This is a genomic window from Epilithonimonas hungarica, from assembly GCF_900102265.1.
Classification (GTDB): domain Bacteria; phylum Bacteroidota; class Bacteroidia; order Flavobacteriales; family Weeksellaceae; genus Epilithonimonas; species Epilithonimonas hungarica.
The window spans coordinates 403700-461370 of sequence record NZ_FNBH01000002.1 but is presented as its reverse complement, the minus strand read 5'-3'; the positions used below and the strand labels follow the sequence as shown (position 1 = coordinate 461370).

Below are 57671 nucleotides of genomic sequence, written 5' to 3'. Positions count from 1 at the left end.
CTGTTAGAGTAGTTGATCACTTTGGAACACCGATGCCTTCTCTGGTTTTTACAATTGATGGAACTACGGCTCCGAATGATTTCATCATTGTGGGGGCGCATATGGATTCTATTACCAGTAATGCCAATTTTGCACCGGGAGCAGATGATGATGCGTCAGGGATTGCCACAATTTCTGAAATGATAAGGGTTTTGTTGGATATGGATTACAAACCATCGAAAACCGTTGAGTTTATGGCTTTTGCTGCTGAAGAAATCGGATTGGTTGGCTCTTCGGAAATCGCTCAGGATTATGCACTTGATAATAAGGATGTGGTTTCGTTTGTGCAATTCGATATGACCAATTATAAAGGTTCTCCAAAAGATATTTATCTAACAACGGATTCTTATAATAGTAATGACCTCAATTTGTTTCTAATTGAATTGATGGAACATTACAACAAAACAGGCTCTCATGCTTTCACTTACGGAAATACGATTTGCAATTATGGCTGTTCAGACCATTTCAGTTGGGCAGATAATGGTTATGATGCTGCTTTCCCTTTCGAAGCTTCTTTTTCACAGTATAATCCGAGCATTCACACGACCAACGATAAACTTTCCAATATGGGAAGTAGTGCAACTCACGCTGCAAAATTTGCAAAACTGGGATTGGAGTTTATCATCGAAACGGCAAAAGGTTCTGTTTTGGCTGTTTCTGACTTGGAGAAAAGTCCTGTAGAGATTTTTGTAAAAGACAAATCTCTGAATTATAAATTAGGAACTGAAGCTATTGAATCCATCGTGATCTTGGATACTAGTGGAAGACAATTATTGGAATCAAAAAATCTTCTTTATTCCGGAAAAATTGATTTGAATAAAATTAACAATGGATTTTATTTAGTGGTTTTTAAAACCAGATCAGGGAAAGTAATTACTAAGAAATTCATTTTAGAATAAATAATTTGAAACCACATAGAAACATAGATTAAATCTAAAAAACGATGTTTCTATGTGGTTAATATTCTGGGGCCAACTCTATGACGAGTCCTTCCAATTCTGGAGTTACAGGAATTTGACAGCCTAATCTACTGTTCGGTTTTACATTGAAAGCTTCTGCTAACATTGCATCTTCGTCCGGCAGCATTTCCGGCAGCGGAACATCTTCGCTTAAGATATAACATTGGCAAGAGGCACACATTGCCATTCCTCCGCAGATGCCAATCGTTCCCTCTTCTGCCAATTCATAAGCACGGACAACTTCCATAATGCTCATTGCCATATCTGTTGGTGCAGGAATCGTATGAGAAACGCCTTCTCTGTCTATGATTGTAATATTAACGTCTGACATTTTGCAAAGATAAGGGATAGATTTTAGACAAGAGATGTCAGATGTCAGATTTTTTAATTGTGCACAAAAAAGAGGATTCTAGAATCCTCTCTATATTATAATAATTAGAAAAACTGATTTTTATTCCCTAAAAACTTTTAATCAATCGATTTTACAACTGCTTTTTCAGCTTCTTTTCTGGTTCCGTCGAAACCATCGACACCACTTACGGTTGTATATTTTAATACGAATTTTTTTCCGGGATTTAGTCTGTTGTAGACACTTTGAACCATCAAAGTTGCCTCGTGGAAACCACAAAGAATCAATTTTAGTTTTCCAGGATAGGTATTGATATCACCAATAGCGTAGATTCCATCTATGTTGGTTTGGTAGTCCAAAGCATTGTTCACCTTGATCGCGTTTTTCTCGATCTCTAATCCCCAATCTGACAACGGTCCCAACTTAGGGGTCAATCCAAATAATGGGATCAGGTAATCTGTTTCCAGGACTGTTTTTTCACCATCTTTTTCAATTTCGATTGCGGTTAATTTATCATCGCCAATCAAACCTGTAACTTCAGCAGGTGTAATTAAGTTGATTTTTCCTTGATGTTTTAACTCTGTTACTTTTTCTACTGAATCCAATGCGCCACGGAACTCATTTCTTCTGTGGATCAAAGTGACGTCAGAGGCGACATCGGCCAGAAAAACCGACCAATCCAAGGCAGAATCTCCACCTCCGGCGATCACGATTTTTTTGTCACGGAACATTTCTGGTTCTCTCACGAAATACTCTACACCGTTTTCCTCAAATTTATCGATGTTTTCCAATTCTGGTTTTCTCGGGTCAAAACTTCCCAATCCACCTGCAATTGCAATGGCTTTTCCCTTAACTTTTACACCTCTGCTTGTAGTAACTATGAAATCGCCCTCTTCTGTTTTTTCATAGCTAACCGCTTTCTGGGCCAACGAAAACTGAGGTTCAAATTGTTTGATCTGTTCCATCAAGTTGTCCACCAAAACACCAGCATCCACACTTGGAAAACCTGGAATGTCAAAGATCGGTTTTTTAGGATATAGTTCTGTTAATTGTCCACCAGGTTGTGGAAGTGCATCGATCAAATGGCATCTTAATTTTAATAACCCTGCTTCGAAGACAGCGAAAAGCCCTGTCGGACCTGCACCTATTATAATGATATCTGTTTCAAACATTTATAAAAAATTTTGGAAACGCAAATTTAAGGATTAAATATGATTTTAGAATGATTCTAAAGTATGAGATTAATTAGCTTGTGAAAAAAATTAAACAAAACAAGGGTGTATCAATGAGGCTTGATGATTAAATTAAACTATAAATAAATAAGAGATTCAATTGAATCTCTTATTTATGTTAAAGAATTTATAAAATTCTCTTTTCTTACCAAATGATAAGGTTTTTTAATGAAATATGTCTTAGATTTGCACTTTCATCATTTGTGTTTTTAATTCCTAGGAATACCTTGTGTATCCTAGGAATTTTTTTATCAATTACGTTTGATCAGTGCCATATAGAATCCGTCATAACCTTCGCTAGGCATTGTTTTTTCATCTTTGACAAGGGAAAAATCAGGATTGTTTTTCAAGAATGTTTTTACTTGTTCATTGTTTTCTGATGGAAGAATAGAACACGTTGCATAGATCATTTGGCCTCCTTTTTTCAAAATTTTAGAATAATCTTGTAAAATCTGTTGTTGTTCCCCTTTGATCCTGTCAATGAAAGCTTGATCGATCTTCCACTTGGAATCCGGATTTCTTTTCAAAACGCCAAGACCTGAACATGGTGCATCTATCAATAGCCTGTCAGCTTTTTCGTGTAATCTTTTGATGACTTTATTGTCAGAGATCACTCTGGCTTCTATATTGTGAGCTCCAGCTCTTTTGGCCCGTCTTTTTAGCTCTGCTAATTTCCATTCGTAGATATCGAGTGCAATGATCTGACCTTTGTTTTTCATCAAAGCTGCTAGATGTAAGGTTTTTCCGCCAGCGCCAGCACAGGCATCCACAACTCGCATTCCTTCTTTTACATCCAATAATTCTCCGATTTTTTGGGAACTTGCATCCTGAACTTCAAACAAGCCATCTTTGAAGGCTGACGTCAAGAAAACGTTTTTCTTCTCTGCTAATTGTACGGCGTCAGGATAATTTTTGATTGTAAAGGCTTCTACATTTTCATCATTTAGGTCCGCTATCAATTCTCTTGGCGTCGTTTTGAGGGTATTTGTACGAAGGACTGTAGGGGCTTGCTCGTTAAGCGCCAGCATTTCTCTTTCCCAGTTTTTTCCTAATTCCTTTTCCAAAGTTTCAGCTAACCAATCAGGAATAGAATGCTCTATGGCTTTTGTTGGAACGGTGCCTTTTTTCAACTTGGTAAGGATATCCGCGACCTTGATCCCGTCAAATTCTTCAAATTTTTTATAATGCGTTTTGCTCCAAAGAAGATAGGCAATGATCATCTTATATACATTCGTAGGTTTCACGCCTTCTCCCATGTAGTATTCCAGACGTTTTTTCCAACGGATGATATTGTAGAAGATCTCGGAAACTACCTTTCTGTCCTCGCTTCCCCATTTTTTGTGAGATTTTAGGAGTCTTTCTATGACTTTATCTGCATATTTTCTGTCCTCGAAAAAAGTTTCTTGTAGAGAATCATGAATCCCGATCAGAAGGTTGCGATGTATTAATTCCATTAAATTATGAATAAGAGTTATGAATTATCAAGTTTCCCAATTTTCGGATTTTATACTTTTTGGAAACCTATTTTATGAATTTTGCAAAGTTACTGATTTTAACTTTATAATAGAATAGTAATTCTTGCCCTAGGAGAAGTGCCATGGATTTTCTGAATGTTAAGTTTGTATTAAATTTTCAAATTTGTTTAATTTTAATGTTTAACAATTTTGTCAAAACAAATGATTGATATAAATTTGCACAAAATTGTTTAACAAAAATGTCAAAACAAGAAAAAAAAGACCAAACACAGGAGTTGATCAAAGAAACAACGAAGAATCTCTTCTTTGTCAAAGGGAAATTTGATGCTACAACTCAAGAGATTGCCGATGAAGCAGGCATTAACAGAACACTGATAAACTACTACTTCCGATCAAGAGATAATTTGATTCAAATCGTCTTTGATGAAGCACATAAAGTGGAAAAGGAGAAATCTGAGGTAATTATGAGGTCTGATCTTCTCTTTAAGGAGAAAATAGCCCAGTTTATTGAAGAGAGCTTATCTACAAGTTTACGGTATCCATATTTGGAAACTTATATCGTTTCACAAATCAATAAAGGAAATTGTCACAAAAAAGATGTTGAGGAAAATGATCTGAAAAAGCTCTTTCGAGATATTGAACAAGAGATGGAGCTTGGAAATGTAGAAAAAATGGAACCAATCCAGTTCATCTTCAATATGATTTCACTCCTTGTATTTCCGAGTGCGGTAAGACCTCTTATTATGGAGAATTTGATGATCGACGATAAAGAATTTGACAGATTGATAGCCGACAGAAAAGATATTATTCTCAATATGCTTTTTAAAAATTGAAAATAATATTAAAGTATTTTGGCAGACCATCCGTCACTTAAGAGTAAAAGCTTTCAAAAAAATAAAAGAAATATAAAAAATTAACGAAGTAATAAACTATGATTAATAACAAAATGATAAAGTGGAGAAAATTGGCTTTAGGCGTTTTGACTGTTACGGGATCACTCTTGTATTCTCAGCAGAGCATTACACTGAAACAAGCCATAGAATATGCTTTGCAGAATAAGTCTGATGCATTGAAAGCAAAGCTGGATATTACAAATGCAGAGGCGAAAATACTAGAGGCAAAAGCAGGTGCGCTTCCGAAAATTAATGGAACAGCTAATCTTACTTATAACCCAATCATACAAGAGATTGCACTTGAAGGTGCGACTATTAAAATGGGTCAGCCTTGGAATGTGAATGCTGGTGTTCAAGTAACTCAAGCAGTTTTTAACCAACAGGTTTTTGTTGGATTGAAAGCAGCAAAATCAACTAAAGAATTCTATCAACTCAATGCAGATTTGACAGATGAACAAATCATTGAAAGGGTTTCTAATGCCTACTTCCAGGTTTTCACAGCCCAGGAAAAGAAAAGTACTTTGGAAAGTAGTTTTGCAAGTACAGAGAAAGTGCGAAACGTAATCAAGAGTTTGTTTGACAATGGATTGTCCAAAAAAATCGATCTGGACAGGACTAATGTTAATTTGACTAATATCGAAACCAATATCAAACAAAGTAATAATGGAATTGCCCAAGCAGAAAATGCCCTGAAATTTTATATGGGAATGCCGATTGAAACCAAAATCCAGCTTGTGCCAGGAGATATGGAAGTTACGCCGCATCTTTTGGAAAATATGGTTAATACTGATGAGAGAACAGAGGTGAAAGTTTTATTGAAAAACAGAGAACTTCTTGAATATCAGAAAAAAGCCACAGAAGCAGCTTATTATCCAACAGTTAATTTAACCGCTAATTACAACTGGCAGGGTATGGGAGAAAAATTTCCATTGATTAATGGACGATCCAATGGCATTATGTGGTCGGATTATTCTTCTATTGGACTAGGTGTTAATATTCCAATCTTCAATGGATTTGCTACCAAAGCAAAAGTTCAACAAAATCAGATTGAGATCGATAAATTGGAAGCAGACTTGAAAGATACCAAACTGGGATTGGACCAAGCTTATCAGAATGCTAAATCGCAAATAGAAAATAGCCTGTCATCAATTGAAAATCAAAAAGCGAATGTAACATTGGCAGAGAGTGTTCTTGCCGATACAAAAAGCAATTATCAATATGGGTTGGCAACACTTACGGATTTGCTAGATGCCGAAAACTCTCTGGTTCAGGCTAAAAATAACTATACTAATGCAATTCTTGATTATAAGATCGCAGAAGTCCAGTATTACAAATCAAAAGGGGAACTTAAAACTTACTTAAAATAAACTATAAAAAATAACGGTCATAAAATGAAATCTTTGATTCCATTTGTCATTAAAAAAAATAATTATTTCAAATGAAAAAAACATTAATATATATCATCGTTGCAGCTGTATTGATTGGTTTGGCTGCCTACAAAATAGCGGATAACAAAAAGAAGCAGGAAACTGAAGTAAAAGAAGTTGCAAGACAAGTTGACAAGATCAATGTTAACGTGATCACAGTTTCCCGTGAAAACATCGATACAGATTATTCTGCAAACGGGACATTTATCCCGAAACAGGAAACTAATCAATCTTCTGAAATATCTGGCCGTATCGTTAGCGTTTTGGTAAAAGAAGGTTCCAGAGTAGGAGCTGGGCAAGTTTTGGCAACTATCAAAAGAGATGCTATCGAAGTGGATGTGACACAAGCTCAAAATACTTTGCAAAATGCGATTATTGACAACCAACGTTACGAAAATGCCTACAAAACAGGAGGTGTTACAAAGCAGCAATTGGACAACTCAAGACTTCAATTGAAAAATGCACAGACTGCGGTGAGAGCCCAAGGCGTAAAGATCAATGATACAAGTGTAAGAGCAGGAATTAGCGGAACGATCAACAAAAAAATGGTTGAGCCGGGAATGGTTGTTGCGCCAGGAACTTCGCTTTTCGAGATTGTTAATATCAATACTTTGAAGCTTTCTGTTCTGGTTGATGAGAGTCAAGTTGGAAGGATCCAATTGGGTCAGGAAGTAAAAATCAATGTTAATGTTTTACCGGAAGATTCTTTCAGCGGTAGAATTACTTTCATTGCTCCTAAAAGTGATGCTTCATTGAATTTCCCGGTTGAAATAGAAGTTCAAAACAGAGGAAACTTGAAAGCTGGTATGTATGCAACTGCGATTTTTAAAACCAACCACGGTGCTGAAACTCAAAATATGCTGACTGTTCCTGCAGAAGCTTTCGTAAATGGGGTGAGCTCTGGACAATTATTTGTTGTTAGCAACGGAACTGCAAAATTAATTAAAGTTCAAACCGGAAAAGTTTACGGTGATAAAGTTCAAATCTTGAGCGGTCTTAATGGTGGTGAACAAGTTATTACCAGCGGACAGATCAACTTAGATAACGGTTCAAAAATCAATATTGTAAAGTAGAGTACAGATGAAGTTAGCAGAAATATCCATTAAAAGACCGTCGCTGGTTATCGTATTATTTACGATTCTGACGCTAGGTGGTTTGTTGAGTTACTCTATGATGGGGTACGAATTGATTCCGAAGTTTGAGACCAATATGGTAACCATTTCTACGGTTTATCCGGGAGCATCGCCTGCAGAGGTGGAAACTTCGGTGACCAGAAAAATTGAGGATGCCGTTGGTTCTTTGGAAAATGTGAAGAAGGTAGAATCTTCATCTTATGAGAGTTTATCGGTGATTATGGTTCAGTTGAACACCGGTGCTGATGTAAACTATGCTTTGAACGATGCACAACGTAAGGTAAATGCGATCTTGGCAGATCTTCCGGAAGATGCAGACCCACCTTCGTTACAGAAATTCTCATTGGATGATTTACCAATTATGACATTGAGTATCACCAGTGATAAGCTTAATAATAAAGACCTTTATGATCTTTTAGATAAAAAAATAGAGCCGATATTTTCCCGTGTAAACGGTGTTGCTCAGGTTGACCTTGTTGGTGGACAGGAGAGAGAGATTCAGGTAAGTCTTGATGAGAAAAAATTGCAAGGTTATGGCCTTTCAATTGGAGACGTACAACAGGCAATTCTTTCTTCAAACTTAGATTTCCCGACAGGAGCTTTGAAGACCAGGACTTCGCGTTCTACGATCAGACTTTCGGGAAAATATAGAGATGTGATGGAAATGAACAATCTTGTGGTCTCTAATAAAGACGGAGCACAAGTTCGTTTATCTGATATTGCAACGGTTTTTGATACGCAGAAAGATGTTGAGAAAGTGGCAAGATTCAATCAGAATTCTACGATTTTGATGCAGATCAAAAAACAATCTGATGCCAATGCAGTATCGGTTTCAGAATTGGTTCAGAAAACAATTGCCCAGGTTCAGGAAAATTATAAAACACAGGCCGTAAAGGTAAATATTGTTGATGACAGTACAGATTTTACCCTTGAAGCAGCGGATCATGTAATATTCGATTTATTCTTGGCAATCATCCTGGTTGCAGTGGTAATGTTATTGTTCCTTCACAACATCAGAAACGCATTCATTGTAATGGTTTCGATTCCGGTATCGCTGATTGCAACTGTAATCGGAATGTATTTGATGGGATACACTTTGAACTTGATGAGTTTATTGGGACTATCACTTGTGGTAGGTATTCTTGTGGATGATGCCATCGTGGTTCTGGAAAACGTTTACCGTCATATGGAGATGGGAAAAAGTAGGATCCGGGCAGCGTATGACGGAGCTTCGGAGATCGGATTTACCGTAACAGCAATTACATTGGTAATCGTGGTGGTATTCTTACCGATTGCGATGAGCTCCGGTTTGGTTTCTGATATCTTGGCACAGTTCTGCGTTACCGTAGTTATCGCAACGATGTTATCTTTACTAGCATCATTTACCATTATTCCTTGGTTATCTTCAAGATTTGGTAAGTTGGTGCATTTGACAGGAAAGAATCCATTCGAGAAATTTATTCTTTGGTTCGAAAAACAATTGGAGAAATTTACACACTGGATCAGTGGAATTTTAGAATGGTGTTTAAAATCGACATTAAGAAGGATAATGACTGTTGTTGTGACATTCCTTATTTTGATCTCTTCCTTTATGTTGGTGGCGTTCGGATTTATCGGAGGAGAATTCTTCCCTAAAATGGACAGAGGACAGTTCCTTGTTCAGATGGAATTACCAAAAGATGCTTCTGTAGAAAAAACCAATCAGGTAACTCTTGCAGTTGAAAAATATCTTAGAAATGATAAAGATGTTGTAGACATGATCACAACGGTTGGTCAGCAGTCATCAGGTTTTGGTGGGGCGCAGGCCACTTTGTATCAATCTGAGATTCAGGTGATCTTAGTTGATAAATCTGAACGTAATGAAAGTACAGATATCAAGTCTGCAAAAATTAAAAGAGCTTTAGAAGAGAAATTCACGGGAGTTGAATTTAAAACAGCGCCAATCGGGTTGATGGGAGCGGATAACGCACCGATTGAACTAGTGGTAACCGCTCAGGATAATGAAACTGCAAACAAGGAAGCAAACAGAATCCTTGAATTACTTAAAAAAGTTCCGGGTTCTGTAGATGCTGAATTATCAACCGATTCCGGAAACCCGGAAGTTCAGGTGAATATCGACAGGGATAAAATGGCTTCTTTAGGTTTAAATCTTTCAAGTGTAGGACAAACGATGCAGACGGCTTTCAGTGGAAATACAGACGGGAAATTCAGAGCAGGAGAGTATGAATATGATATCAATATACGTTTTGGAGATGCGAACAGACAATCTATTGATGATGTAAGAAACCTGATGTTTACAAATCCTCAGGGAGAACAGATCAGACTAAGCCAGTTTGCAGATGTAAAAATGGGTTCAGGACCAAGTTTATTGGAACGTAGAGATAAAGCGCCTTCTGTAAAAGTAAAATCTAAGGTTGTTGGTCGTCCTGTAGGAGATGTTGCCAACGAATGGGCGGCTCAATTCATGGAAAACGAAAAAACAAAACCTGCTGGTGTAACTTACATCTGGAGTGGAGATATGGAAAACCAGACCGAAGGTTTCGGTACTTTAGGAATTGCTTTGTTGGCGGCTATTGTATTGGTTTACTTGGTAATGGTTTCCTTGTATGACTCGTTTGTTTATCCGTTTGTGGTATTATTCTCAATTCCATTGGCATTGATTGGGGTAATGGTAATTCTTGCCATCACAGGAAACTCTTTGAATATCTTTACAATGCTGGGTATGATCATGTTGATTGGTCTGGTGGCAAAGAACGCGATCATGATTGTCGACTTTGCCAATATGAGAAAAGCAGCCGGGGCTAATACGCACGACGCTTTGATTCAGGCCAACCACGCACGTCTTCGTCCGATCCTGATGACAACGATTGCGATGATCTTTGGTATGATCCCGATTGCGATTGCAAAAGGAGCGGGAGCTGAGATGAACAATGGATTGGCTTGGGTAATTATCGGTGGTTTGACATCGTCATTATTCCTTACTTTGATTATTGTACCGGTTGTTTATTCTTTATTTGATTCAATTTTGAGAAGAATGGGTAAACATGAAACAGTGGATTATGACGCTGAGATGAAGGCAGATTATAAGCACAGAGAACTAAGTGAAGACGGATTTACGCCTAAGCACGTAGATTAATATATATTAATTTAGTTAACCGAGAAGCGCATCAATCAATTGATGCGCTTTTTTTAATAATAAAAAAGACCTCCAGAAAATATGAAGGCCCCAATGTGTATTTTTAAATACCGAAAATTAATCCGCCATCACTTCCCCGGATTTTCTATAGATAAAATTTCCGTAGATGTGTCTTCTTGCAAAACGGCTTGGAGAATCGGAATTGACCATTTTGATATAAGTATTTCTTGGAACACCTATGTATTCGAACATTTTTCCATTGAGATGCTGAACGGTCAAAATCGATTTCTCAAGATAAAAATCCTGAATATTAGATTTTGTAATAGTTTCCGTATATTCTTCTTTATATTTTTCCTGAGTTTCTTCGTGGATGCTTACTAGAAAATGATAAGCTTCTATCACAGATTTGCTTTTCTCTTCCGCTTCCAGTTTTCCTTCTTCATTATTTACAAATTTATCAGGATGCGTGTCCTTCATCGTATTTCTGTAGATGGTCTTCAAATCCTTCAGAGTTGCTGTTTTATCAATACCAAGAAGCTTTCTGTGTTCTGCGATTCTTTTCATATTATGATCCTTTATTTCGGGGTGCAAAATTAGGCTATTAAAATTAATAAATCATAACTTATTCATTATTAATTTGATTGGTGTTTCAGAAATTGATTTTTTCATAATAGATTTAATTTTTGATTATTGATCTTGTGCTGTCTTTTTTCAGTATGAATATTATGTTAAGGAATAAAATCTTATCTTTGAAAGGTAATTCTTTATGAAATGAAAAAACTTATTTTAATATCCATATTATCTCTGTCTATTGTTTCTTGTACAAGCAGATTAGGAAATGCTTCCAAAGTTGGAAAAAACCAAGCGCCTATTACAGGGACACAGTGGGTTTTAGCAGATGATATCACAAATAAGCCAACGTTATTGATCGAGCAGAACAGAATCTCTGGAAACGCAGGTTGCAATAACTATTTTTCTGAGGCCACAATAGACACTTCTGCAGGTAATTTTTCTGCAAAAGCTATTGGTTCTACAAGGAAAATGTGCAACAATATGACAACTGAGACCAGTTTTCTAAGTGTTTTGCCAGAAGTGAACAAGTATGTAGTGACAGAAACTACATTGGAACTTTATAAGGACAATCTTTTATTATTGAAGTTTAATAAACAACAATAAATTGAAATAATCCCACAAAAAAAGGAACTCACATCTGAGTTCCTTTTTTTATTATTCTTCGTCTTCCTCGTCGTCGTATTTTGCAAGTTCTTCATCACACCATTTGAAGGCTTCTTCCACAACTTTTGTAGCCTCGTTTGCTACAGTTTCTTCATCATCCCCTTCCAAGTCGTCCAACCATTCTACATCCTCTTCTTCTACGTTAAGGATGAAACGCGGATACTCTGTGTGTACTACAAAAAGATCTTCTGGGAAATCAGAATTGTCGGCTAATAAAAACTTAGGTAATTTCATAATATAAAATTTTAATATAAATCAGAGTATTTGTGACATCACTCTATTTTTCAAAGATAGAAAATTTCCCGAAAAGAATTATTGATAATTGTTTTTTTTGATCCTGATCTTACTTTCTACCTTATATCTTGTCAATACGTTGTTTTTCACAGTATCTGCAGCCTTGAAAGTGATATAAACTCTAGGATTCACTGTGCTGATAAGTTCTGCAACTTGAACTTCATCCAAGTTTTCAAGCGTTTCTGTATAATATTCGAAGGTCGTATCCTTCAGTTTCTCTTTTTCCAGGAACTCAGAGATCGTTTTTCTATTCTCCAGATAATTGCCCTTGGATAGCCAGGTGAAGATAAAACCTGTCATCAGGCTTAGAAAAGCGATGGAATAGACTGTATCATCAAATATCTGAAATAACTTTCTTAAAAAAACAATCCATATCCCAATGGAAAAAGGAGCAAGCAATCTATAATCCATCGGATTGATCCAATAAAAATACTGGATGAAATAAGAACAAACGATGCAAATCAGAGAGACGACAAGGATGAATCTCTCCGTTTCAGAAAGTTTGGTTTTCACGAATAGAAATATCATTGCCATAATTGTCACAACGCCTAAACCATAGATCCCATAATTGATAATTCCGCCATTGGGGTCAGCTATATGGACAAACGGATCAAAAGTGGTCGCAAGTCCCTGAAATAGTTCCGGGATTAAAGTAGAGGTGGGTTTTAGTCCAATTTCTAGAGATTGGGCAATGTAATTTTCATTAAAATAATCGATGAAGATCAATTTGTAAAGTCCATAAAAACCAATTCCCAATACGCCTGAAATTACAAAGGTCTTCCAATAGTTTTTCCTGAAATTCATCATCCCGAAAGCCAAAATCCCTAAACAAAAGAATAATGCACTGTAACGGATATTGAGAAGTAGGACAAGTAAAAGCGTAAGAAAAAAGATGCCCTGGATCTCTGTTAATTTATTTTTGAAAATTTGCCGGGCTGTAAAGAATAGTAGTATCACAAAAGGCAATGTAAAAGCTTCGCTCATCGTAAAAGAAAAGATGCTTACAAAACTGAACAGAGAAGAAACGACCAAGAGTTCTTTGAAGTAAAACTTTTTCTTGTAGGCGAATACCAATATAAAAGTATATGCAAAAAGTCCCACCAATTTGCTGCCCCAAAATTCATCTACTCCGAAGAACGTAAAGAACCTGATGGATAATGGATAGCCCAAAGGCGCAATTGTATCATCTATGATGGGAAACACATTGGCCTGTCGCAGATATCTTATAGAGTCAGGGCTTACGCGTCCTTTTTCGTTCAGCAGAAATCTTAGAACGATCATTATATAAGTAGCGATAATTAAGAAAAGCTGTAAGATTTTCTCGTATCTTGAATTGAGTTTTATGGCAATCATAGTTTAAAAATAAAAAAACTTTGTCAAAACTGATCCTGACAAAGTTATAAATAGTGATCCGAAATTACTAATTGGCAATTTTAGAATTATTTCAAAAACATTTTCGAAACTTTTTCAGCCTTTTTACTTTCAGAGTAATCATAGAAACCTTCGCCGGATTTTACACCTTTCTTACCCGCCATTACCATATTCACCAATAGAGGATTTGGCGCGTATTTCGGATTTTTAAAACCGTCGTACATCACGTTGAGAATAGCAAGGCAAACATCCAGCCCAATAAAGTCTGCCAGCTGCAAAGGTCCCATTGGATGAGCCATTCCGAGTTTCATGACTGTATCTATTTCTTCAACGCCTGCAACGCCATTATATAACGTTTCAATCGCTTCATTGATCATCGGCATCAGGATTCTGTTGGCTACAAATCCTGGATAATCATTAACTTCAACCGGAACTTTTCCCAATTTTTTTGACATTTCGAAAATTGTATCAAATGTATCTTTAGATGTCGAATAACCTTTGATGATCTCCACCAATTTCATGATCGGGACAGGATTCATGAAATGCATTCCGATTACTTTTTCCGGACGTTTTGTTGCTGCCGCAATTTGTGTAATGGAAATAGAAGAGGTGTTGGTCGCCAGGATGCAGTTTTCAGGGGCCAATTCGTCCATTTGTGCAAATATTCTCAGCTTAAGGTCAAGATTCTCTGTCGCAGCTTCTACAATGAGGTCAGCGGTAGGAGCTGCATCTTTGATATCTGTGAAGGTCTTGATATTGCCCAAAGTTTGTGCTTTTTCTTCTTCTGTAAGATTGCCTTTTGCAATGATCCTGTCTAGATTGGTCGTAATGGTTTTCAGAGCTTTGTCCAGATTTTCCTGTTTTACATCCACGAGATTTACCGTAAAACTGCTTTGTGCAAAGGTATGTGCAATACCATTTCCCATAGTTCCCGCTCCGATGACAACGATGTTTTTCATTCTATATTTTGATTTTATTTTAATGCTTCTGTTCTTACACTGTCAAAAAAAATGATTCCCAAATTTTGCTTCCATTTCCAGGTTCATCATTCTTTGATAGCATTTTTTACTTTTTTCGATTCCTTCCTGTTCAACAATACAAGAAGGTGGGTATTTTGTTTTATAAATTACTTTTATATTCTTCTTTTTCAAAATATTGCTAAATGCTTTATTTGAGGATTTTTTGTCATTCAAATATTGATATTCATAATAAATATACTTGCCTTTTTCAAAATCTGATTTAGCTAATTTTTGAGCATCTTGACAATTTAGAGCCATTTGTTTATTTTCTGAACAAGAAAATAATATGAGAAAACAAAGTATTATTTCGATCGTCTTTTTCAAATGATGATATATTTATTACTTCAAGATAATTGTCTGATCATTATTAAGGATTTTTGTTCTTATTAATAATGATACTCGATTGTAAATATATCATATTTTCCGAATCCGAAAAGTGATCTTATTCATATATCATAAAAATCTGGAAATAATTCAAATTAGTATTTTTGGTCTTAGTTTTGGATTTAACATAATATTCAGACTATTAGCAAACTTTTCCAATGAAACAACCTGAAACATACATCAGAGATAAACGTTCTCCGATTCCAAAGAGCGAGAGTGTTTCCAGGGTCATGAGTAAGAACAAAAGCAAAAATACCAAACCGGAATTGCTGCTTAGGAAAGAGTTGTGGAAGAATGGGATCCGCGGATATAGGCTTCACTCAAAAAAAATCCCGGGAAAACCAGATATTGCCTTTATCTCAAAAAAGATCGCGATTTTTGTCAACGGCTGTTTCTGGCACAGATGTCCATATTGTCAATATAAATTACCGAAAACGAACAGAGATTTTTGGAAAAATAAGTTCGAAAATAATATCGCAAGAGACCTGAAGGCTATTGATCAGTTGAAAGAAATGAATTGGAAATCCATTACGATCTGGGAATGTGAACTAAAGGATAAAGAAAAACTGGAACAGGCTGTCCAAAAAATAAAGAATAAGTTAGGTTGATCTTATTCATAATTTCTTGTATATCGCTTTTGTTCTTGAAGGTAGATTGGTTCTGTACTCTCTTTCACTTTAAATTTTGTTTTATAATAATTTCTTTCTCCATCTATTTTATTGGTGAAAACTGAAAAATGAAGATGAGGTCCTTTGCTCCATCCGGTATTTCCACTGTATCCTATGAGCTGTCCTTGTTTCACTTCATCGCCTTTGTTTACAATGATACCATTTTTTTTGAGATGGGCATATTCTGCGAAAGTTCCGTCATCGTGAAGAATGATGATCTTATTATTATATTTGGCACAGTCCTTTGTGAAGCATGCCTGGTCAGAATCAGATTTTGTAGTAACGACTTTTCCGCTTCTAGCCGCAAAAATTCCTGTTCCCAATTTATGACTGAAATCCAAAGCATAAGCGTTCTGATGAGAAAAATTTCCATTATAACCTTGATAGATTGACTGTGAAGTTCCAACAGAGTAGGGCAACCAATAAGTTTCATCAGGGTTCGATGGTTTTGAATTCACATCTCCGAAAACATAAAATACATTATAACTAAATTTGAAGCCCTTAGATTTATTTTCAACATCAATTCTGGAAATGATAAATTTCTTAGCATTTGCAGGAACAACAATGATGCTTTTATTTCCCAGGCTGGATTTTATATTCTCTCCGGTGTATTCATATTCTACGCTTATAGGGCAGATCTCATTATTATCAGCATATACGACATTTGTTTTGTTGTCAAGATATTTGTCAAATTTTATATCGGGATCTTGAGAGAAAAAGAATAATGGGAGTATTACTAAAAAATATTTTATATAATTCATGTTTTAATTTTTCTGTATCAACCTCACGATCTCCAGCGCCACTTTCAAGGCCTCGGTTCCGTCTTCCAAGGAGACTTGTACAGGAACATCATATTCGATAGCATTCGCGAAACTTTCTAATTCGTCAAGAATGGCATTGTTCGGCTGGATGTTCGGATATTCGAAAAGGATCTGGTTTTTCTCACCTTCCGCATTTTCAATGATCATATCAAAATCAGATGGATTTTCCGGTGCAGGTTTCATTCTGATAACTTCCGCTTTTTTCTCCAGGAAATCTACTGAAACGTAGGCATCTTGTTGGAAAAACCTCGATTTTCTCATGGCTTTCATCGATATTCTGGAAGTTGTGAGATTCGCGACACAGCCATTTTCAAACTCTATTCTGGCGTTACAGATGTCCGGCGTTTTGCTCACAACAGAAACGCCGCTTGCATGGATCAGTTTCACTTTCGATTTTACAAGACTAAGCAGAATATCCAGGTCATGGATCATCAGATCCAAAACCACAGAAACATCCGTTCCTCTCGGGTTGAACTCAGCCAGCCTGTGGATCTCTATGAACATTGGATTTTTAATATGATCTTTTGCACCAATAAAAGCCGGATTGTATCTTTCAACATGTCCAACCTGCGCCTTGATCCCAAATTCTCTGCATTTGAAAAGGATTTCCTCAGCTTGCTGCAAGGTTTGTGTCACAGGTTTTTCGATGAAGAAATGGATCCCTTTATCAATTGCTTTCATCGCATAATCGTAGTGGTAAACGGTTGGGGTTACAATGTCCAACATTTCAACTTCATCTAATAATTCCTCGAAACTTTCAAAATATTTATAACCGAATTCGGCCGCAAGTTTTTTACCATTTTCAACATCTTTATCGTGAAAACCAACAAGTTCATATTTCTCAGATTGATTCAGTAATCTCAAATGGATTTTTCCAAGATGCCCTGCTCCTACAAGTCCTGCTTTTATCATAGCTCAATTTTTCTTAAGTCGTAAATTTAAGAATTATAGCAACTCGGCATCAAAAAAAGACATACAATTTTTCATGATTTGAGTCTTGTTATTTAGTCGAATTTTGAGAGTGAGTATTGATTACAAACAATTTTATTTTAATCTTTCTCAGTAACCTCTTTTTTTTCCAATACGAATAATCTGATCATAATCTATTAGTTTTATGTAAAGATTGTTTTATAATCATTATGAATGTTATTTTGTTGTTTTTTAATTGATTATTGTTTAATTTATTTTTTATAATATTTATTTTAGTTTATAAAAATAAATTTTATTAATATTTATATTGATTTTTTTTACATTTGCATCGAACAAAAACACAAAAGATGAAAAAAGTTTATCTATCCATTGCATTGGTTGCATTTGGATTCACTTTTGGGCAAGTTGGTGTCAACACCGATAGTCCCAAAACGACATTAGATGTCAGTGCCAAAAGAGATATCTCAGGAAGTATTACTGATAATACTCAACACATCGGTCTTCAGTCTCCACGGCTTACCAGAGCTGAGCTTACAAATAATACTGCAACTTATGGAACCGATCAAACGGCAGCTCTTATTTATGTTACCGATGTTTCTGGAGGAGATACCAATATCCCGAGAACTTATGTGGATTCGCCGGGTTATTACTATTTTGATGGGGTTCTTTGGCAGAAGTTTACGGGAGGTAATGCTTCTGGAGGAACGGAACCATGGAAAGTGCGTACTACTGATACAGAAGCAACTCTTAATACGCAGGATATCTATCAAAAAGGAAATGTAGCAGTAGGTACCAGTCAAGGTCTGGGCACTTTTCATATTGATGCAACAAAAGATAATTCCACGACTGGAACGCCTACGACCACACAGGTATTAGATGATATTATCGTAACACCAAAAGGAAGGGTTGGAGTTGGATATTCTCCTTCAGATACTGTTTTTGGGAGCAATCAGTTTGATGATAAGTGGACCTTCCAGGCCAACAGCGATCTGGATATTAATTATAGTTTGGCGACCACCAATAATGCACAGGCCATCGTACATCGTAACATTATTTCATCAGGAGCTATCGGAGCTAGGACTGCCAGGCCAAATGGAACTTCTATTGCAGCATTTGAAGGACATACTTCCACGTCCAGTAATAATTATGGACTGACCACGGCAGTTACACAACAGCGGGCAGGAATTGTTTTACGAACAGGGAAGTATACATCGGTGGGAGGAGAGATTTGGTTGGGAACTTCAGGTGCAAATAGTGATGGTAGTGCGTCATCTACAGCAGCCAATGTCTATCGTGCTATTATGGATGAAAGGGGAAACTGGTCTCTGGGTGCTGATCCCAATGTGGATGCCTTTTATAGAAATCCTACCCAAAGACTTGACTTGATATTAGGCGGAGTACGTATAGATGCACTGGGTTATGGAACTTTAGCGGCATGGCAAACTTTGCAGGCAGCCCAGCGCCCTAATTATATCAGTACCAATCCGAGTGATAGGATAGTTGTAGTGGATGCTAACGGTGTTTTGAAGACCATCGATCGCTCAGTATTGGCCAAATCTTCTATGGTAGAAGAAAAACCCCAGACTCAACTCCATGTAATAAAGAATGCCTCCGACATAACTCCTGCTATCATTCAGGGATGTCCTGTTTACGACAACGAGGCATCGGCGCAAACCGATGAGGTCTTACCAGAAGGAGGTTTGTATAGAATTAAAGGAAGTGGAGTGTTGATGATCAAGTATTGATTTTGTAATTAGAAATTCATATCAAAATGAAAAGACCCAGAATTACGATTCTGAGTCTTTTCATTTTAAATATTTTTTTTGACAACTTATCAGTTTTTTACCCCAAATCTTTTGCCGACGAACTCAATTTAAATCTGGACGTCATACAAAAAAGGATTTCCGTTAAGGCCTAAGGAAGGGAGCTCTAACTATGATTTTATAATTCAATTACTTCCCTTTTTTCAGAGCTTTCCTTAGCAGCTTCAATTACTTTCATTGTATGAAAAGCTTGTTTGGCTGTCACGGGAACTTTTTTATCATTCACGATTGCACTGTAAAGGTCATCGTAAAAATCCAGATAGTTGCCTTGGAAAGTCGGAAAGTTTATAACTCTGTCGTTATAAACTAAAAGTCCGGTTTTTTCCTCTGGCTCAGTTCCCCAATTTTCACGATTGGGAACTTTTCCAAGCTTCAATTCATCTTCTTGGATATCAGCCCTGTGTTTTAGAAAACTTCCTTTTTTGCCGTGGAAAACATAAGCTGGTGTTGGTTCTTTGACGAAATAACTGGATTTCAATCTCACACGCTTGTCAGGGTAATAGAGCAAAATATCAAAATAATCATCGATTTGCGTATTTTCTCTCGTTCTTCTAATGTCGGCAAAAACCTTTTCCGGATTTCCGAATAATGTCAAAGCTTGATCGATCACATGCGAGCCCAGATCCATCAAGATACTTGCGCCAGGATTTCCATTTTCCTTCCAAGCTTTCGGACTCAGTTCAGGATTATATCTTTCGAAACGGATTTCTGCTTCCACGATCTCTCCAAGATAATCTTCGTCCAAAACTTTTTTAACGGTCCGGAAATCGCTGTCGTATCTTCGGTTTTGGTAGACGCAGAGTTTCAGGTTTTTCTCTTTGGCAAGCTTGTGCAATTCCTCTGCTTCATGAGAAGTGGTTGTGAAAGCTTTTTCAACTAAAGCGTGTTTTCCGGCCTCTAAAACTTTTTTTGTAAATTCGAAATGGGTATCGATTGGTGTGTTGACAACAATTAATTCCGCATCACTTTCTAATACTTCTTCCAAAGAATTAAAACTTTTAACCCCAGAATAATCTGTCTGTATATTTTTTTTGCTTCGTTCGTAGGCTCCTATTAATTCAAATCCTTCATTAACTTCAAGAAATGGTGCGTGAAAAAGTTTCCCCGAACCGCCGTAAGCCAACAAAGCAGTCTTTATCTGTCTCATAAATTTTAAAATAATTTTGATGATGCAATTTAACCAAATAAAAATTCAAGCCACAAAACTTGCAACTTGAATGTGTTTTTTAGTTTAAATCTCTCAAAGATTTATTAATGACGTAGATTTCTAAAAAAAATATCTGCCAAATCAGCACAATCTGCGAGATATTCTAGTTAAAGGCTTCGAGATCCCCAGCCTGACATCGCTGAAAATAAACTATTAGTATTGGATTTGTCAGTCTGAGCGTAGTCGAAGACCTTCAAAATTTCTCAAACTCTCACGCTCCAACCCAACTATCCCATAATATGAAAACCACCATCAACGTGACGGATTTCCCCGGTAATCCTGGTTTCTTTTCGGAAAAGATGAACGATTTCGTGCGCTAAATCTTCAGGCAAAGCATTACCCAACGGACTGATCCTGTTCGCTCTTTCCACATCTTCAACCTTCAAAGTTGCGTTTCCGGCCTTACTTCCCATGTAGGGTGAGAATCGGATGGCGTTCGCGCGAATACCATGTTTTACACCTAATTCATAAGCCATTTCAATCGTCAATCTTTCAAGTGCTGCTTTCGCAATACTCATATTGATGTAAGGGAAAAAGGAAACTTTCTCCGCCGCGATATAACTTAATGAAACTATCGAAGCACCGTTTTGCAAAACACCATTGTATAATAATGAATGGCACAGCGTAACCAATGAAAATGCAGACACATTCATCGTGTCATTGAATTCCTCGGCGGTCACTTCCAGCATTGGTTTCACGGATTTGTTCCGGATGGTTTTATCCATTGCGATGGCGTGAAGAAATCCATTCAGCTGAATATCTTTATTCTTCAAATCATCAGCAAAATGGCTTAAGCTTTCCGGTAAGGTCACATCTAATGGAGCTGTGTAAATATCATTTCCTAAAACTTTTTTGCAGGCATTTTCGAAGTCTTCATAATTTTTATTGAGAAAAGATTCTGCTTTTTCAGAAAGATTTTTGTGAAAAGGTGTTACGCCCAAACCTGTACAAACAACTTTTCCGTTGTTTTCAAGGATTTTTTCAGCGGTTTTCATCGCTAATGAATTTTCATCTGCAATTCCGGTAATAAGGAAAGTTTGATTTTCTAACATAGTTTCCAAGTGTTATATATTAACGCAAAGGCGCTATTTTTTTAATTTGATTTTGTTTAAAAGTCGCCAACGAAAACTTTGCGACTTTTATGAGTTCTGTATTTTAATTCTTGCGACTTTGCGATAAAAAATTAAGCTTTATAAAGTGCAGTTCCCCAAGTCCAGCCGGAGCCAACAGCTGCAAAAAGCAAAAGATTTCCGGGCTGGATTTTTCCGCTTTTGTAAGTTTCATCAAGGACAATCGGGATAGTTCCGCCGGAAGTGTTGGCGTATTTGTCCATGTTCGTCATCACTTTTTCGAACGGGATATTGGTTTTCCTGGCTGTTTCCTGTAAAATTCTGATGCTTGGCTGATGGGGAATGACCCAATCTACATCATCGGAAGTCAGCTTATTGGCTCCTAAAATTTCATTGATTGTTTCCGGCAAAACTCTGGTTGCAGTTTCAAAAACTTCTTTTCCATTCATTTGGAAATAATGAAGTTTCTGTTTCAAAGTTTCTTCAGAAGCCGGCATTTCTGAGCCACCTGCAGGAATATTGAAATGATATTTTCCAGTTCCATCTGCATGAAGTTTAAAATCGAAAAAGCCTTTATCTTCAGTCGTAGCAGATAACAAAATTGCGCCAGCACCATCTCCAAAGAAAACCGAATCTTTTCTTTCCCAATCGGTAATTGTTGAAAAAGTATCGGCGCCGATGACCAAAACATTTTTATACATTCCGGTTTCGATAAACTGACATCCGATTGCGATCCCGTAAAGTCCGCCAGAACAAACTGCAGAAATGTCGAAAGCAACAGCTTGAGGCGCTTCCATTTTTTCCTGAACAAAACACGCTGTTGACGGTGCTTGTCTGTCAGGCGTAGAAGTGGCAACAATGATCAGGTCTATGTCTTTTGGTTTTACACCGGTATTTTCCAAAGCTTTCAGTCCGGCTTTGTAGGCCAGGTCGCTGGTCACTTCACCTTCGGCGATCCGGCGCTCTCTGATTCCCAGATTCTTAAAAATCCACTCATCGGAAGAACCTACTTTTTCGAAAAAATCATTTTTTAAAATTTTTGGAGGAACGTATGAACCGGTTCCTTTGATGTAAGCTCTTAATTTCTGCATAACGTCCATTCTTTCATTCAATTAATTGAAAATATATTTAAATTTTTAATAAAAAAACAATCAAAGCTATAAACTTTATTCTGATTAGCGGTTAATTATCTGATATATTTTTAAAATAATGATTCTTGTTTGGATTTTAAAATTTTACTTCGGAAATTGCAGTCTGGATTTGAAAAACTACTGATTAAGATAATGAGAGATACTTACGTTCACAAAGGCAAAAGAAAACAATTGATCGATTATCTTCATCAGAAAATCGGTATTACGGACTCTTTGGTCTTGAATGCAATGAACGAAGTTCCCAGACATCTTTTCATAGAAAGTGTTTTCGAAGATTATGCTTACGAAGACCGTGCTTTTCCTATCGCTTCCAAACAGACGATTTCCCATCCTTCAACTGTTGCCGAACAAACCGAATTGCTGGAAGTGAATGAAGGCGAGAAAGTGTTGGAAATAGGTACAGGGTGCGGTTATCAGACAGCAGTTCTTATCCAAATGAAAGCATTGGTTTACACCATTGAGCGTCAAAAAGAGCTGTATAATTTTTCTACTAAGATTCTGCGAGAATTGAATCTAAGACCTAAATTCCAAAGCTTCGGAGACGGATTTGCAGGTTTGCCGACATTTGCTCCTTTTGATAAAGTATTAGTGACTTGTGGTGCGGAAGTTCTCCCAACCGAATTATTGAAACAATTAAAAGTTGGCGGTAAAATGGTAATTCCATTAGGAAAAACCGATGAACAGATTCTTTACAGATTTACGAAGATTTCTGATACGCAGTTTGAAAAGGAGGAATTCGGCGTTTATAAATTTGTTCCGATGCTTCAAAATAAATCGCATTAATGAATATTTACAAAAGCAAAAGAGATTGGATTTATGGTTCTTTATTTTTAGGGATCGGTTTGCTTTTTATGATCATTATTTTCTCAGCTTATTTTGATATGTCTTTTTCCGAATGGCTGATAATGGCAATTATTTTGTCGGGAATCAATACGGTTTTATTGATCAGTTTTTTCTTTATTAAAATTAGAATTGACAGCGAAGATCTAGTTGTGAATGTTATCTTCGATATTTTCAGGGTCAGTATTTTTAAAATCACAAAAATCCGAATCGGAGAAACAATGTGGAGCGGATTTCACAAATATGGTACTTCGGTTGGTGGATTGATTGTCTTTTCGAAATTTAAGAACGACCTTTATATCACACCTGAAAATCGGGATGAATTTTTAAAGAAATTATTGGAAATCAACAGTCATATCATTATTGATGATGTTAGGGTCAAAAAGGCTTCGAGAGCCTCAGCCTGACATTATCTTTATCAAATATCATTCATCATTTATGAATACACGACAAGAAAAAATGGAAGCTTTTGGAAGGCTTCTCGATATAATGGATGACCTGCGGGAAAAATGTCCGTGGGATCAAAAGCAGACTTTTGAGACGCTTCGTCATCTGACTTTGGAAGAAACTTACGAATTATCGGATGCACTTCTGAATGAGGATTTGCAGGAAATCAAAAAGGAACTGGGCGATGTGCTTTTACATTTGGTTTTCTACGCGAAAATAGGCTCGGAAAAAGAGAGTTTTGATATTGCTGATGTCATCAATTCTTTGAATGAAAAGCTGATTTTCCGTCATCCACATATTTATGGCGATACCATTGCCGAAGATGAAGAAGCGGTGAAGCAAAATTGGGAAAAACTGAAACTGAAGGAAGGAAATAAATCCATTTTATCGGGTGTTCCGAAAGGTTTACCACCAATTATCAAGGCTTATAGAATTCAGGATAAAGTGAAAGGGATCGGATTTGAGTTTGATTCTGCGGACGATGCCTGGGCAAAAGTGCGAGAGGAACTGCAGGAATTTCATCAGGAAACGGACAAGGATAAAAAAGAAACAGAGTTAGGTGATGTTTTTTTCTCTTTGATTAATTATTCGAGAATCTCCGGACTGAACGCAGACACAGCTTTGGAAAAAACCAATTCGAAATTCATTTTCAGATTTCAGAAAATGGAGGAGTTGGCTCTTAGCAAAAATTTGATTTTGTCTGATTTAAACCTTGTTGAGATGGACAAACTTTGGGAGGAAGCCAAGGTTTTTGAAAAATAAACTTTGCGGATATATTTAATTTGTATATTTGATTCAATTAAAAATTTTAAAACACATCAAACTATGAAAGGTAAAGGTTGTATTGTATTAATCGTAATCGTTGCGTTAATCGCTATAGTAGGATTTTGGGCAGTCGGAATTAGAAACGGTTTTGTAGGCCAGGAACAAACTGTGAATGCCAAATGGTCAAACGTGGAAACTGTTTATCAAAAAAGAGCAAACCTGATCCCTAACTTGGAGAGAACGGTAAAATCTTATGCTAAATTCGAATCTGAAACTTTGACAAAAGTGGTTGAGGCAAGGTCAAAAGCAACATCAGTTAACATCGACCCAACCAATATGACCGAGGCCGATATGGCAAAATTTCAAGCAGCACAAGGCGAATTGAGTGGTTCTTTAAGTAGATTATTGGCAGTTGTAGAAAGTTATCCAAACCTGAAGGCCGACCAGCAATATATCAATTTCCAAAGAGAATATACGGCAATTGAGAACAGTATCCGCTCAGAAACTGTTTATTACAATGATGCGGCGAAGGAATATAATACGAATATTAAAAAGTTCCCAAATAACGTGATCGCTAATTTCTCCAACTTCAAAGAAAAACCATACTTCAAAGCAGAAGCTGGCGCAGAAAAAGCACCTCCTGCATTTTCAGAATAATGAATCATTTCCTTACAGATACAGAGATGGCTTCCCTTGTGGAAGCCATCAAAATAGCTGAAGACCATTCTTCGGGTGAGATTCGTGTGCATATAGATTCCATCGCCGAAGATGATTTTGCAAAAAAAGCATTTGCGATTTTTAATTCGTTGGAAATGCATCTTACCAAAGAAAGAAACGGCGTTTTGTTTTATGTGAATTTTGAACAACATTATCTCACGATTATCGGAGACGAAGGCATTCACAAAAAAGTAAAGCAACAATTCTGGGATGATCTTCATGATGAGGTCACTTCTGAATTTGCAAAGGAAAATTATTACAAAGGTCTGAAAGATGCGATTCTGAAAACCGGACTCGAACTCAAAAAATATTTCCAGATCTCTGGGGAAAATATCAATGAATTACCCAATGATATCAGCTTCTCTTAAACGATATATTTTCGCATTATTCCTGGTTTTTGGATTGTTTTCCAAAGCTCAATTAGTGCCTGAAAAACCGGCGGTTCTTTATCCTGTATATGATAAAGCAGGATTGCTATCGGAATCTGAAAAGGATGCTCTGAATCAAAAATTAATCAAATTCTCCGATTCTACTTCTACAGAAATCGAGGTCATAATTCTCCCGACAACCAGTGGGGAAGATGTCAATTATCTCGCAACAATGTACGGCGAAAAATGGGGAATCGGACAAAAAGGAGTGGATAACGGCGTTGTTTTCCTGATTGCAACAGAAGACCGGACAATGTCTATCCAGCAAGGTCGTGCAGTTGAGCAATATTTGACGGCTTCGGTGGCGGGACAGATTCTGGATTATCTCGTAACACCTGCTTTCAAAAAAGGAGAATTCTATAATGGAATTGACCGCGGAACTTCTGCTATTATGGAAGCGGTTCAAGGGAAATTCAAACCGATTGTCAAGAAACAAAAGAACGATAGCGGAATCAGTATTGGCGCTATTATTCTGATTATAATTGTCATTATTATTTTGATAAGTATTCTGAATGGTAATAACGGCGGCGGAAACTACGATGACGATGATTACACACTATCAAGAAAAGGAAACCGAAGATACCGAGGCGGATTTTTCCCATTTCCGGGAAGCTTCGGTGGAGGATTTGGTGGCGGAAGCAGTAGTGGAGGCGGAGGCTTTGGCGGTTTCGGCGGAGGCGGAAGTTTTGGCGGAGGCGGAGCTTCTGGCGGATGGTAAGATTGAAAATGAATATAAAATAAAACCCAGATTTTGTCTGGGTTTTTGATTCTAATCAGTTACAATTTCGCAATACTGTATAGCTTCTTTACATTTTATATCAATATAATCTTCCATTTCAAAATATCTGTTATCAATTTTCCAAACAAAACGAAACTCATTTTGCATCTGATATTTTATTTCCTTTAAAAACATCAAATCCATTCCATTTCCAATAGTCTCTTGTACCCTTGCATTGAAATTTGGACCACCTATTGTTACGGTTCCTTTATCACTCAAATCATCTAAATCAGAAAAAGGTGAAATAGTCTTACTTATAACTCTGTAATCTTTATAATTGCAAAACCCTAAAAAAGCTTCAATTGTGCCAGGAATTGCATTTAGGATTGCATTCACAAATGAAACAGGGTCTTTAATTCTTATACAAGAATCAGCTTTAAATTCGTTCATTAAATCTTTACTAAAATGTAAACTTGAACAAAGCATATAGGCACTTTGACCGGTATTTGTCATTATCAAATTTTGAGTTCCTTCATTTGAAAATGTCTCGTAAATACCCCCTCCCTCATTTGTGTCTCCTCTTATTTCGTCAGGATATTTTCTGAATCTATCGAAAGAACTAATTCTAATAATTCCTTCTTCAAAAAATAAATCAGAATATTTCTTATCCATATATCTATATAGACTAGGCAATGAGATATTAATTAACTTAGTTGATTGAAGATTGAACATTTTATTAAATTTAATTTCTCAAATATCCCAAAATAATTCCCACCAACAAAAATTATTTTCAATTTCGTAATACACCAAATCTTGACATAAAAAAAGAAATTCACTATATTTACGAAAATCGATATTTCTTTGAAAAAAACATTGGTTCTATTTGCGCATCCTTACTTCGAACATTCTACTACAAATGTTAGATTGTTAGAATGTTATGATGATATGGACAATGTCACGTTCCGGGATTTGTATGAGGATTACCCCGATTTTCATATTCAGCCTTTCCGTGAAAGGAAAAGAATCGTAGAATACGAAAGGATTATTTTCCATTTTCCTATTATTTGGTTCGGGCTTCCGCCTTTGCTAAAACTTTGGATAGATGAGGTTTTTGATATGCGCTGGGTTTCTGAGAATGGAATTAATATTCTTTCCGGAAAAGACGCATTGATTATCACAAGTGTGGGTGGAAGAGAAAATAATTATACTCCAGAGGGAAAATATAAAATAGGCGTAGAAGAATTACTTTCCGGACTCAAAGTTTCTCTATACGTCAACAATATCGACCTCAAAAAAATACACATCATTTATAATGCTGATAATCTGACCGACGCAGAACTCAATCTGCTTTCAGAAGAATTGGCCGAAACTTTAAAAATAGAATAGATGCAAGGTTCCATTGCGATGACAATCCTGATTTTCCTTGGAGCGGCCATTATTATGGTCCCGTTGGGAAAAAAATTGGGTTTGAGTTCTGTGATCGGATATATTCTTGGCGGAATTTTGATTGGCCCGTTTTGTCTACAATTGACGGGAAGAGATGCGGAAGACATTATGCACGCTTCGGAGTTGGGTGTGATCATGCTTTTGTTTTTAGTTGGTTTGGAATTGGAACCTCAGAAACTCTGGCAAATCAGAAAACGGATTATCGGATTGGGCGTCAGCCAAATGTTGCTCAGTATTGTCGGGATCTTCATCGTATTTTATATTGCAGGGTTTGGACTGAAAAAATCGTTCATTATTTCGCTTTGTTTTGCCATGTCGTCCACGGCAATTGTTTTGCAGACCCTGAAAGAAAAAAATCTTTTCCGAACAGTTAGCGGAGAATCATCGTTTTCGATTTTGCTGTTTCAGGATATTGCAGTGATTCCGATTCTGGCATTGTTACCATTTATTTCTAAATCCGAAAAAGCACTGTCACAAGCTGGTCACGAGAAAGTTCTTTTACAATATTTACCAGAATGGCTTCAACCTTTTACCGTGATTTTCGCTGTTATTGCTTTGATTCTTTTAGGACGATATATTTTCACTCCATTTCTAAGATTTGTATCAAGGTCAGGACTTAATGAACTGCTAACGGCAGCATCGTTATTTTTGGTAATTGGCGTTTCAGAATTAATGATTTCAGTGGATTTGAGTCCTGCTTTAGGGGCTTTCATTGCAGGAGTGATGTTGGCTAACAGTGAGTTTCGTCACGAGCTGGAAAGTGCCATTGACCCGTTTAAAGGACTGTTACTGGCTGTGTTTTTCGTAAGTGTTGGCGCTACAATTAACTTTGATATTATAGCTTCGAAGCCTTTCTTTATATTTTCTGCGGCATTTATCGTGTTAGCAATTAAGGCGGTTGTTCTTTTCGCCATTGGAAAGTATTATAAGATGAACAACGAACAGAGTTTTTTCCTGGCTTTTGCTCTGTCACAAGTTGGGGAATTTGCTTTCGTTCTGGTCAATTTCGCCGCGAGTCTGTATCTGATCGATTATCAGGCAAATTCAGAATTGATGGCGATCGTTGCGATTACGATGTGTATTTCGCCATTGCTTTTGATCTTCAAGGAGAAAGTTCTCGACAAACGATTCATAAAACAAAAAACAGAAGAAAATATAGAGCTTGGGATCATCAAACAACGTAAAGTCATTATCGTAGGATTTGGATTTTTCGGAAGTACAGTTGGACGTCTTTTGAAAGCCAACGGAATTCGTTCCACCGTTCTGGATAATGACCCGGATAGGGTTGCGTTGTTGAGGTCAAACGGATTCAATGTTTATTATGGCGATGCGACCAAGCCAGCTTTGTTAAGGTCAGCAGGAATCGAAGATGCGGAACTTCTCGTTCTTTGCTTGGATGACCCGGAAAAGAATAAATTTCTGGTCGATTATGCCAAAGAAAATTATCCCGAACTCAAGATCTTTGTAAGAGCCAAAAACCGTTTGGATGCTTATGATTTTCTCAATAAAAATGTGAATCATATTTATCGTGAAACGCTCGGGACGGCGGTCGATATGGCAGTCGATATTCTTCAGGAAAATGGAATGAGAAAATATACAGCCAGAAGAATGGGGAAACGTTTTATGCTCATCGATAAAGCAATGACAAGACGTTTAGCCAAGGAAAAAGACAAAGATATGATTACCTTTACTTTGCGTGAGTCTTTGGAACGCGAAGCCGAACTGCTGGCACTCGATAGTATTTCTTTTGAGGAAAACCATTGGAGCGGTGATGGAGATGAGGATGATAAATAATTATTTACAACGTTTATAAATAATTATTTTTTTAAATTTGAGAAAAATAAGACTCCATGATGTCATTGATAAAAAATAGTAAGTTAAGTTACGCATTTTTCAACATATTCAATAGAAAAAAATTAAAACATAATATTCCGCTTTATAAGAAATACAAGATCAATAAATCCTATTTTTCACCTATTTCAAGCAAAGATTTTAGAAAAGTGGAATCGCAGTTCAAAAGGAGAGAAGATCCTGGAGCTATTCTCCAAACAGATTTTTATAAAAATCAAACGCCGGAGAATCAACAAAGTTTATCACAGTTCTTTGATAACGGTTATAGTGTTGTCAAAAATTTCATTTCAACGGAACAGGCCGATCAGGTCAATTCTGAGATACAGAAACTTTTAGATAATAATGAGATCAGCTTCAAGTATGGTAATAAACTGATGTTTGCTTTGCATAAGTCAGAAATTATCAAGGAAATAGGTTTAGAGAAATCTTTATTGGAATTGCTCGATATTTTATTAGATGGAAAGACCAAGCTCTTTCAAAGTATCAATTTTATCAATGGAAGCCAGCAAAAAACACATTCGGATAGTATCCACATGACGACATTTCCTGTAGGTGGGCTTATTGGCGTTTGGATTGCGTTGGAAGATATAAAAGCTGATCAGGGAGCACTCCATTATTACCCGGGCAGTCACAAGTTACCTTATTATATGAACTCTGATTATGATAATGAAGGTAATTTCTGGATGTTAGGTAACAAAGGCAATAAAGGCTATGAGATCATGCTTCAGGAAAAAGTTAAAGAATTAGATCTTAAGAAAGAGATCTTCGAATGTAAAAAAGGAGATATGCTGATCTGGCATGCCAATGTTTTACATGGAGGAGAACCTCACACCAATAAAGATAAAACTCGAAAAAGTATGGTGTTTCATTTTTTTGATGAAAACTCGGTTTGTTATCACGAAATTACCCAAAGACCAGCCCTTTTCGAAAATTAAAATATATGAAGAAAATAAAAACTACTTTACTTGTCACATTCATTGCGTTTGGCGCAGGAAATATTACAATACATTCTCAGCAGAAAAAAATTTCTGTAACTGTAGAAAGATCTATGAAAGATAATCCATTTCTTAAAAAAAGCCCGTTGCAGTATCAAGCTCCGGAATTCGATAAAATAAAGGACGAACACTTCAAACCTGCTTTTGAATTTGGTTTGAAAGAACAATTGGCCAACATTGATAAAATCGTAAATGACAAAGCTGCACCAACTTTTGAGAACACGGTTTTAGCTTTAGAAAATAGTGGACAAACACTTGGAAGGGCAACTATTATTTTTTACAATTTGACAAGTTCTAATACCAACGATGGTCTTCAGAAGTTGGAAGAGGAATATGCGCCGATCTTCGCTTCCCAATCGGATAAGATCTATTTGAATGACAAGCTTTACAAAAGGATCAAAGCGGTGAAAACCGATAAACTGGATGCGGAAAGTAAACGATTAACAGAGTTTTATATTACCAATTTTGAAATTGCCGGAGCTAATCTTTCTTCTGAAAATAAGGAGAAATTGAAGGAAATCAATCAACAATTGGCAACTTTGGCGACACAATTCAGCAGCAAATTGTTGGAGGCCAGGAAAAAAGGAGCAGTTCTGATCTCTGATGTCAAAGAATTGGACGGACTTTCTGCTGATGAAATTGCTGCAGCTGCAACTGATGCGGAACAAGCCGGACAGAAAGGGAAGTATCTTTTGCCTCTGCAGAATACAACACAACAACCACTTTTGCAGAATCTCAAAAACAGGACAACGAGAGAAAAACTCTTCAAGGCGTCTTGGACAAGAGCTGAAAAAGGTGACGAAAACGATACGCGCGAAACGGTTGAGAAATTGGCAAAACTAAGATTGCAAAAAGCGCAACTATTCGGAAAGAAAAACTTCGCAGAATGGAGCCTGCAAGACCAAATGGCAAAAACGCCGGAAGCAGCAATGGGACTTTTGGCGCAATTGGCAAAACCTGCGGTTGAAACGGCCAATCGCGAGGCAAAAGAAATCCAGGACCTGATCGATTCTCAAAAAGGAGGTTTCCAAGTGGAACCTTGGGATTGGAATTTCTATTCTGAGCAGGTTAGAAAAGCAAAATACGACCTCGATGAGAACGAGATCAAACCTTATTTTGAAGTGACAACTGTTTTAGAAAAAGGTGTCTTCTACGCCGCAGAACAATTCTACGGAATCACTTTTAAGGAAAGGAAAGACCTTCCTGTTTATCACCCGGATGTTGTGGCCTATGAGGTTTTCGACAGAGATGGGAAATCTCTGGCACTTTATTACTTAGATTTCTACACAAGAAGCAATAAAAGCGGTGGCGCTTGGATGAACAATTTTGTTCCCCAGTCACATTTGCTGGGACAAAAACCGGTCATTGTAAATGTCTTCAATTATCAGAAACCAGCGCCTGGAAAACCATCTTTGATCTCTTATGATGATGTGGAAACAATGTTCCATGAGTTCGGTCATACTTTGCATGGCCTGTTTGCCAACCAAAAATATGCATCAATTTCCGGGGCCAACACGCCAAGGGATTTTGTTGAGTTTCCATCTCAGATCAATGAGCATTTTGCACTGGAACCGGAGATCCTGAAAAACTATGCATTGCATTATCAGACAAAGCAGCAGATGCCCCAAACTCTGATTGATAAGATCAAAAAAGCATCAAATTTCAACCAAGGCTACGCAACAACAGAATTGGTAGCAGCTGCAACTTTGGATATGAATTGGCACACAGTGACTTCTGACAGCCAGCTGATCCCTGTTCTGGATTTTGAAAAACAAGCTTTGTCCAGATACGGATTGTTGGTTCCGCAAGTTCCGCCAAGATATCACACACCTTATTTTGCACACATTTGGGGTGGCGGTTATTCAGCGGGCTATTACGCTTATCTCTGGTCAGAAACTTTGGATTCTGATGCGTGGGAATGGATAAAAGCAAACGGCGGGATCAAAAGAGAGAATGGAGATAGATTTAGAAAGTATATTCTTTCAGTTGGTAACAGTGTCGATCTGAACAAAGCATTTGAAGAGTTTACAGGGCACAAGGCCGATATCAAACCACTTCTCAGAAGCAGAGGTTTCATCAAATAAGACTTGAATAAAATATATAAAAAACGTTTCCAAACTTGGAAGCGTTTTTTGTTTTGAAGTATTTTTTTTTATTAACTTCGTTTTGAAGATTTGATAATTTAATTGTAACTATTTTAGGAATTGTGCGATTAATTATAGAATTCTTATTAAAATAGGCCTCTGTGAAAAACAAAAATATCTATTATCACATTGTATTGATCTTGCTTCTTTTGTTGATTCCTGTCTTATCGTCGCCGGAATTAGATAGTAGTTTGCGTTTGCTGAGTTCGTCCTTTTTTCAGAGAGATTTTTCCAGATATGTTCTGCTTATTGTTTTTTTCTACCTGAATTTGGTCTTTCTTCTGCCCAAATTATATGACAAAAGGAGACTTTTGCTTTATTGGGTCAGTATTTTTGTTTCCTATATATGGATTTGCACGCTTCCATTTTTTATGTTTCCGGATAATCACGGTAGTGGTCCTCGTTTCGGTTTTTTCCAGGATCAGATATCAAATGATAAAAAAATCCATACCACATCTGAATATTTTCCACGACCACCAGAATATTTTTCCTCACAAGAGAGAGCATATCTTGAAAAAGGGCATTTGGAGACACCATTCAAAATGCGACCTCATAGAAAGAGTTTCCCTTCTGCAAAGTTGATGGGAAAGGAAGACTCCTTTTCTAGAAAATACATATCCGGGATCTTGCCGTTCTTATTTTCTTTTCTCAGCTCATTTTTTATACACCAATCCATAAAAAGAAAAGAGATGGAACGTGCCAAGGCCAAAGCTGATCTGCTAAATCTCCGTTATCAGCTTCATCCACATTTTCTTTTCGATACGCTTAATTCTATTCATTCTCTGATCTTGATGAGATCCGATGATGCATCGGAAGGGGTTCTCAAACTTTCCAATGTAATGCACTATATCCTGGAAGAGAGCGAAAATGATTTTGTGCTGCTCTCCAAAGAGTTATTCTATATCAAGGATTATATTGCATTGCAACTGATAAGAACGGATAATAGCCTGGATTTTACTTATACAGAAAATGGTGTTACAGATGAGGTTAGAATCGTTCCGATGATTCTTTTGAACTTTATTGAAAATGCCTTCAAATATGGTTATAATACAGAAGAACCCTCAAAAATATCAATTAATGTGAATCTTGATGGCGGGAAACTGAATTTCAGGGTTTTTAATAATATCGTCAATCATTACGCTGCAGACGAATCTACAAAAGCAGGCATGAAAAACACTACGGAACGTCTGGAAAAACTTTACCCGGGAAAATATTCTTTGAATATCGAAGAAAATAAAAAATCGTACTTTGTAGAACTAGACCTTGACCTCGGCTCTTAGCACATAATAAAAGCAATTGCCATTGATGATGAAATGAAACATTTGCTTCGTGGATTGACCATATGAGCCGTGAGAAAATTTTTCAATAAATGTTATCTTCTGAAGAAAAGTAGCTTCTGCAAGTCCGATGAACAGGAAGTTTGCATATTTCATAAAAACATCAAGACCTTTTACCTAAAACCTCCCGTCGTTTTCATCAAAAGGTCTCGACGTTTTTGGTAAGACATCGAGACATTTTTGAAAAAAACATTTAACTACAAAAGTCACAAAAAGAAAGTCTGAAAAAAATCTCTAGAAAAATAGAATATAATTCTTCAAAATATTTCCTTTTTTGAGTTTTTAAAACCCTAAAGAAAATATAGCTTTTGTGACTTTTGTGATTAAGTGTATAAAGTCATCATAGTTAAAATTCCCCGATTTCCAGCTTTGTACTCAATGCAATTCTGTTCCAGGAATTGATGGTCACGATCGCTATAATGATCTCGGCAATTTGTTTTTCGGAGAAGACAGATTTTGCTTTTTGGTAAGTGTCATCCCTAAGACCATTTTGGCTGATCAATGTGATTTCTTCGGTCATTTTAAGCGCTACCTTTTCCTCTTCTGTGAAGAATTTGTCTGCTTCGTGCCAAGCACTTACCAGGAAGATCCTCTCAGCCGTTTCGCCATATTTGAGAGCGTCTTTGGTGTGCATATCCAGACAATAGGCACAACCGTTGATTTGTGAAGCTCTGATCTTGATGAGTTCTTTGATCATTTTTGAAATTTCCGACTGGGCCAAATAAGCTTCCAGTCCTAGCATTGCTTTGTAGGCTTGTGGTTCTGTTGCGTGGATGTTGATACGTTTTTCCATTGTTTTTGATTGTTTTAATTTGTTGATACAAAGTTGAGAGATCGATATTGGGAAAAACTTAAACTGGTTTAAGAAAAGGGTTGAATCACAAATCGAAGATCTGGAGAAATCAAATCCACAAAATAATTTTTTATGATATGTGTCCTTCGACTCTAATCAGGATGACAACTCTAATATAAAAGTCTTAAAATAAACAATGTCAGGAAGCCTTACTAAAGTAAATGAAGATATCTCACAAATTAGGAAACGATTCTCTTACGAATTTCACTTAGATATTCTGGTGTGAAACCTAGAAAAGAAGCAATTAAGTATTGCGGGACACGTTGTACGAAATCGGGATATTGCTTGATCAGAGAAAAATAAAAATCCTCTTTGGAATAAGTGAAAATATACTTCACTCTTCTTTGATTGGCTGCGAAAGCTCTCTGATAAACAATTCTGAAATACTTTTCCATTATCGGGAAATCATTAAGGAGTTTTTCTTGAGACTCGCTGGAGATTGTCAAAACTTCTGATTTCTCGACTGTTTGTATGCTGAAATCAGCTGGTGTTTTACGTTCAAAAGAAAAATTATCTGTCATCCACCAAGTTTCCAATGCAAAATCTGTGGTTTGTTCCGTTCCTTTTTCATTGATGAAAAACTTTCTTAGCAGACCTTTGATAACAAAGTAGTTGGATCTGCAGATTTGACCCTCTTCCAGTAGATCTTCTTTCTTAGCAAACGATTTGATTTCGAAATAGTTCATGATCGAAGCAAATTCTTCATCTGTTACTGGGATGAATTTATCTAAATGTGCTTTGAAGATTTCTGACATATTGAGGTAAAATTAATTTGACGATATTATCTGCTTTTAATAATGATCATTGATATTCTGTTCCACTGAACTTCAAAGTTTTTATGCGCTTTGTGGTCTTCTTTTTCTCTACACAGTCATCACTGGTCCTGGTGCTTTTTGTCATTTGATCAGTGATTTTCAGAATCAGGTTATTGTATCCTTTAGACTGGATCTTATCGATGTCTATCACTGCTGACATCTCTTCAAATTCGCCTGTGCACCTCGTGTCCCATTCTCCGTGATAATCTGAGATTGTGTAGTCTTTCAGAACCCGTTTTATACTGTTGTTTTGAATTATGAAAAGCGAAAGGTCTGATCTGCCATAAGGATTTGGGTTGCTGCTCCCAGAATAGTCGACTCTCACACCAAAAGCTCTTGTGTTGGCATTAAGATGATATAGACCTGTATCGATTGTGATGCTGCTGAGTTTTACAGCGTCGGAAACCCATTCCTCCGGGATGCGATACTGATTAAGGACCTTACCTGTCTTTTGGTCTGCTATGATGATGTAAGGTTCTATCTCAAAGTAAAAGTTACCATATTGGTCTTCTTCATTGACTTTATATTTGGGGATTACTAATGCTGTTTTCCCTGCCAAATAAGGTAGTGGTCTATCCGAAGCTATTTCTAAATTGATGTTTTTCTCTGTTAATTTTAATTGCTTTAGTACCTCTTTCAGTAGAAGCGTGTCTTTTACTTGTGAAAATACTGTAGCACATAATAATGAGAAAAATATGATCAGAGATTTTTTTGCTTGCATTGGTAAGAATTGAGAGATTTTACATTCTGTCTAATATCTCTTTCTTTTTAGTTTCGTAATCTTCTGCAGATATTAGATCATTGTCCAGAAATGCCTTTAGTTTCAGTAAAGTTTCCATTGGGTCCTCATTCGTGGTTTCTGGTTTAAGCTCTTCTGCTGGTTCAGTTTGAGTGTTCACGGTAATTCCTCCTGCAGCAGCTCTTTTCTCTTCCAGTTCTTTTTGTCGTCGGTATTCTATCATCTCTTCCTCTTTCGCTTGTGCGTATTGATAGAGTTTTCTGGCCTGAGATTTAGGAATATAATCGATCGTTTCTATGAACCCGGTGACAGCCGTCATTGTGAAAGTGGAACCCAGAATAGCTTCGCTGATATGACTTTCAGAAACATCTTTCCAAAGATAATCCTGAAAATCCGTCACCAAACCAAATGTCTTGGAACGGAAAAACAGGATTCTTTTATTGGTAAGAACGATAGAATCCGGAGACAAGTTGATGGTAGGTTTGTTTTGTACGGCAACATACTCGACGTTTTCTCCATTGGTTAACAAATCATTTACCTTTTCTATGATCTTTTCTACGGCTTTCGGGTCTTGTTCTTCGTTCAGGAATTTCTTTAGATTATTGATCATTATGTGGATTTTTGCGATTGAGTTTGTTTAAGTTTTTATCTAACGTGAAATTACAAAAACAAAATGAAAATAAATTAAACTTGTTAATTAATGAAAACAAAAAAAGCAAAACCTATTTTGGTCTTGCTTTTATATTTTGAATGTTGAATTTTATTTCTGTTTTAATCCTTTTAAGATTTCCTCACCCACGCTTTTTGCAGATTGTGGATTTTGTCCTGTAATTAATCTTCCGTCAGCAACTACGTGATCTTGCCAAAGCCCGGATTTTTCAAAAATAGCACCTCTTTCTTTTAATTGATCTTCCAATAAGAAAGGAACTACATTTTCCAGTTTCACGGCAGTTTCCTCTTCATTGGTAAAGGCATTCACTTTTTTGCCTTCAACCAGATATTTTCCATTTGATAATTTGAGGTTTACAAGAGCAGAAGGACCGTGACAAACCGCACTTATGATGCCATTGTTTTCATAGATCTTTCTTGCAATGTTCTGAAGTTCTGTATTGTCCGGAAAATCCCACATTGTTCCGTGTCCGCCAGCGTAGAAAATTGCGGCATATTTTGACGGGTCAACTTCCGAAGGTTTCATCGTGTTTTCGATTTTTGTACGGTACTCTTTATTCTCCCAGAATTCTTTATTAACTGCATCTTCCAGATTGAGTCCGTCAACAGGGGCTTTTCCTCCTTTTGGGCTTACAAAATCGATATCGTAACCAGCAGAATGGAGAATTTCCCAAGGATGTGAGACTTCGCCAAGATAATAGCCTGTTGGTTCATTGGTATTGCCTTTTTTGTCGTGGCTTGTCACCACGAATAAGATTTTTTTGCTCATAACTTTGTTAGATTTTTTGTTCTGTGCATTTGTGATATTCAACATTGAAATGAATACAAATAGGACAGAAAAGATTGAAATTTTGGTTTTCATTATCACAATTTTAAAATTTGATACTGCAAAATTCTACAAAATCGAGACCGAAAGAAAGGATGTATATCAAGGTTTTTCTGTGATGTAGGTCACATTTATTTTGATAATCTGCTAAGTGTTTCTCTGGAAACCCCAAGGTAAGAAGCAATGAGAGACTTTGGAACACGCTGGAAAAGAGAAGGGTAGTTGCTGAGCATCTGTTCATAGCGTTCTTTTGTGCTATGAGTTAACAGTGAAAGAATCCTTTGCTGAAGCGCAATGTATCCGAAATTGGATTTCTTTCTGAAAAAATGTTCAATCTTATGAAGGTCAGCACAGATTTTTTCGCGGTTTTCCAATGAGATAGAAAGTACTTCGACATCTTCTATACAATCTATGTTGAGAGTAGAATTGGTTTGATTGAAATAAGCCTGGAAATCTGTAATCCACCAGTTTTCCCAGGCAAACTGAAGAATGTGTTCTTTGCCGTCGTCAGGATTGGTATGATAAGCTTTCAACAACCCGGAAACTACAAAATGGTCATTTTTAACCAGGTCGCCTTGCTGGATCAAAAATTGATGTTTTTTAAGTTTTTTGACTGAAAAATGAGACAGCAGATAATCGAATTCCTTATCTGTGATCGGTGTGATTTCTTCGATATGTTTTCTTAGTTTGTCACTCATTTTTGAATTTCTTTGTCGAAGATAAGAATTAAAACAGGTCTATAAAAAATCCATTCAATTTTGAATGGATTTAGATATTTTAAAATTAGTTCTCTAATTGACTTCCAAGATATTCCCATTCCTGTAAGGTCAGATCCAGTTCTTCTTTTGTTTTGTTATAAGTTTCCAAAGTTTGTTCAGAAGGATTTTCCTTAGTAAAAGAAGCTTCGAATTCTTCGATTTTCAATTCCAGTTCAGAGATTTTTTCTTCTACTTTTTTCAGTTTGTTTTGAATATTTTTCTGCTCTTTGCTTACAATCGTTGTTGACTGATTGTCAGTTGCTGGCTTTGATTCTTGGATCTTAGCTTTTGGTTCTTCAACCTCTTCTTTATGAAGTTTTGACCTTTCGGCAGAGATTTCCCGGATGCTTTCTTTTTGTCTGTATTCCAGGTATTCATCAATGTTTCCTAGGAATTCCTTCATTTTTCCATCACGGAATTCAAAAATCTTATCAGACAAACCTTGCAGGAATTCACGGTCGTGAGAAATCACGATCAATGTTCCTTCATATTTCTGAAGCGCTAATTTAATAATCTCTTTTGACTGAATATCCAAGTGGTTCGTAGGTTCATCCATGATCAACGTATTGAACGGACGAAGCAATAATTTACAAAGCGCCAGACGGTTTCTCTCACCTCCGGAAAGAACTTTGGTTTTCTTGGTCACATCTTCGCCCTGAAACAAGAAAGAACCTAATAAGTCACGAACTCTTGGTCTGGTTTCTTCCGTTGCAGAATCTTCCGCTTCTTGTAGAACAGTTTTATCCGGTGTCAAAACTTCTTCCTGATTCTGGGCAAAATATCCGATGCTCACGTTGTGACCAAGATTCCATTCTCCTGAATAATCCTTGATATCGCCGGCAAGAATCTTTGCCAAAGTCGTTTTCCCTTGTCCGTTCTGTCCCAAAAGAGAGATTCTGTCGCCACGTTCTACAAAGAAGTCAACGTTGTCAAAGATCTGCTTGTTTCCGTAAGCTTTTCCTAAGTTTTTGGCTTCGAAGATTACTTTTCCAGGTGTAACAGACGGTTGGAAACGAATATTGAATTTGGATACATCTTCATTATCGATCTCTATTCTTTCGATTTTATCCAGTTTTTTGATTAATGACTGGGCAAAAGAAGCTTTGGTTGCACTTGCACGGAACTTGTTGATGTTGTCTTCCATCTGCTTGATTTCCGCATCTTGGTTTTTCTTCGCCTGCGCTAGTTTTTCGCGACGTTCTTTTCTCAGCTCCAGATATTTGGAATAGTTGGCTTTGTAATCCTCAATTTTTTTATTATTAACATCAAAAGTTCTGTTACAGATCGATGTCATAAACTGTTTATCGTGACTTACCAAAACGATAGAGCCAGGATAATCTTTCAGGAAATCTTCCAGCCAAATGATGGATTCCATATCCAAGTGGTTGGTCGGCTCATCCAGAAGCATCAAATCGTTTTTCTGAAGAAGGAGTTTTGCCAATTCGATCCTCATTCTCCAGCCTCCGGAAAACTCGTCGGTTATCTTTTGAAAATCATCAGCTTTGAAACCCAACCCAAACAATACTTTTTCTACATCGCCTTCCAGATTATATGCATCGTGATTCATTAAAAGGTCATTCAGTTCCGTCATTCTGACAATTAGATCAGAATAGGCATCACTTTCGTAATCGGTTCTGGTTGCTAATTGATGATTGACGTCCTCCAGTTCATTCTTCATCGCATTGATCTGCTCATAAGCCTGCATCGTCTCGTCCCAAACGGTTCTTCCTTTTACAAAATCAAGGTCTTGTTTTAAGAATCCAATTGTGATGTTTCCTTCCGGAACAACGTTGCCTTCGTAGAAGTTGATCTCTCCGGAAAGGATTTTAAGAAGCGTGGATTTTCCAGCTCCGTTCTTACCGACCAAGCCAATTTTATCATCTTTTTTGATGGTAAAATTAACGTCTCGGAAAAGATAATTTCCTGCGTGATGTAATCCTAATCCTTGTGCCGATATCATTGTTGTCTGTTTAAAATTTCAATTTGCAAAAGTAGTGAAATATGTTGGATGTTGGAAGTCGGAAATCAGATGGAAAAAATGTCTTTTAAAATTAACCTTCACATCCAGTATCCGGCTTCTGACATCCAAACAAATTCTTATCTTTGCAAAAATTTTTATAAAATGAGTAAGCCGATTTCGGAATTTATAGAAAAGTATTATTTGCACTTCAATGCAGCAGCGTTGGTAGATGCTTCCAAAGGTTATGTTGCACACCTGAAAGATGGCGGCAAAATGATGGTAACATTGGCTGGAGCTATGTCAACCGCTGAACTTGGGAAAATCTTTGCTGAGATGATTCGTCAGGATAAAGTAGATTTCATCTCTTGTACAGGAGCCAACCTGGAAGAAGACCTTATGAATCTTGTTGCGCACTCTCATTACGAAAGAGTTCCGCATTACAGAGACCTTACGCCACAGGAAGAATGGGCACTTTTGGAAAGAGGATTGAACAGGGTTACTGATACTTGTATTCCGGAAGAAGAGGCTTTCAGAAGATTGCAGAAACATATCTACGAACTTTGGAAAGATGCTGATGATAAAGGTGAAAGATATTTCCCACACGAATATATGTACAAAATGATTCTTTCCGGCGTTCTTGAGCAGTATTACGAAATCCCAAGAGAAAACTCCTGGATGATTGCTGCTGCTGAAAAGAATTTGCCGATCGTGGTTCCGGGATGGGAAGATTCTACAATGGGTAATATTTTCGCTTCTTATTGTATCAAAGGAGATCTGAAATTCTCTACAATGAAATCAGGCATCGAATATATGGCTTATCTTGCTGATTGGTACACGAAAAATTCAGGCGGAAAGGGAGTTGGATTCTTCCAAATTGGTGGAGGAATTGCAGGAGATTTCCCAATCTGTGTTGTTCCAATGTTGTATCAAGATATGGAAATGCATGATATTCCTTTCTGGTCTTATTTCTGCCAGATCTCCGATTCTACAACATCTTACGGTTCATATTCCGGAGCGGTTCCGAATGAGAAGATCACTTGGGGGAAACTGGATATTACAACACCAAAATATATTGTTGAAAGCGATGCGACGATCTGTGCGCCATTGATGTTCAGTTATATTCTTGAGAATTCATAAAGCTGGAGGACGAAAGTCTGAAGCCGGAAGATAAAATAAAAAAGCGTTCAAATATTGAACGCTTTTTTATTTTTAAGTATTTGATAATTAATCTAAAGAATTAATTAAAACTATATATCTGTAGCCAAAAATTGCTTTTTGAAATTTATTAAGTTTTGTAAAATCCCTTTTACTGTACTTTGGTAAAACTGCGACATTTATTTTGTTCAGTATTTTAAAAAATGCTTTTTTCATAACATTAAATTTGATTTTAAAATACAAGTTTCAAACCAAAAAATTAAAGCATCATTACACCTTCTATTTCTGCCACTTTTTTATAAATAGTGATAACCTGGTCTGCGTCCAGCACAAAACAATCGATTGAGACAGAAGTATATTTTCCGGTTGAACTTTCTTTGTTGGATAAAGTGTATTTCAAATTGTCGAAAACTCTTAAGATCTCTGTTATTTTCTCAGAATCACTTGTTACAATGAATTTGAAGAGATATTCCTCCGGGAAGTTATGCTGCTCTTCCAGTTTTTCTTTTAACGATTTGTAAAAATCTTCCGGATTGGAATGATTGTTTTCTATAATGTCTGCCATTTTGTTTGAATATAAATTAAAAGATCTCCGTAAAAACGGAGATCAAAGTTAGTGATATTTATTTTGTTTTAAGATGGATTATCTGCAGTAGCCTCTTGTGGTAAAGAAACTTCATCAGCAGCAGCTTCCAAAGCCTTATCCAGAGTAAACAGGGATTCGTCGGTTGCTCTGTCTCCGCCAGCAATTTTAAGTTTGTCAATCAATTCAAGAGCTAGTTTTTCTTCCTCGATCTGTTCTTTCACAAACCATTGCATAAAGTTCCAGGTAGCCCAGTCTTTTTCCCGGAAAGCCAAGTCAACAAGATCGTATATAGAGGTAGTGTTATCAACCTCGTGTTGGAAAACTTTATTGAAACAGTCGGTCAAACTTTGCGGGTTTTCCGGAGGAGCAGGGATTGCTTCTACTTTAGCTTCGCCACCTCTGTCCAGGATATATCTCATAAACTTTATCATATGATTCCTTTCTTCCTGAGAATGTCTGTAAAGAAAATTTGCGATTCCGCCATAACCTTTTGTATCAGCCCAACAACCGTAAGATAAGAATATTTGTGAGGCATGATTTTCTTTTGTCATCTGTTTGATCAATGCATTTTGCATTTCTGTTGAAAGTCTGTTGGTATTCATAATTTAATATTTATTGATTTTATTCTTTTTATTGTCTTAATGTGAAGCAATATAATGGCTCGTTTTGAGTGATTAAAACTTCGATTATATTAAATAGACAAATACTGAGCCAAAATTTGGGGATTATTTTTTAGTGCTTTTCATATTAAAAATAATAATTTTGTATTTTAATTTATTGAAATACAATTGGTTATATTTGTTTTAGCATATATTAACATTGTGTTAATAAAAATATTTATATTCGGAGAATAAGAAAATAATACTTAAGAATATTATGAGAAAAAATTATGTAAAATTACCATTGTTGATTGCTGCTCTGTACTTCGGCAGTGATTTACATGCACAAACCACACAGGATACTGTTACGAAAGAGAACAAGATCGAGGAAGTTGTTGTGATTGGATATGGAACTCAGAAGAAAGTTGACTTAACAAGTGCGATTACTACCGTAAAAGCAGCTGATATCGTTAAGACGCCATCTGGACAAGCTACTCAAGCTTTGCAAGGAAAAATTATAACTAATGGATCTCCAGGAGAAGCTCCAAAGATAAATATTAGGGGGGTACACTCAATCAATGGAACTAATCAGCCATTGTATGTTGTTGATGGGCTTTTTGTTGATAATATTGAATTTTTAAATCCAAATGATATTCAGGATTTTACAATTCTTAAAGATGCTTCTGCATCTGCAATATATGGTGTTTTAGCAGCAAATGGTGTTGTGGTTATTACTACAAAAGGTGGTAGTTATAATAAAAAACCAAAATTAACTTACGATTCTTATTATGGTGCTCAGTATGCTAATAATGTAATTAAAATGGCTAATGCTGAACAGTATACTAATTTTGCATTAGAATCAGGAAATCAGTGGGAAATCACCGCTATTGAGTCTGCTATAGAAAGATATGGAAGAAGTAAAACTAACCCTAATCTTCCTAATGTAAATACGGATTGGTATAAAGAGGCTTTGAGAGTAGCGCCAATCCAGAGTCATAGTCTTGCAGTAGATGGTGGTTCTGAAAAAGTAGCTTACTCATTAGGAGGGAACTATTTTTCCCAAGACGGGATTCTAAAAATGAGAAATAGTTATGAGCGATTTAACATCAGGGCTAAAGTAGATGCCAAGGCAACTAATTGGTTGAATGTTGGAGCTACTATTAATTATACTCGTGGAGAAAAGTATGATGATGAAGGTTCTGCTTGGCAACAAATTTATTATGCTGTTCCTGTAATGCCTGTTTATGACCCATTGTTTACAAATGCAGATTACAAACCTTATGCAGATGCTCAGTTACTAGGCTACAGAGGTCATGATAATCCTTTTTCATTAATGGACAATGTTGATAAGCTTGGAATTCAAAGATCATTAAACTTCAATGCTTATGCGGAGATAAGCATATTACCTAAAGAGTTGACTTTCAAAACAACGCTTTCTTACAATAATAGAAATATTGATGAGCGTTTAATGGAGTTGCCTTACTTTGTTAATGATATTGGTCAAGGTTTTCAAAGAACAATAAATCAATCTTCTATTACTCGTAACAATGCCAATTATGAAGATTATATCTGGGATAATACTTTAACTTGGACAAAGACATTGGGAGATCATGATTTTACTTTAATGGGAGGAACTTCTTATGCAGATCAATCTTACAAATTTCTGAGTGTGAAAGGTTTTTTCTCTAGTGAGATTCCTGGATTTTCAAGATATAATGAAGGAACGTGGTATCTTAATAATACCTCCGATGTAGGAAGAATCAGTACAGAAGGAAGCCCTTACAGATATTATAGAACATCTTATTTTGGAAGACTATCTTACAAGTTTAAGAATCGTTATATAGCTTATGCTACACTTAGAAATGAAGGCTCTAATAAGTTCCCTAACCAAAAAACTATTAATTTGCCAGCTTTTGGTCTAGGATGGGTTGCTTCTGAAGAATCATTCTTGAAAGATGTTAGTTGGCTAAACTTATTGAAGTTCCGTGCTGGATGGGGTAGATTGGCTAATGATGCAGTTAATGCAAGTAGACCTAGTACAGCATTTACTGTCAATTCTGTATTTGCTGATACATATCTTCCTGCTTTTCAATTTACAACGTATTTGGATGATGTTAGAAGAGAATATACGGAGGAAACTAACGTAGGACTTTCTGCTGAACTTTTGGATAGACGTTTAACATTAGAAGGTGACTATTTTGTAAAAGATACAAAAAAAATGGTTATACCTGTTCAACCAACTATTGGAAATGCGGATAGTTTCAAAAACGTTGGGGCAATGAGAAACAAAGGTTTTGAAATATCAGCTGGATGGAGAGATAAAATAGGCGAAGACTGGAGATATAGCATTAATGGTAACTTTAGCCAAATCAAAAATGAAGTTACAGATTTGTATGGGCAAGGTTTTATTGCTAGAGGATCAGGAGACTTTCCACAGCGTTTAGTCGTTGGTCAACCAATAGATGTGTTTTATGGCTATGATGTAATTGGGGTTTATCAGAATCAAGCCGAGATTAATGCAGATCCAACGGCTGTAGCGTATAATGCTACAAATACTGCTAGTCCTATTAAGCCAGGATATTTTAAATACAGAGATATGAATGGTGATGGTAAAATTGATGCAGAAGACAGAATGTACCTTGGTTCACCAGTTCCAACTTATTATTTTGGAGGATCTCTGGCAGTAAGCTATAAAAATTGGGATTTTTCTATGGCATTTTATGGACAAGGAGGGAATAAAATTCTTAATAGAAATAGAGGAGAAGTTATCAGAACGACAGGAAGAAACATTGATGCTGATTTTGCAATCAATCGTTGGCATGGAGAAGGTACTACCAATGAATATATCTCTTCGGAAGGTTATAGAAACAGCTGGAATAATCAAAAATTATCCAAATTCTGGCTACAAGATGGTGATTTTTTCAGAGTTCAAAATATCCAATTGGGATATACTTTAAAAGCTAATGGAGTTCCTGAGATGAGATTTTCTGTAACTGCAGATAGACCATTTATGTGGACTAAAAGTGAGAATCTAATGAACCCAGAAGTAGCGAATGATGGTGTCAACTTGGATGTGTACCCTACACCTTCTGTTGTTACATTTGGTTATAGTATCAAATTCTAAAAACTTAAAAATTAACAAAATGAAACAAATAAAATATATAAAAATAGTATTACTTGCAGGATTTGTAGGTTTAACAAGTTGTGACAGCAAGTTAGATGAACCAATGCAGTTGGATTCTGGTTCTAGCTTTGACTATACTAGTCCGGAAGGAGCTAAAGGAGCTGTAATGGGAGCATATGCTACATTATCAGGTAAAAGAGCTTCTGATAATGGAGATGTTGGTTTTGGATGGGAACAAATCCCATTAATTTCTGTAAGAGGTGATGATGTTAATTCTGGAGGAAAAGGAGATCAGGTGCCTTTTACAGATACAGATAATTATTCTTATGATCAAAGTTATTGGATGTATGATTCTTTGTGGAAAATCTTGTATGAAAGAGTTGTACAAGTTACTGCCCAAATGAATGAACTAGAGAAGTTCAGAGCAGGAGGTGTCAATTCTCAATTGATAGATCAATATGTTGCGGAGTGTAAAACTCTTAGAGCTTTTTATACATTTCAAATTTCAAGAGTTTGGGGTAGAGTTCCTGTAATGGAAGTTTTAGATCAATCTCAGCTTACACTTAGAACCAAAGATGATGTAATGTCTTGGGTATCATCTCAAATGGACGAATCTGTACCAAGTTTACCAGATGCTAGACCAAATCAACGTACAGATATCAGAGGTGGAGTTACGAAATATACAGCCTTAGCAATCAAAGCAATGGCAAATCTTGAACTTAAAAATTATCAAGGTGTTGCAGACGCTACTGGACAAATAATTAATTCTGGAAAATTTACTTTATTTAGTGATTATTATGAATTATTTAAAACACCGGGCAAATTGGCTGATGAAAACTTGTTAGAAATTCAATATTCTGATTTTGGAGTAGGCGCAGGAAATAACGTAAAACACCTTTGGGATTTCTATGGCCCTACAAGCTGGACACCATCTGTCACAGGAGCTACAGCTGGATGGGGCTTTTACGAACCAAGTTTGAAGTATATTAAGTTTATGCTTGGTAGAAATGAACAGAAAAGATTAGTTACTAATGTTTTGTTTACACCAGCAGGAATTAACAAAATTAAAGAAGATCCTAATTTTTCAACATTGCCATCTTGGGTTTCTAATGTGACTCCAGATAATGATCAGATTAATAATTCGGATAGAGCATTCTTTTTCAGTGGTAAGCATTATTTACCATCTAACCAATTGATTCCTGGACGACTTAGCTATGGTAGTAACAAAAATTATATCATTACAAGATATGCTGAAGTATTGTTGATGTATGCAGAAGCGGTTGCAAGAGGTGCTAGTCCAACTGCTGGATCAGCCGTTGACGCTGTTAACAAGGTTAGAGACAGAGCAAACTTAGGTCTTTTAACTTCAGTTACAGCTGATCAAGTAATGGATGAGAAATATGCTGAGCTTGGTATGGAGTGGGGTATCCGTTATTTTGATATGGTAAGATTAGGCAATACGGCGGCCTTGAGCTATGATGGTAGAACCTTTACTATGGATAAACAGTTTTTGCCTTATCCATTAGCTCAATTGGAAAGAATTCAATCTTTAGATAAATAATTAACTTTGATTCTAATTAAAATGAAAAATATAATAAAACTAACCTTTGCTACATTTTCAATATTAGCTTTATCTGCTTGTTCAGAGGGTTATATCGATGATATAAGTAGTGTTGCTGCTGGAGAAGATAAGGCTGCTCCGATAGTAACAATTATGAATCCAGCTTCTGGAACAGTAAATATTCCATTTACTGATACAATGGCAGATTATACATTTGATTTTAAAGTATCCGATGATGTAGAAATCAAAAGTATTAATATATCTTTGGATGGAGCTCCACTCAATACTTATAATACTTTTTTAGATTATAGAAATTTTACTGGATCATACTTATACAAAAATTTAGGATTAGGTAATCATACTTTTAAAGTAGATGCAGTTGATTTATCTGGTAAAACAACTACAAAAACATTTGCATTTAATGTAACAAATGTTTACCAGCCTTTATACCTTGGTGAGACATTTTTCGTTCCTTTTGATTATCCTTCCTCAGACCCTTTGAAAGTAGTATCAGACTTACTTCAAAATACACCAGCAACAAGTAATCCATTATCTCTAACTTCTGGGATATCAGGAAATGGAATACAAGGAGCTAATTTGAAATATATAACTTATTCAAAACCAAATGATTGGGTTGCTACCGCCAAAAGTTTTACAGTTTCATTTTGGTTTAAGCTAAATGGACAAACTAAAAATAATAATGGCGGCAATGGACCAGAACATGTTTTTAGTATTCCAACTACTACAGATCATTGGTCAGGCGGACAAGGTATGCTATTAATGGAAACTAATGCTACAGGTACACAAATTAAATTTCCGATTGTAGATAAAACTAAAAGTGACAAGTGGTTCAATTGGGAAGGCGCTGATGCTATACCGGGAATTGCTGATAATAATTGGAAACATTGTGCATTAGTTTATGATGCCAACACAAGTAAAATGACCTTATATATAAACGGAGTCGCTAATGCAAAGCAACAATCTTGGGATAATCATGGCGATATAAATATGGATGCTACCACAGCTAAAGAATTTAGAATTGGTGCAGGTCCTAAAGAAGTTAATAATGATACTGCAGACGATTGGTTAAGATCATCTTGGAAAGGAGGGCTTGATCAGTTTAGATTATTTAATACTGCATTATCTGCAACTGATATCAAAAATATTTTTGATTCTAAACTCTAAATAATCTATTAGACAAATTGTAATAAAAACACTTTATGACTTGTTCATAAAGTGTTTTTCATAAAAAATGAAAAAGATGATTATGAAGAATTTTTTTAGAATAATAACATTGTCAATAGCATTTTTGCTATCATACAATTGCTCAAATTCAAGCGATTGGGATGTTAATAATTCATCAGTCGGAGCTCCTCAAAATTCCGCAACTGTTTACACAGATTCCCAAATCACCGAAATGGTAAAAAAAGATGCCCTAAAATATTTCTGGGATTTTGCGCAGTCTAATTCAAAACTCGCGAGAGAAAGATATCATACAGATAATCCAAGTGACGATGCTAATACAGTAACAACAGGTGGGTCCGGTTTTGGTTTAATGACAATTTTAGTAGGGATCAAGAATGGTTATGTTTCACAAGCTGATGCCGTTTCAAGATTAACGACCGCTCTTGATTTTTTACAGACAGCCAATCGTTTTCACGGAGCCTGGCCACATTGGATCAATGGGACAAATGGGAATGTACTTCCATTTAGTACAATGGATAACGGCGGAGATCTTGTAGAAACGGCTTTTCTTGCGCAAGGCCTGATCTGTGTAAGAGAATATTTCAAAAGCTCTACAAACGCAGCAGAACTTGCTTTGGCTCAAAAAGCAGATGACCTTTGGAAAGGAATCGAATGGAGCTGGTACACAAAGGGAGAAAATACGCTTTATTGGCACTGGTCTCCAAATTATGACTTTCAGATGAATATGAAATTGCAAGGTTTTGATGAAACTTTAATCACATATATTCTTGCGGCAGCTTCCCCAAATTATTCAATTGAAAAATCGGTTTATCAAAATGGATGGGCAAGAAACGGAGGTATTAAAACTTCTGGTTCTCAGTTCGGGATTCCGTTGGTCGTAAATCATAATGGAGCTAATGGAACAGTCGGACCAATGTTCTGGTCACATTATTCATTCTTAGGATTGGATCCCAGAGGTTTATCAGACGAGTATGTCAATTATGGGGATGTTACAAAGAATCATGCCAAAATTATGTACGAATATTGTGTCAGAAATCCAAAATCCTGGCAAGGCTATAATTCAAAAAGCTGGGGGCTTACAGCAAGTTATTCCAGAAATCCTGATGGGACAACTGGATATTCTGCTCATCAGCCTAATAATGATCTGGGGATTATATCTCCAACAGCGGCTATTTCCAATATGCCATATACACCGACAGAAAGTATGGATTTTTTGAGATTTCTTTATAATGAAAATTATTCTAAGTATATTGGTATAGCAGGACCTTATGATGCTTATTCGATTCAATATAATTGGGTGACACCAAGATATTTGGCTATTGACCAGGGAACGATTGCTCCAATGGTAGAGAATAGTCAAACCCAATTTCTGTGGAAATTGTTTATGAATGCAACGGACGTTAGACAAGGTCTCATCAAACTTGGTTTCCATTCAACAACGTATGGATTTTAATTCATTTTTAAATTAATTTAATGAAAAAGATAATATCACTTTCAATCGTTTCCTTAGCATTACTCACATCTTGCACAAGCAAACAATTGACTGAAAACAGAGTTTCTGAAAGACCAAGATCACAACTGACCGATAATCAACTAATGGACAAAGTCCAAAGCGATGCCCTCAAATATTTCTGGGATTTTGCAGAGCCTAAATCTCTTTTAGGAAGAGAACGTTATCATGAGGACAATATCTATCCGGACAATGACAAACATGTTATTACAACTGGAGGTTCAGGATTTGGATTGATGACAATCTTAGTTGGTGTCGATAGAAAATTTATCCCTCGTCAGGAAGCTGTGAAAAGATTGACGCATATCGCAGATTTTCTGGAAAAAGCAGACCGTTTTCACGGGGCTTGGTCACATTGGATCAATGGTGAAACGGGAAAAGTTGTACCATTTGGAAAGAAAGACAATGGCGGAGATTTGGTTGAGACGGCTTTCCTTGTTCAGGGGATGATCTGTGTCCGCGAATATTTCAAAAATGGAAACGATGAGGAAAAAGCTCTGGCTGCAAAAATGGACAAGCTTTGGAAAGGTGTAGAATGGAATTGGTACACAAAAGGAGGGCAAAAAGTTCTTTACTGGCATTGGTCACCAACTTACGGCTGGGAAATGAACTTCCCGCTGGAAGGCTATAACGAGTGCCTCATCACTTATGTAATGGCAGCTGCATCTCCGGATTATTCCATAGATTATGATACTTATAACAAAGGCTGGACCCGCAACGGAACCTACACGACAGACCGTACAAAATATGGACTTCCACTTTATGTAAAACACAATTATGCCGAAGAATATGGAGGACCATTATTTTGGAGTCAGTATTCCTATTTGGGGCTGGATCCAAGACAATTGTCTGATAAATATGTAAAAAATTACTGGGATTTGAACAGGAACCAGGTATCGATAGACTACAAATATTGCTTAGAAAACCCACTGAAATTCAAAGGTTATTCTGAAAAATATTGGGGACTCACGGCAGGGTATACAAGAAACAAAGACGGTTCTACGGGGTACGCCGCACATCAGCCGATGAAAGAAGACCTGGGCGTTATTGTGCCGACTGCAGCACTTAGCTCCATGCCGTACACACCGAAGGAATCCATGGCCTTCCTTAGATATTTGTATGAGGAAAAACCTAATTTTATTGGACAGGCCGGACCTTATGATGCGACCTCCATCAATTTCAACGACTGGTTTACACCCCGATATTTGGCGATTGATCAGGGTACAATTGCGCCAATGATAGAGAATTACCGTACGGGATTGCTGTGGGATCTGTTTATGAATGCACCTGATATCAGAGCCGGTTTGAAAAAAATCGGATTCAGATCAGAAAAGCATAAGATAGATTAGCAAAAAGTATTATCTTTAGGGCAGGATATTTATTGTCTCATTTTGATTCAATAAGTATTTCAGGAGCTTGATCCCGCTTTCCGTTGCAATCTTTTGCTTTTTCATATGTGAAAAAAAAGCAAAAGGATTTCCACTGCAATCGGGGCTATGGGATTCAGTAATAATTATAAACTTAGGCATACAAGTTAACATTTTGTATCTTTGGTAACAAAGTATGTGTAACAAAACGAGTAATAAAAATGGATTAATGTATTTATTTTCAATAAAAAAACAAATTGATTGTAAGTCTTTTATCTTTATTCTATTTTCTTTTATCTACTTATTATGACCTTAAAACTAAAATATCTTCCACTTTTAATTTTAGGATTTTCAACATTTTCCAACGCACAGGAAATCAAATCCGAGTTTAGCAGGGAGGTTAAGATCCAGAAAAAACTATCTTACCTTCTGGATATTCCAAAAGATTCAAAAACAAAACTGCCATTGATTATTTTTCTTCACGGTTCTGGTGAAAGAGGAAATGATTTAGAAAAAGTAAAACTTAACGGAGTTCTACAACATAAAGATTTAATCAAAGAACCTGTGGCTGTTTTGGCGCCTCAATGTCCAGCAAATACTTGGTGGGATACAGATGCGGTTTATTTTCTCATCAAAGAGATCTCTGAAAAATATAAAATCGATAAAGAGAGAATCTATCTTACAGGTTTATCAATGGGCGGTTGGGGAACTTTGAAATTAGCCGGCGAGCATCCGGAAATGTTTGCGGCAGTTGCATCAGTCTGTGCTCCGACAGATCGGGTAATGTGGGCAAACATTCACAATTACAAAGATATGAACCTGAAAATTTTCCACGGCGGAATGGACGATGTTGTTCTGCCTGAGAATGCTTTCAATTTTTATCAGAAATTACATCCGATAAATCCAAAAGCAGAACTAACGATTTTTCCAAATGACAATCACAACTCTTGGGATTCAACCTATTCTGACCCTAAATTGTATGAATGGATGCTATCTTTCAAAAAAACGAATATCAATAATTAGTAACAATTGAAAATCACAATTAGCTTTTATAAGCGATAGCGCCTTTGTGAACCTAAAAATATTTTCAATAAGATAAAAAAATCTTCGTGCGCTTTGTGTTAAAATTTCTCCGATTACTATTATAGGTCATACAATCAATAATTAGTAAAATAAAAAAATTAAATAATATATATAATGAAATCGCCTTTAAGAATTTTGAAAAAAAATCAAGTATAGATGATAGGCGATTCCATATAACAATTAATAAAAAATAATACTATATATGAAAAAGTTTGTAATCCTAGCTGCATTGGCACTTTCGCCTTATTTTCTTGCACAGGAATTGGTGAACAAACCAGTTCAGTCTTATCAAACCGAAAAATATCAGTCCAAGAAAAAGGCTTTCATAGATAACCTTATTTCAAAAATGACTTTGGATGAAAAGATAGGACAACTTAATCTTCCTGGTGCAAGTGATTTTACAACAGGACAAGCTCAGAGTTCTGATATCGGTAAAAAAATAGAACAAGGCCTGGTTGGTGGATTGTTTAACATCAAAGGTGTTGATAAGATCCGCGATGTCCAGAAAGTAGCTGTAGAGAAAAGCCGTCTGAAGATCCCAATGATCTTCGGGATGGATGTGATCCATGGTTACGAGACCTCTTTTCCGATTCCATTAGGTTTGGCTTCGTCTTGGGATATGAACTTGATTCAGAGGTCAGCCCAGATCGCTGCTCAGGAATCTACGGCAGATGGGATCAACTGGACCTTTTCTCCAATGACAGATATTTCCAGAGATCCGAGATGGGGCAGGGTTTCCGAAGGTTCAGGTGAAGATCCGTATTTGGGAAGTGAGATAGCAAAGGCAATGGTTTTCGGTTACCAAGGAACCGACCTTTCAAAAAATAATACGATGTTGGCCTGTCTGAAACACTTTGCACTTTACGGAGCTCCGGAAGGAGGACGAGATTATAACACGGTTGATATGAGTCACATATCCATGTTCAATAATTATTTTCCACCTTACAAAGCTGCTGTGGAAGCTGGTGTTGGTTCTGTAATGGCTTCTTTCAATGAAGTTGACGGCGTTCCTGCAACTGGAAACAAATGGTTGATGACAGATGTTCTTAGAGATCAGTGGAAGTTCAAAGGTTTTGTAGTGACAGATTATACCGGAATCAATGAAATGGTCGATCACGGGATGGGAGACCTGCAGCAGGTTTCTGCATTGGCTATGAATGCCGGCATTGATATGGACATGGTTGGCGAAGGTTTTCTTAAAACTTTGAAAAAATCAGTTTCCGAAGGAAAAGTTTCTGAAAAGACCGTGACAGATGCTGCAAGAAGAATCCTGGAAGCTAAATATGACCTTGGACTTTTTGATGATCCTTACAGATATACAGATTCCAAGAGAGCTCAGAAAGAAGTTTTCAGCCCGAAACATTTGGAGGCAGCGAGAACTATTTCTGCAAACTCTATGGTTTTGATGAAAAATGACAAACAGGTTCTTCCTCTTAAAAAATCAGGAACAGTTGCTGTAATTGGTCCGTTGGCCGATAACTCAGTGAATATGCCCGGGACTTGGAGCGTTGCTGCAAAACACGCTAATTCTATCTCATTGCTGAGAGGTCTTAAGGAAACTGTTGGTAAAGACGTCAATTTTATTTTTGCAAAAGGAAGTAATGTTTACGAATCCGAAGCAATGGAGCAAAAAGCGGCAATGTTCGGGAAAACAACGGACAGAGACAATCGTCCTGCAGATCAGATCAGAAAAGAAGCGGTTGACATCGCAAGTAAAGCTGATGTGATTCTTTTAGCAATTGGAGAAAGTGCGGAAATGAGTGGAGAATCCAGCTCCAGAACTGATATAGGAATCCCGGAAACTCAGAAAGAATTGTTGAGGGAACTTAAGAAAACCGGGAAACCGATTGTAATCGTTTTATTTGCAGGTCGTCCATTGGTTTTAACGGAAGAATCTGAATTGGCAGACGGAATCCTAAATGTCTGGTTCCCGGGAAGTATGGCTGGATATGCTATTTCTGACGTTCTTTATGGAAAAGTGAATCCTTCGGCAAAATTACCGATGACATTCCCAAGAAGTGTAGGTCAGGTTCCTATCTACTATAATGCTAAAAATACTGGTCGCCCATTGAGCACAGAATTTACTGATAAATGTACTTTTGAGAAGTTCCGTTCAAATTATTTGGATGAATGTAACACGCCGCTTTATCCGTTTGGATATGGATTAAGTTATACTCAATTCAATTATTCTGATCTTTCTGTGAGCAATACAAAACCTTCAGGAGATACTTCGATTGAAGCTACGGTTACGCTTACGAATAATGGAAAATATGATGGAGCAGAAGTGGCTCAGCTTTATATCAGAGATCTGGTTGGAAGCATTACAAGACCAGTTAAGGAATTGAAAGGTTTCCAAAAAGTTTATCTGAAGGCCGGAGAAAGCAAAAAAGTAACTTTCAAGATTTCTCCGGAAGACCTGAAATTTTATAACAGTCAATTGAAATTCGATTGGGAAGCAGGAGATTTCGATATCATGGTTGGAACTAATTCTCACGATGTAAAAACGACCAGAATCACTTGGACAAAATAAAATTTAATTCCAATTAATAATAAAAGCCTTTCAGAAATAACTCTGAAAGGCTTTTTGTTTTACTGCAATTGTCAGTATAAAGTTTTTTGAAAATTAATAAATGTCAGTCTGAGGCTCTCGAAGACCACTTAAAAAATTTATTCCTTAATGATCTTCTGACTTATGATTTTAATATCATCTTTTTTCAGTACCAAAATATAATTTCCAGATCTCAAAGTAGAAACATCAATGCTTTTATCATTCTCAGCAACATTGGTATTCAAAACAGATTTTCCGGACAAATCCAAAATCTCTGCTGTGATATTTTTATCATTAATATTTTTGACATATATAAAATCTTTTGCCGGAATTGGAGAAATTTGAATTTGACTTGTATCAATATCCGAAACGGCTAGAGAATTAGTTTTAACTTTAAAGATTTTTCCATTAGATGCAGCAACATAAAGTTGTTTCTGATTGTCCTCACCAAACGTTGTAAAATTGTTTCCGGAAAAAGCTGATGTCCACGTAATGGTAGTATTGTCAAGAATCCCGATTTGAGTTGAACAGTAATCTGCAAAAATATATTTTCCTACCAGGTCAGGGTAAAGATTGCCTCTGTAAACATAACCACCGGTAATGGAGCATTTTCCGCCGGAATGGTCATAGTCTACAACAGGAAAGGTCATTGTTGAAGCATTGGCACAACCGGCGGTGTTGTATGCATTATTTCCTTCATAGCATCGCCATCCGTAGTTGATTCCCGCTGAAGTTGTGGGAACTCTGTTTATTTCTTCAATCAAATTCTGACCCACATCAGCAATCCAAATATTGTTGGTTGTTTTGTCAAAGGAATACTTCCAACCATTCCTTAAACCATAAGACCAAATTTCATCAGCACCATCAATTCCTACAAAAGGATTATCAGCAGGAATATTGTAAGTATTCTCGGAGTTGACATCAATTCTCAACAGTTTTCCTAGAAGTGAGTTTTTGTTTTGCCCGTTGTTATTGGGATCGCCACCACTTCCTCCGTCTCCTGTTGAGATCCAAAGATAACCATCCGCTCCGAAGTGGATGCTTCCACCATTATGATTGGTAAAAGGTTTTTCGATAGATAACAGTACTTTTTCTGTAGCCGGGTCTGCAGTATTTGGATTGGCAGAATTGGCAGTGAATCTGGAAACAGTTATGGTTCTACCTGCTCTGTTATAATAAACATAAAAATAACGGTTGGTTGCAAATTGCGGATGAAATGCCAAGCCTAATAATCCCATTTCTCCACTGAAGTTGACCCTGTCCGTAATGTTCAGAAAATTATTGGTTTCAAAAGTTCCATTGGTATTCAAAATTCTGATGGTTCCAGATTGCTGAACTACAAAAAGTCTGTCGTCGTTTGTGGGAGAAGCAATTATTTCTACAGGATTTGAGGCTGTCGCGAATTCTTCCAATATGATTTGCTGTGCCGATATTCCCAATGAAAATGCAAAGGAAAAAATGAATAGTAATTTTTTCATAACTTATTATTTTATAGATTTTTAATAAAGTTACCAAATTTAATGCCTGAACAAATGGTAAATTATTTAATTCTTAATAAACCGAAATTTTATCTCATTTTTTTGCTGAATAATCGGATTTGAATTCAATATAAAAAGTATAATGCAGATTTCTCATTTTCAAATTCTTATTTCCATGATAAATCATTATATTTGCCGACTTAATTTATATATATCGTAAGAAAATGCAAGGAAAAGGACTCGTTACATTAGTTGCCATCGTTCTTGGATTAATTTGCCTTAATGAGCTTCTGCCTTCTTTCTATGCCAACAAAATAGAAAAGGAAGCGAAAGCAATTGCAGGAGAAAATCCAGTGAAATACCAGGCTGAGATTGCAAGACTTTCTAAAGACACCCTTAATCTAGGTTTCACAAAACTGGATTATGCGTCAGCAAAACAGAAAGAAATGAAACTCGGATTGGATCTTAAAGGTGGTATCAACGTATTATTGGAGATCAATCAGAGAGATCTGGTAAATGATCTTAGTAA

At 36.6% G+C, this 57671-nt stretch carries 52 protein-coding genes (2 of these 52 running past the window's edge); 28 read left to right on the top strand and 24 right to left on the bottom strand.

Features of this window, described 5'->3' with window-relative positions:
• A protein-coding gene (locus BLT30_RS09285) for a M20/M25/M40 family metallo-hydrolase (RefSeq protein ID WP_089873290.1) crosses the window boundary here: on the top strand, window positions 1-938 show its 3' portion. 496 nt of this gene lie to the left of the window's left edge; 938 of the gene's 1434 nt are visible here — the last part of the coding sequence; the start codon falls outside the window, past its left edge; its stop codon occupies window positions 936-938.
• A 58-nt stretch (window positions 939-996) separates the two neighbouring features.
• Here BLT30_RS09285 and BLT30_RS09280 read toward each other — a convergent pair whose 3' ends face one another.
• The 3 genes from BLT30_RS09280 to BLT30_RS09270 form a co-directional block, all read right to left on the bottom strand.
• Window positions 997-1329 carry a 2Fe-2S iron-sulfur cluster-binding protein gene (locus BLT30_RS09280; RefSeq protein WP_089873289.1) on the bottom strand — a complete coding sequence of 111 codons (333 nt, stop codon included), beginning with the start codon at window positions 1327-1329 and terminating at the stop codon, window positions 997-999.
• A gap of 137 nt (window positions 1330-1466) precedes the next feature.
• On the bottom strand, window positions 1467-2519 hold the full coding sequence (locus tag BLT30_RS09275; protein WP_089873288.1) for an NAD(P)/FAD-dependent oxidoreductase: 1053 nt from the start codon (window positions 2517-2519) through the stop codon (window positions 1467-1469).
• A 311-nt stretch (window positions 2520-2830) separates the two neighbouring features.
• Entirely contained in the window at window positions 2831-4033 is a 1203-nt protein-coding gene (locus BLT30_RS09270) for an RsmB/NOP family class I SAM-dependent RNA methyltransferase (protein ID WP_089873287.1), read from the bottom strand.
• Between the two features lie 260 nt (window positions 4034-4293).
• On the opposite strand from BLT30_RS09270, the gene BLT30_RS09265 reads away from it, so the two are divergent.
• From BLT30_RS09265 to BLT30_RS09250, 4 genes are all read left to right on the top strand, one after another.
• Window positions 4294-4887 carry a TetR/AcrR family transcriptional regulator gene (locus BLT30_RS09265; protein WP_089873286.1) on the top strand — a complete coding sequence of 198 codons (594 nt, stop codon included), beginning with the start codon at window positions 4294-4296 and terminating at the stop codon, window positions 4885-4887.
• 113 nt (window positions 4888-5000) lie between these two features.
• On the top strand, window positions 5001-6314 hold the full coding sequence (locus tag BLT30_RS09260) for a TolC family protein (protein WP_089873729.1): 1314 nt from the start codon (window positions 5001-5003) through the stop codon (window positions 6312-6314).
• A 71-nt stretch (window positions 6315-6385) separates the two neighbouring features.
• The gene (locus tag BLT30_RS09255) at window positions 6386-7447 is read left to right on the top strand and encodes an efflux RND transporter periplasmic adaptor subunit (RefSeq protein ID WP_089873285.1); all 1062 of its coding nucleotides are present in this window, start codon (window positions 6386-6388) and stop codon (window positions 7445-7447) included.
• Between the two features lie 7 nt (window positions 7448-7454).
• Window positions 7455-10643, top strand: a complete 3189-nt coding sequence (locus tag BLT30_RS09250) for an efflux RND transporter permease subunit (protein ID WP_089873284.1) — start codon at window positions 7455-7457, stop codon at window positions 10641-10643.
• A gap of 117 nt (window positions 10644-10760) precedes the next feature.
• Here the strand turns inward: BLT30_RS09250 and BLT30_RS09245 are convergent, their stop codons facing one another.
• Complete coding sequence (locus BLT30_RS09245; protein ID WP_089873283.1) at window positions 10761-11207, bottom strand: KTSC domain-containing protein; 447 nt, start codon at window positions 11205-11207, stop codon at window positions 10761-10763.
• Window positions 11208-11414: 207 nt separating this feature from the next.
• Between BLT30_RS09245 and BLT30_RS09240 the strand changes: the two genes are divergently transcribed.
• On the top strand, window positions 11415-11819 hold the full coding sequence (locus tag BLT30_RS09240) for an META domain-containing protein (protein WP_027384091.1): 405 nt from the start codon (window positions 11415-11417) through the stop codon (window positions 11817-11819).
• A 51-nt stretch (window positions 11820-11870) separates the two neighbouring features.
• Here BLT30_RS09240 and BLT30_RS09235 read toward each other — a convergent pair whose 3' ends face one another.
• From BLT30_RS09235 to BLT30_RS09220, 4 genes are all read right to left on the bottom strand, one after another.
• Window positions 11871-12113, bottom strand: a complete 243-nt coding sequence (locus BLT30_RS09235; protein WP_027384090.1) for a hypothetical protein — start codon at window positions 12111-12113, stop codon at window positions 11871-11873.
• Between the two features lie 78 nt (window positions 12114-12191).
• Complete coding sequence (locus tag BLT30_RS09230; protein WP_089873282.1) at window positions 12192-13526, bottom strand: hypothetical protein; 1335 nt, start codon at window positions 13524-13526, stop codon at window positions 12192-12194.
• A gap of 86 nt (window positions 13527-13612) precedes the next feature.
• Complete coding sequence (locus BLT30_RS09225) at window positions 13613-14503, bottom strand: 3-hydroxyacyl-CoA dehydrogenase family protein (RefSeq protein WP_089873281.1); 891 nt, start codon at window positions 14501-14503, stop codon at window positions 13613-13615.
• Between the two features lie 42 nt (window positions 14504-14545).
• On the bottom strand, window positions 14546-14887 hold the full coding sequence (locus BLT30_RS09220; protein ID WP_139166612.1) for a hypothetical protein: 342 nt from the start codon (window positions 14885-14887) through the stop codon (window positions 14546-14548).
• Between the two features lie 218 nt (window positions 14888-15105).
• On the opposite strand from BLT30_RS09220, the gene BLT30_RS09215 reads away from it, so the two are divergent.
• Entirely contained in the window at window positions 15106-15555 is a 450-nt protein-coding gene (locus BLT30_RS09215) for a very short patch repair endonuclease (protein WP_089873279.1), read from the top strand.
• A gap of 2 nt (window positions 15556-15557) precedes the next feature.
• Here the strand turns inward: BLT30_RS09215 and BLT30_RS09210 are convergent, their stop codons facing one another.
• Both BLT30_RS09210 and BLT30_RS09205 read right to left on the bottom strand, forming a co-directional pair.
• Window positions 15558-16376, bottom strand: coding sequence for a M23 family metallopeptidase (locus BLT30_RS09210; RefSeq protein WP_089873278.1), 819 nt, complete (start codon window positions 16374-16376; stop codon window positions 15558-15560).
• A gap of 3 nt (window positions 16377-16379) precedes the next feature.
• Complete coding sequence (locus tag BLT30_RS09205) at window positions 16380-17348, bottom strand: Gfo/Idh/MocA family oxidoreductase (RefSeq protein WP_089873277.1); 969 nt, start codon at window positions 17346-17348, stop codon at window positions 16380-16382.
• 365 nt (window positions 17349-17713) lie between these two features.
• Here BLT30_RS09205 and BLT30_RS09200 point away from each other — a divergent pair, with 365 nt between their 5' ends.
• Window positions 17714-19111: a hypothetical protein gene (locus BLT30_RS09200; RefSeq protein WP_089873276.1), complete on the top strand. Its 1398-nt coding sequence runs from the start codon at window positions 17714-17716 to the stop codon at window positions 19109-19111.
• 196 nt (window positions 19112-19307) lie between these two features.
• Here BLT30_RS09200 and BLT30_RS09195 read toward each other — a convergent pair whose 3' ends face one another.
• The 3 genes from BLT30_RS09195 to BLT30_RS09185 form a co-directional block, all read right to left on the bottom strand.
• Window positions 19308-20336, bottom strand: coding sequence for a Gfo/Idh/MocA family oxidoreductase (locus BLT30_RS09195; RefSeq protein WP_089873275.1), 1029 nt, complete (start codon window positions 20334-20336; stop codon window positions 19308-19310).
• Window positions 20337-20623: 287 nt separating this feature from the next.
• Window positions 20624-21448 (bottom strand): SDR family oxidoreductase, encoded by an 825-nt coding sequence (locus BLT30_RS09190; RefSeq protein WP_089873274.1) that lies wholly within the window; start codon window positions 21446-21448, stop codon window positions 20624-20626.
• A gap of 131 nt (window positions 21449-21579) precedes the next feature.
• Window positions 21580-22557, bottom strand: coding sequence for a 3-oxoacyl-ACP synthase III family protein (locus BLT30_RS09185; protein WP_089873728.1), 978 nt, complete (start codon window positions 22555-22557; stop codon window positions 21580-21582).
• A gap of 192 nt (window positions 22558-22749) precedes the next feature.
• On the opposite strand from BLT30_RS09185, the gene BLT30_RS09180 reads away from it, so the two are divergent.
• From BLT30_RS09180 to BLT30_RS09155, 6 genes are all read left to right on the top strand, one after another.
• Window positions 22750-23400, top strand: a complete 651-nt coding sequence (locus tag BLT30_RS09180; RefSeq protein WP_089873273.1) for a protein-L-isoaspartate(D-aspartate) O-methyltransferase — start codon at window positions 22750-22752, stop codon at window positions 23398-23400.
• Entirely contained in the window at window positions 23400-23864 is a 465-nt protein-coding gene (locus tag BLT30_RS09175) for a PH domain-containing protein (protein WP_089873272.1), read from the top strand. The genes BLT30_RS09180 and BLT30_RS09175 overlap by 1 nt, the downstream gene beginning before the upstream one ends.
• A 31-nt stretch (window positions 23865-23895) precedes the next feature.
• Window positions 23896-24666 carry a nucleoside triphosphate pyrophosphohydrolase gene (gene mazG, locus BLT30_RS09170; RefSeq protein WP_089873271.1) on the top strand — a complete coding sequence of 257 codons (771 nt, stop codon included), beginning with the start codon at window positions 23896-23898 and terminating at the stop codon, window positions 24664-24666.
• A 63-nt stretch (window positions 24667-24729) separates the two neighbouring features.
• A complete protein-coding gene (locus BLT30_RS09165; protein WP_027384079.1) occupies window positions 24730-25326 on the top strand; it encodes a LemA family protein in 597 nt (198 codons plus the stop codon).
• Entirely contained in the window at window positions 25326-25754 is a 429-nt protein-coding gene (locus BLT30_RS09160; protein ID WP_394332195.1) for a TPM domain-containing protein, read from the top strand. The genes BLT30_RS09165 and BLT30_RS09160 overlap by 1 nt, the downstream gene beginning before the upstream one ends.
• Entirely contained in the window at window positions 25735-26532 is a 798-nt protein-coding gene (locus BLT30_RS09155) for a TPM domain-containing protein (RefSeq protein ID WP_089873269.1), read from the top strand. Before BLT30_RS09160 ends, BLT30_RS09155 begins: the two co-directional genes overlap by 20 nt.
• Before the next feature lie 51 nt (window positions 26533-26583).
• Here BLT30_RS09155 and BLT30_RS09150 read toward each other — a convergent pair whose 3' ends face one another.
• Entirely contained in the window at window positions 26584-27204 is a 621-nt protein-coding gene (locus tag BLT30_RS09150) for a hypothetical protein (RefSeq protein ID WP_089873268.1), read from the bottom strand.
• Between the two features lie 189 nt (window positions 27205-27393).
• Between BLT30_RS09150 and BLT30_RS09145 the strand changes: the two genes are divergently transcribed.
• The 5 genes from BLT30_RS09145 to BLT30_RS09125 all read left to right on the top strand — a co-directional run bounded on the left by BLT30_RS09145 (window position 27394) and on the right by BLT30_RS09125 (window position 34248).
• Window positions 27394-27918, top strand: a complete 525-nt coding sequence (locus BLT30_RS09145; protein ID WP_089873267.1) for an NAD(P)H-dependent oxidoreductase — start codon at window positions 27394-27396, stop codon at window positions 27916-27918.
• Entirely contained in the window at window positions 27919-29772 is a 1854-nt protein-coding gene (locus BLT30_RS09140; RefSeq protein WP_089873266.1) for a monovalent cation:proton antiporter-2 (CPA2) family protein, read from the top strand.
• 56 nt (window positions 29773-29828) lie between these two features.
• Window positions 29829-30764 carry a phytanoyl-CoA dioxygenase family protein gene (locus tag BLT30_RS09135; protein WP_089873265.1) on the top strand — a complete coding sequence of 312 codons (936 nt, stop codon included), beginning with the start codon at window positions 29829-29831 and terminating at the stop codon, window positions 30762-30764.
• Window positions 30765-30877: 113 nt separating this feature from the next.
• Window positions 30878-32908, top strand: coding sequence for a M3 family metallopeptidase (locus tag BLT30_RS09130; RefSeq protein ID WP_394332202.1), 2031 nt, complete (start codon window positions 30878-30880; stop codon window positions 32906-32908).
• Between the two features lie 161 nt (window positions 32909-33069).
• Entirely contained in the window at window positions 33070-34248 is a 1179-nt protein-coding gene (locus tag BLT30_RS09125; RefSeq protein ID WP_089873263.1) for a sensor histidine kinase, read from the top strand.
• A 403-nt stretch (window positions 34249-34651) separates the two neighbouring features.
• Here the strand turns inward: BLT30_RS09125 and BLT30_RS09120 are convergent, their stop codons facing one another.
• The 7 genes from BLT30_RS09120 to BLT30_RS09090 form a co-directional block, all read right to left on the bottom strand.
• A complete protein-coding gene (locus tag BLT30_RS09120) occupies window positions 34652-35098 on the bottom strand; it encodes a carboxymuconolactone decarboxylase family protein (protein ID WP_089873262.1) in 447 nt (148 codons plus the stop codon).
• 239 nt (window positions 35099-35337) lie between these two features.
• Window positions 35338-35913 (bottom strand): Crp/Fnr family transcriptional regulator, encoded by a 576-nt coding sequence (locus BLT30_RS09115; protein ID WP_089873261.1) that lies wholly within the window; start codon window positions 35911-35913, stop codon window positions 35338-35340.
• 46 nt (window positions 35914-35959) lie between these two features.
• Window positions 35960-36694, bottom strand: a complete 735-nt coding sequence (locus tag BLT30_RS09110) for a PA3715 family protein (RefSeq protein ID WP_245707149.1) — start codon at window positions 36692-36694, stop codon at window positions 35960-35962.
• Between the two features lie 19 nt (window positions 36695-36713).
• Window positions 36714-37322: a PH domain-containing protein gene (locus BLT30_RS09105; protein ID WP_089873260.1), complete on the bottom strand. Its 609-nt coding sequence runs from the start codon at window positions 37320-37322 to the stop codon at window positions 36714-36716.
• A 150-nt stretch (window positions 37323-37472) separates the two neighbouring features.
• Window positions 37473-38150, bottom strand: coding sequence for a type 1 glutamine amidotransferase domain-containing protein (locus tag BLT30_RS09100; protein ID WP_089873726.1), 678 nt, complete (start codon window positions 38148-38150; stop codon window positions 37473-37475).
• A 188-nt stretch (window positions 38151-38338) separates the two neighbouring features.
• Window positions 38339-38905 carry a Crp/Fnr family transcriptional regulator gene (locus tag BLT30_RS09095; RefSeq protein ID WP_089873259.1) on the bottom strand — a complete coding sequence of 189 codons (567 nt, stop codon included), beginning with the start codon at window positions 38903-38905 and terminating at the stop codon, window positions 38339-38341.
• Window positions 38906-38990: 85 nt separating this feature from the next.
• Entirely contained in the window at window positions 38991-40925 is a 1935-nt protein-coding gene (locus tag BLT30_RS09090) for an ABC-F family ATP-binding cassette domain-containing protein (protein WP_089873258.1), read from the bottom strand.
• 162 nt (window positions 40926-41087) lie between these two features.
• Between BLT30_RS09090 and BLT30_RS09085 the strand changes: the two genes are divergently transcribed.
• Window positions 41088-42062, top strand: coding sequence for a deoxyhypusine synthase family protein (locus BLT30_RS09085; protein ID WP_089873725.1), 975 nt, complete (start codon window positions 41088-41090; stop codon window positions 42060-42062).
• A gap of 277 nt (window positions 42063-42339) precedes the next feature.
• Here BLT30_RS09085 and BLT30_RS09080 read toward each other — a convergent pair whose 3' ends face one another.
• Together BLT30_RS09080 and BLT30_RS09075 are read right to left on the bottom strand one after the other, a co-directional pair.
• Window positions 42340-42645 carry a DUF493 domain-containing protein gene (locus BLT30_RS09080; protein ID WP_089873257.1) on the bottom strand — a complete coding sequence of 102 codons (306 nt, stop codon included), beginning with the start codon at window positions 42643-42645 and terminating at the stop codon, window positions 42340-42342.
• A gap of 68 nt (window positions 42646-42713) precedes the next feature.
• Window positions 42714-43268 carry a ferritin gene (locus BLT30_RS09075; RefSeq protein WP_089873256.1) on the bottom strand — a complete coding sequence of 185 codons (555 nt, stop codon included), beginning with the start codon at window positions 43266-43268 and terminating at the stop codon, window positions 42714-42716.
• A gap of 274 nt (window positions 43269-43542) precedes the next feature.
• Here BLT30_RS09075 and BLT30_RS09070 point away from each other — a divergent pair, with 274 nt between their 5' ends.
• From BLT30_RS09070 to bglX, 7 genes are all read left to right on the top strand, one after another.
• Entirely contained in the window at window positions 43543-46389 is a 2847-nt protein-coding gene (locus tag BLT30_RS09070) for a SusC/RagA family TonB-linked outer membrane protein (protein WP_089873255.1), read from the top strand.
• A 103-nt stretch (window positions 46390-46492) separates the two neighbouring features.
• On the top strand, window positions 46493-47950 hold the full coding sequence (locus BLT30_RS09065) for a RagB/SusD family nutrient uptake outer membrane protein (protein WP_245707148.1): 1458 nt from the start codon (window positions 46493-46495) through the stop codon (window positions 47948-47950).
• Between the two features lie 21 nt (window positions 47951-47971).
• Window positions 47972-49135: a LamG domain-containing protein gene (locus BLT30_RS09060; protein WP_089873253.1), complete on the top strand. Its 1164-nt coding sequence runs from the start codon at window positions 47972-47974 to the stop codon at window positions 49133-49135.
• 76 nt (window positions 49136-49211) lie between these two features.
• Window positions 49212-50609 (top strand): glucoamylase family protein, encoded by a 1398-nt coding sequence (locus BLT30_RS09055; protein ID WP_394332201.1) that lies wholly within the window; start codon window positions 49212-49214, stop codon window positions 50607-50609.
• Between the two features lie 20 nt (window positions 50610-50629).
• A complete protein-coding gene (locus BLT30_RS09050) occupies window positions 50630-52015 on the top strand; it encodes a glucoamylase family protein (protein ID WP_089873252.1) in 1386 nt (461 codons plus the stop codon).
• Between the two features lie 324 nt (window positions 52016-52339).
• Entirely contained in the window at window positions 52340-53056 is a 717-nt protein-coding gene (locus BLT30_RS09045) for a carboxylesterase family protein (RefSeq protein WP_089873251.1), read from the top strand.
• Window positions 53057-53318: 262 nt separating this feature from the next.
• Complete coding sequence (bglX, locus tag BLT30_RS09040) at window positions 53319-55646, top strand: beta-glucosidase BglX (protein WP_089873250.1); 2328 nt, start codon at window positions 53319-53321, stop codon at window positions 55644-55646.
• A 137-nt stretch (window positions 55647-55783) separates the two neighbouring features.
• Here bglX and BLT30_RS09035 read toward each other — a convergent pair whose 3' ends face one another.
• A complete protein-coding gene (locus BLT30_RS09035) occupies window positions 55784-57142 on the bottom strand; it encodes a PQQ-dependent sugar dehydrogenase (protein WP_089873249.1) in 1359 nt (452 codons plus the stop codon).
• A 224-nt stretch (window positions 57143-57366) separates the two neighbouring features.
• On the opposite strand from BLT30_RS09035, the gene secD reads away from it, so the two are divergent.
• Window positions 57367-57671: the beginning of a protein translocase subunit SecD gene (gene secD / locus BLT30_RS09030; RefSeq protein WP_089873248.1), read on the top strand. The gene runs 2605 nt beyond the window's last position; 305 of the gene's 2910 nt are visible here — the first part of the coding sequence; its start codon is at window positions 57367-57369; the stop codon falls past the right edge of the window.

Excerpts from the sequence above, each read along its gene's own strand:
- BLT30_RS09280 (WP_089873289.1), bottom strand. The coding sequence starts at position 1,329 with ATGTCAGACGTTAATATTACAATCATAGACAGAGAAGGCGTTTCTCAT.
- BLT30_RS09275 (WP_089873288.1), bottom strand. The coding sequence starts at position 2,519 with ATGTTTGAAACAGATATCATTATAATAGGTGCAGGTCCGACAGGGCTT.
- BLT30_RS09270 (WP_089873287.1), bottom strand. The coding sequence starts at position 4,033 with ATGGAATTAATACATCGCAACCTTCTGATCGGGATTCATGATTCTCTA.
- BLT30_RS09265 (WP_089873286.1), top strand. The coding sequence starts at position 4,294 with ATGTCAAAACAAGAAAAAAAAGACCAAACACAGGAGTTGATCAAAGAA.
- BLT30_RS09260 (WP_089873729.1), top strand. The coding sequence starts at position 5,001 with ATGATAAAGTGGAGAAAATTGGCTTTAGGCGTTTTGACTGTTACGGGA.
- BLT30_RS09255 (WP_089873285.1), top strand. The coding sequence starts at position 6,386 with ATGAAAAAAACATTAATATATATCATCGTTGCAGCTGTATTGATTGGT.
- BLT30_RS09250 (WP_089873284.1), top strand. The coding sequence starts at position 7,455 with ATGAAGTTAGCAGAAATATCCATTAAAAGACCGTCGCTGGTTATCGTA.
- BLT30_RS09245 (WP_089873283.1), bottom strand. The coding sequence starts at position 11,207 with ATGAAAAGAATCGCAGAACACAGAAAGCTTCTTGGTATTGATAAAACA.
- BLT30_RS09240 (WP_027384091.1), top strand. The coding sequence starts at position 11,415 with ATGAAAAAACTTATTTTAATATCCATATTATCTCTGTCTATTGTTTCT.
- BLT30_RS09235 (WP_027384090.1), bottom strand. The coding sequence starts at position 12,113 with ATGAAATTACCTAAGTTTTTATTAGCCGACAATTCTGATTTCCCAGAA.
- BLT30_RS09230 (WP_089873282.1), bottom strand. The coding sequence starts at position 13,526 with ATGATTGCCATAAAACTCAATTCAAGATACGAGAAAATCTTACAGCTT.
- BLT30_RS09225 (WP_089873281.1), bottom strand. The coding sequence starts at position 14,503 with ATGAAAAACATCGTTGTCATCGGAGCGGGAACTATGGGAAATGGTATT.
- BLT30_RS09215 (WP_089873279.1), top strand. The coding sequence starts at position 15,106 with ATGAAACAACCTGAAACATACATCAGAGATAAACGTTCTCCGATTCCA.
- BLT30_RS09210 (WP_089873278.1), bottom strand. The coding sequence starts at position 16,376 with ATGAATTATATAAAATATTTTTTAGTAATACTCCCATTATTCTTTTTC.
- BLT30_RS09205 (WP_089873277.1), bottom strand. The coding sequence starts at position 17,348 with ATGATAAAAGCAGGACTTGTAGGAGCAGGGCATCTTGGAAAAATCCAT.
- BLT30_RS09200 (WP_089873276.1), top strand. The coding sequence starts at position 17,714 with ATGAAAAAAGTTTATCTATCCATTGCATTGGTTGCATTTGGATTCACT.
- BLT30_RS09195 (WP_089873275.1), bottom strand. The coding sequence starts at position 20,336 with ATGAGACAGATAAAGACTGCTTTGTTGGCTTACGGCGGTTCGGGGAAA.
- BLT30_RS09190 (WP_089873274.1), bottom strand. The coding sequence starts at position 21,448 with ATGTTAGAAAATCAAACTTTCCTTATTACCGGAATTGCAGATGAAAAT.
- BLT30_RS09185 (WP_089873728.1), bottom strand. The coding sequence starts at position 22,557 with ATGCAGAAATTAAGAGCTTACATCAAAGGAACCGGTTCATACGTTCCT.
- BLT30_RS09180 (WP_089873273.1), top strand. The coding sequence starts at position 22,750 with ATGAGAGATACTTACGTTCACAAAGGCAAAAGAAAACAATTGATCGAT.
- BLT30_RS09175 (WP_089873272.1), top strand. The coding sequence starts at position 23,400 with ATGAATATTTACAAAAGCAAAAGAGATTGGATTTATGGTTCTTTATTT.
- mazG (WP_089873271.1), top strand. The coding sequence starts at position 23,896 with ATGAATACACGACAAGAAAAAATGGAAGCTTTTGGAAGGCTTCTCGAT.
- BLT30_RS09165 (WP_027384079.1), top strand. The coding sequence starts at position 24,730 with ATGAAAGGTAAAGGTTGTATTGTATTAATCGTAATCGTTGCGTTAATC.
- BLT30_RS09160 (WP_394332195.1), top strand. The coding sequence starts at position 25,326 with ATGAATCATTTCCTTACAGATACAGAGATGGCTTCCCTTGTGGAAGCC.
- BLT30_RS09155 (WP_089873269.1), top strand. The coding sequence starts at position 25,735 with ATGATATCAGCTTCTCTTAAACGATATATTTTCGCATTATTCCTGGTT.
- BLT30_RS09150 (WP_089873268.1), bottom strand. The coding sequence starts at position 27,204 with ATGGATAAGAAATATTCTGATTTATTTTTTGAAGAAGGAATTATTAGA.
- BLT30_RS09140 (WP_089873266.1), top strand. The coding sequence starts at position 27,919 with ATGCAAGGTTCCATTGCGATGACAATCCTGATTTTCCTTGGAGCGGCC.
- BLT30_RS09135 (WP_089873265.1), top strand. The coding sequence starts at position 29,829 with ATGATGTCATTGATAAAAAATAGTAAGTTAAGTTACGCATTTTTCAAC.
- BLT30_RS09130 (WP_394332202.1), top strand. The coding sequence starts at position 30,878 with ATGAAAGATAATCCATTTCTTAAAAAAAGCCCGTTGCAGTATCAAGCT.
- BLT30_RS09120 (WP_089873262.1), bottom strand. The coding sequence starts at position 35,098 with ATGGAAAAACGTATCAACATCCACGCAACAGAACCACAAGCCTACAAA.
- BLT30_RS09115 (WP_089873261.1), bottom strand. The coding sequence starts at position 35,913 with ATGTCAGAAATCTTCAAAGCACATTTAGATAAATTCATCCCAGTAACA.
- BLT30_RS09110 (WP_245707149.1), bottom strand. The coding sequence starts at position 36,694 with ATGCAAGCAAAAAAATCTCTGATCATATTTTTCTCATTATTATGTGCT.
- BLT30_RS09105 (WP_089873260.1), bottom strand. The coding sequence starts at position 37,322 with ATGATCAATAATCTAAAGAAATTCCTGAACGAAGAACAAGACCCGAAA.
- BLT30_RS09100 (WP_089873726.1), bottom strand. The coding sequence starts at position 38,150 with ATGAGCAAAAAAATCTTATTCGTGGTGACAAGCCACGACAAAAAAGGC.
- BLT30_RS09095 (WP_089873259.1), bottom strand. The coding sequence starts at position 38,905 with ATGAGTGACAAACTAAGAAAACATATCGAAGAAATCACACCGATCACA.
- BLT30_RS09090 (WP_089873258.1), bottom strand. The coding sequence starts at position 40,925 with ATGATATCGGCACAAGGATTAGGATTACATCACGCAGGAAATTATCTT.
- BLT30_RS09085 (WP_089873725.1), top strand. The coding sequence starts at position 41,088 with ATGAGTAAGCCGATTTCGGAATTTATAGAAAAGTATTATTTGCACTTC.
- BLT30_RS09080 (WP_089873257.1), bottom strand. The coding sequence starts at position 42,645 with ATGGCAGACATTATAGAAAACAATCATTCCAATCCGGAAGATTTTTAC.
- BLT30_RS09075 (WP_089873256.1), bottom strand. The coding sequence starts at position 43,268 with ATGAATACCAACAGACTTTCAACAGAAATGCAAAATGCATTGATCAAA.
- BLT30_RS09070 (WP_089873255.1), top strand. The coding sequence starts at position 43,543 with ATGAGAAAAAATTATGTAAAATTACCATTGTTGATTGCTGCTCTGTAC.
- BLT30_RS09065 (WP_245707148.1), top strand. The coding sequence starts at position 46,493 with ATGCAGTTGGATTCTGGTTCTAGCTTTGACTATACTAGTCCGGAAGGA.
- BLT30_RS09060 (WP_089873253.1), top strand. The coding sequence starts at position 47,972 with ATGAAAAATATAATAAAACTAACCTTTGCTACATTTTCAATATTAGCT.
- BLT30_RS09055 (WP_394332201.1), top strand. The coding sequence starts at position 49,212 with ATGATTATGAAGAATTTTTTTAGAATAATAACATTGTCAATAGCATTT.
- BLT30_RS09050 (WP_089873252.1), top strand. The coding sequence starts at position 50,630 with ATGAAAAAGATAATATCACTTTCAATCGTTTCCTTAGCATTACTCACA.
- BLT30_RS09045 (WP_089873251.1), top strand. The coding sequence starts at position 52,340 with ATGACCTTAAAACTAAAATATCTTCCACTTTTAATTTTAGGATTTTCA.
- bglX (WP_089873250.1), top strand. The coding sequence starts at position 53,319 with ATGAAAAAGTTTGTAATCCTAGCTGCATTGGCACTTTCGCCTTATTTT.
- BLT30_RS09035 (WP_089873249.1), bottom strand. The coding sequence starts at position 57,142 with ATGAAAAAATTACTATTCATTTTTTCCTTTGCATTTTCATTGGGAATA.